Source organism: Seongchinamella sediminis, from assembly GCF_003457605.1.
In the GTDB taxonomy this organism is placed as follows: domain Bacteria; phylum Pseudomonadota; class Gammaproteobacteria; order Pseudomonadales; family Halieaceae; genus Halioglobus; species Halioglobus sediminis.
Genome location: NZ_QRAN01000010.1, coordinates 115344 through 160060 on the forward strand (window position 1 = coordinate 115344; position 44717 = coordinate 160060).

General features: G+C 63.3%; 43 protein-coding genes (1 of these 43 only partly in view). 26 read left to right on the plus strand and 17 right to left on the minus strand.

What is annotated here, in order from left to right; translation table 11 throughout:
- Positions 1 to 321, plus strand: partial view of a DUF4956 domain-containing protein gene (locus DWB85_RS10940; protein ID WP_117954454.1) — the final stretch only. Its footprint begins 438 nt before the window's first position; 321 of the gene's 759 nt are visible here — the last part of the coding sequence; the start codon falls outside the window, past its left edge; its stop codon occupies positions 319 to 321.
- Here the strand turns inward: DWB85_RS10940 and DWB85_RS10945 are convergent.
- Positions 308 to 1357, minus strand: a complete 1050-nt coding sequence (locus DWB85_RS10945) for a hypothetical protein (protein WP_117954457.1) — start codon at positions 1355 to 1357, stop codon at positions 308 to 310. The genes DWB85_RS10940 and DWB85_RS10945 overlap by 14 nt on opposite strands.
- Before the next feature lie 134 nt (positions 1358 to 1491).
- Between DWB85_RS10945 and DWB85_RS10950 the strand changes: the two genes are divergently transcribed.
- The 3 genes from DWB85_RS10950 (at position 1492) to DWB85_RS10960 (ending at position 4318) form a co-directional block, all read left to right on the plus strand.
- Entirely contained in the window at positions 1492 to 2154 is a 663-nt protein-coding gene (locus DWB85_RS10950; protein ID WP_117954459.1) for a class II aldolase/adducin family protein, read from the plus strand.
- A gap of 171 nt (positions 2155 to 2325) precedes the next feature.
- Complete coding sequence (locus DWB85_RS10955) at positions 2326 to 2937, plus strand: hypothetical protein (protein WP_117954461.1); 612 nt, start codon at positions 2326 to 2328, stop codon at positions 2935 to 2937.
- Between the two features lie 142 nt (positions 2938 to 3079).
- Positions 3080 to 4318 carry an alginate export family protein gene (locus tag DWB85_RS10960; protein WP_117954463.1) on the plus strand — a complete coding sequence of 413 codons (1239 nt, stop codon included), beginning with the start codon at positions 3080 to 3082 and terminating at the stop codon, positions 4316 to 4318.
- A gap of 33 nt (positions 4319 to 4351) precedes the next feature.
- Here the strand turns inward: DWB85_RS10960 and DWB85_RS10965 are convergent, their stop codons facing one another.
- Entirely contained in the window at positions 4352 to 4717 is a 366-nt protein-coding gene (locus tag DWB85_RS10965; RefSeq protein ID WP_162846084.1) for a hemerythrin family protein, read from the minus strand.
- A 56-nt stretch (positions 4718 to 4773) separates the two neighbouring features.
- Positions 4774 to 5439, minus strand: coding sequence for a deoxyribose-phosphate aldolase (deoC, locus tag DWB85_RS10970; protein ID WP_117954467.1), 666 nt, complete (start codon positions 5437 to 5439; stop codon positions 4774 to 4776).
- Between the two features lie 74 nt (positions 5440 to 5513).
- Here deoC and rbsK point away from each other — a divergent pair, with 74 nt between their 5' ends.
- Positions 5514 to 6416: a ribokinase gene (gene rbsK, locus DWB85_RS10975; protein WP_117954469.1), complete on the plus strand. Its 903-nt coding sequence runs from the start codon at positions 5514 to 5516 to the stop codon at positions 6414 to 6416.
- Here the strand turns inward: rbsK and DWB85_RS10980 are convergent, their stop codons facing one another.
- The 3 genes from DWB85_RS10980 to DWB85_RS10990 form a co-directional block, all read right to left on the minus strand.
- Entirely contained in the window at positions 6417 to 7469 is a 1053-nt protein-coding gene (locus DWB85_RS10980; protein ID WP_117954471.1) for a purine nucleoside permease, read from the minus strand. It abuts the gene before it with no gap.
- 33 nt (positions 7470 to 7502) lie between these two features.
- On the minus strand, positions 7503 to 8504 hold the full coding sequence (locus DWB85_RS10985) for a multidrug DMT transporter permease (RefSeq protein WP_117954474.1): 1002 nt from the start codon (positions 8502 to 8504) through the stop codon (positions 7503 to 7505).
- Positions 8505 to 8568: 64 nt separating this feature from the next.
- A complete protein-coding gene (locus DWB85_RS10990) occupies positions 8569 to 10725 on the minus strand; it encodes a TonB-dependent receptor (RefSeq protein ID WP_117954476.1) in 2157 nt (718 codons plus the stop codon).
- A gap of 222 nt (positions 10726 to 10947) precedes the next feature.
- Here DWB85_RS10990 and DWB85_RS10995 point away from each other — a divergent pair, with 222 nt between their 5' ends.
- Genes DWB85_RS10995 through DWB85_RS11005 form a run of 4 tightly spaced genes read left to right on the plus strand, consistent with a single transcriptional unit; the run spans position 10948 to position 14182 of the window.
- Entirely contained in the window at positions 10948 to 12348 is a 1401-nt protein-coding gene (locus DWB85_RS10995) for an amidohydrolase family protein (RefSeq protein ID WP_117954478.1), read from the plus strand.
- Complete coding sequence (locus DWB85_RS19860; protein WP_162846085.1) at positions 12345 to 12473, plus strand: cupin domain-containing protein; 129 nt, start codon at positions 12345 to 12347, stop codon at positions 12471 to 12473. Before DWB85_RS10995 ends, DWB85_RS19860 begins: the two co-directional genes overlap by 4 nt.
- A gap of 4 nt (positions 12474 to 12477) precedes the next feature.
- Entirely contained in the window at positions 12478 to 13341 is an 864-nt protein-coding gene (locus tag DWB85_RS11000; protein WP_117954480.1) for a DMT family transporter, read from the plus strand.
- 52 nt (positions 13342 to 13393) lie between these two features.
- Positions 13394 to 14182, plus strand: coding sequence for a thioesterase family protein (locus DWB85_RS11005; protein ID WP_117954482.1), 789 nt, complete (start codon positions 13394 to 13396; stop codon positions 14180 to 14182).
- A 13-nt stretch (positions 14183 to 14195) separates the two neighbouring features.
- On the opposite strand, the gene DWB85_RS11010 is transcribed toward DWB85_RS11005, so the two are convergent.
- Complete coding sequence (locus DWB85_RS11010; RefSeq protein ID WP_117954484.1) at positions 14196 to 15425, minus strand: alpha/beta hydrolase family protein; 1230 nt, start codon at positions 15423 to 15425, stop codon at positions 14196 to 14198.
- A 128-nt stretch (positions 15426 to 15553) separates the two neighbouring features.
- Here DWB85_RS11010 and DWB85_RS11015 point away from each other — a divergent pair, with 128 nt between their 5' ends.
- Complete coding sequence (locus DWB85_RS11015; RefSeq protein ID WP_117954486.1) at positions 15554 to 16156, plus strand: DUF899 family protein; 603 nt, start codon at positions 15554 to 15556, stop codon at positions 16154 to 16156.
- A gap of 43 nt (positions 16157 to 16199) precedes the next feature.
- Here DWB85_RS11015 and DWB85_RS11020 read toward each other — a convergent pair whose 3' ends face one another.
- Positions 16200 to 16871 carry a LysE family translocator gene (locus tag DWB85_RS11020; RefSeq protein WP_239017294.1) on the minus strand — a complete coding sequence of 224 codons (672 nt, stop codon included), beginning with the start codon at positions 16869 to 16871 and terminating at the stop codon, positions 16200 to 16202.
- A gap of 54 nt (positions 16872 to 16925) precedes the next feature.
- Here DWB85_RS11020 and DWB85_RS11025 point away from each other — a divergent pair, with 54 nt between their 5' ends.
- Complete coding sequence (locus DWB85_RS11025; protein ID WP_117954562.1) at positions 16926 to 17597, plus strand: PaaI family thioesterase; 672 nt, start codon at positions 16926 to 16928, stop codon at positions 17595 to 17597.
- Position 17598: 1 nt separating this feature from the next.
- On the opposite strand, the gene DWB85_RS11030 is transcribed toward DWB85_RS11025, so the two are convergent.
- Entirely contained in the window at positions 17599 to 18006 is a 408-nt protein-coding gene (locus DWB85_RS11030) for a DUF1761 domain-containing protein (RefSeq protein ID WP_117954488.1), read from the minus strand.
- A gap of 99 nt (positions 18007 to 18105) precedes the next feature.
- Here DWB85_RS11030 and DWB85_RS11035 point away from each other — a divergent pair, with 99 nt between their 5' ends.
- From DWB85_RS11035 to DWB85_RS11050, 4 genes are all read left to right on the plus strand, one after another.
- Positions 18106 to 18717 carry a fumarylacetoacetate hydrolase family protein gene (locus DWB85_RS11035; protein ID WP_117954490.1) on the plus strand — a complete coding sequence of 204 codons (612 nt, stop codon included), beginning with the start codon at positions 18106 to 18108 and terminating at the stop codon, positions 18715 to 18717.
- Positions 18718 to 18852: 135 nt separating this feature from the next.
- Positions 18853 to 20034, plus strand: a complete 1182-nt coding sequence (locus DWB85_RS11040; protein WP_117954492.1) for an HD-GYP domain-containing protein — start codon at positions 18853 to 18855, stop codon at positions 20032 to 20034.
- Positions 20031 to 21266, plus strand: coding sequence for a putative bifunctional diguanylate cyclase/phosphodiesterase (locus DWB85_RS11045; RefSeq protein ID WP_117954495.1), 1236 nt, complete (start codon positions 20031 to 20033; stop codon positions 21264 to 21266). The genes DWB85_RS11040 and DWB85_RS11045 overlap by 4 nt, the downstream gene beginning before the upstream one ends.
- 66 nt (positions 21267 to 21332) lie before the next feature.
- Entirely contained in the window at positions 21333 to 21884 is a 552-nt protein-coding gene (locus DWB85_RS11050) for an HNH endonuclease (RefSeq protein ID WP_117954497.1), read from the plus strand.
- A gap of 8 nt (positions 21885 to 21892) precedes the next feature.
- Here the strand turns inward: DWB85_RS11050 and DWB85_RS11055 are convergent, their stop codons facing one another.
- Together DWB85_RS11055 and DWB85_RS11060 are read right to left on the minus strand one after the other, a co-directional pair.
- The gene (locus DWB85_RS11055; RefSeq protein WP_162846086.1) at positions 21893 to 24364 is read right to left on the minus strand and encodes an LssY C-terminal domain-containing protein; all 2472 of its coding nucleotides are present in this window, start codon (positions 24362 to 24364) and stop codon (positions 21893 to 21895) included.
- Between the two features lie 23 nt (positions 24365 to 24387).
- On the minus strand, positions 24388 to 25980 hold the full coding sequence (locus tag DWB85_RS11060) for a phospholipase D-like domain-containing protein (RefSeq protein WP_117954501.1): 1593 nt from the start codon (positions 25978 to 25980) through the stop codon (positions 24388 to 24390).
- 394 nt (positions 25981 to 26374) lie between these two features.
- Here DWB85_RS11060 and DWB85_RS11065 point away from each other — a divergent pair, with 394 nt between their 5' ends.
- Genes DWB85_RS11065 through DWB85_RS11090 form a run of 6 tightly spaced genes read left to right on the plus strand, consistent with a single transcriptional unit; the run spans position 26375 to position 32434 of the window.
- Positions 26375 to 27310: an AAA family ATPase gene (locus tag DWB85_RS11065; protein ID WP_117954504.1), complete on the plus strand. Its 936-nt coding sequence runs from the start codon at positions 26375 to 26377 to the stop codon at positions 27308 to 27310.
- Between the two features lie 3 nt (positions 27311 to 27313).
- On the plus strand, positions 27314 to 28252 hold the full coding sequence (locus DWB85_RS11070; protein WP_117954506.1) for a DUF58 domain-containing protein: 939 nt from the start codon (positions 27314 to 27316) through the stop codon (positions 28250 to 28252).
- Positions 28249 to 28746: a DUF4381 domain-containing protein gene (locus DWB85_RS11075; RefSeq protein ID WP_117954508.1), complete on the plus strand. Its 498-nt coding sequence runs from the start codon at positions 28249 to 28251 to the stop codon at positions 28744 to 28746. The genes DWB85_RS11070 and DWB85_RS11075 overlap by 4 nt, the downstream gene beginning before the upstream one ends.
- Positions 28739 to 29731, plus strand: coding sequence for a vWA domain-containing protein (locus tag DWB85_RS11080; RefSeq protein WP_117954510.1), 993 nt, complete (start codon positions 28739 to 28741; stop codon positions 29729 to 29731). Before DWB85_RS11075 ends, DWB85_RS11080 begins: the two co-directional genes overlap by 8 nt.
- On the plus strand, positions 29721 to 31370 hold the full coding sequence (locus DWB85_RS11085) for a vWA domain-containing protein (protein ID WP_117954512.1): 1650 nt from the start codon (positions 29721 to 29723) through the stop codon (positions 31368 to 31370). The genes DWB85_RS11080 and DWB85_RS11085 overlap by 11 nt, the downstream gene beginning before the upstream one ends.
- Positions 31367 to 32434 (plus strand): BatD family protein, encoded by a 1068-nt coding sequence (locus tag DWB85_RS11090; RefSeq protein ID WP_117954514.1) that lies wholly within the window; start codon positions 31367 to 31369, stop codon positions 32432 to 32434. Before DWB85_RS11085 ends, DWB85_RS11090 begins: the two co-directional genes overlap by 4 nt.
- Here DWB85_RS11090 and gcvT read toward each other — a convergent pair.
- A complete protein-coding gene (gcvT, locus tag DWB85_RS11095) occupies positions 32406 to 33515 on the minus strand; it encodes a glycine cleavage system aminomethyltransferase GcvT (protein WP_117954516.1) in 1110 nt (369 codons plus the stop codon). The genes DWB85_RS11090 and gcvT overlap by 29 nt on opposite strands.
- A gap of 121 nt (positions 33516 to 33636) precedes the next feature.
- On the opposite strand from gcvT, the gene DWB85_RS11100 reads away from it, so the two are divergent.
- On the plus strand, positions 33637 to 34143 hold the full coding sequence (locus DWB85_RS11100; protein WP_117954518.1) for a shikimate kinase: 507 nt from the start codon (positions 33637 to 33639) through the stop codon (positions 34141 to 34143).
- 331 nt (positions 34144 to 34474) lie between these two features.
- Entirely contained in the window at positions 34475 to 34696 is a 222-nt protein-coding gene (locus DWB85_RS11105) for a PA3496 family putative envelope integrity protein (RefSeq protein WP_117954521.1), read from the plus strand.
- A 71-nt stretch (positions 34697 to 34767) separates the two neighbouring features.
- Here the strand turns inward: DWB85_RS11105 and mtnA are convergent, their stop codons facing one another.
- The 3 genes from mtnA to DWB85_RS11120 are packed head-to-tail and all read right to left on the minus strand — an operon-like array spanning position 34768 to position 38100.
- Positions 34768 to 35871 (minus strand): S-methyl-5-thioribose-1-phosphate isomerase, encoded by a 1104-nt coding sequence (mtnA, locus tag DWB85_RS11110; protein WP_117954523.1) that lies wholly within the window; start codon positions 35869 to 35871, stop codon positions 34768 to 34770.
- A gap of 8 nt (positions 35872 to 35879) precedes the next feature.
- Positions 35880 to 36731: a hypothetical protein gene (locus DWB85_RS11115; protein WP_117954525.1), complete on the minus strand. Its 852-nt coding sequence runs from the start codon at positions 36729 to 36731 to the stop codon at positions 35880 to 35882.
- A gap of 19 nt (positions 36732 to 36750) precedes the next feature.
- Positions 36751 to 38100, minus strand: coding sequence for a glutamine synthetase family protein (locus DWB85_RS11120; RefSeq protein WP_117954528.1), 1350 nt, complete (start codon positions 38098 to 38100; stop codon positions 36751 to 36753).
- Positions 38101 to 38224: 124 nt separating this feature from the next.
- Here DWB85_RS11120 and DWB85_RS11125 point away from each other — a divergent pair, with 124 nt between their 5' ends.
- From DWB85_RS11125 to DWB85_RS11135, 3 genes are all read left to right on the plus strand, one after another.
- Entirely contained in the window at positions 38225 to 39508 is a 1284-nt protein-coding gene (locus tag DWB85_RS11125; RefSeq protein WP_117954529.1) for an NAD(P)/FAD-dependent oxidoreductase, read from the plus strand.
- A gap of 51 nt (positions 39509 to 39559) precedes the next feature.
- A complete protein-coding gene (epmB, locus tag DWB85_RS11130) occupies positions 39560 to 40573 on the plus strand; it encodes an EF-P beta-lysylation protein EpmB (RefSeq protein ID WP_117954532.1) in 1014 nt (337 codons plus the stop codon).
- A 290-nt stretch (positions 40574 to 40863) separates the two neighbouring features.
- A complete protein-coding gene (locus DWB85_RS11135; protein WP_162846087.1) occupies positions 40864 to 41754 on the plus strand; it encodes a DUF4382 domain-containing protein in 891 nt (296 codons plus the stop codon).
- A 939-nt stretch (positions 41755 to 42693) separates the two neighbouring features.
- Here the strand turns inward: DWB85_RS11135 and DWB85_RS11145 are convergent.
- Together DWB85_RS11145 and radC are read right to left on the minus strand one after the other, a co-directional pair.
- Complete coding sequence (locus DWB85_RS11145) at positions 42694 to 43656, minus strand: ArdC family protein (RefSeq protein WP_117954539.1); 963 nt, start codon at positions 43654 to 43656, stop codon at positions 42694 to 42696.
- A 124-nt stretch (positions 43657 to 43780) separates the two neighbouring features.
- Complete coding sequence (radC, locus tag DWB85_RS11150) at positions 43781 to 44311, minus strand: RadC family protein (protein WP_117954541.1); 531 nt, start codon at positions 44309 to 44311, stop codon at positions 43781 to 43783.
- Positions 44312 to 44717: the final 406 nt, after the last annotated feature.

Here is a 44717-nt window from a genome sequence, read left to right on the forward strand (position 1 = left end):
ATGGTCGTCCAGCACAGCCTCGCCCTGGCGTTCAGCCTCGCCGGGATCGTCGCCGGTGTCCAGTTCCGCCGGGCCCTGAGCGATACCTTCGATACCCTGTTTATCTTTGTCGCCATCGCGGTGGGTATTGCCGCCGGCATCAAGGCCCTGGACATCGCCGTGGTGCTGACCGTGTTTTTCAACTTCGCCACCCTGCTGGTCTGCATCTACGGCGATGGACTGGAGTCGCATCACGAGGCCCAGCGCCGGCGGGAAAAGCGCGCGCGCAAGGAGGCCGAGCGCCTGTTAGACCAAAACCCGGACGACCCTAACCCGCAATAACCTCGCCACGGCACTTGCCCAGGATGTTACGGGCAAAAGACTTCTCGTCATTGAGGTAATCGTAGGAGTCACCGAGGTACTTCAATGCCCGCTTGCGGTAGGTGTCACTCAGCAAGGGTGACTCGGCAAACAGCGCAAGCGCCTCCTCCCTGCGGGCATTAATCCTGGCCACCGCATCCCGGTAGCGGGCCTCCTCCTTGCACCAGCCGAGGAAGTAGCGGGTGGTGATCCGGCGTATCGGCACACTGGCGGGCACGGTGGCGTAGGGCGCATTGATAATACCCGCCGAGTCAAAATCATAGGCAACCGGGATAAAACCCTGGTCCGCATCACCGGCGACCAGCAGCTTGGTATTGTGGCAACAATCCTCGCCGGGACGCGACTTCAGGGTGGAGTAATCCACATTGCCAATCATGAACTGGAATATCTCTACCAGGGCAGTCTGGGCCAGGTCCATTTGCACCCGCATGGTATGGGGAACCGCAAGCTCCTGCAGGCCGTAGCGCGCGGCCATGTGGTCCACATCCTCGATGAGGAAATTGTGGCTGCTCCAGCGCCTGTCCCCGCTGCCACTGTCCACGTATGCCACGTCCACCAGTCGGGTGCGAAAGTGATAGTCGCTGTACAGCGCGAACAGCTGGTACACCAGGTATTCCAGGTACACCAGCTGCTGGTACTTGTCCCCGCGCTCACAGGGACTCACCATTTTCAGCTTGTCCTGTCCGGCCATCAGGGTTCCCACCACTTCCTTCTTGCGGAAATTCAACTGCAGCGGCGGCCGGTCACACATCTCGCGCCGGTAATTGCCGCGGGTCCGGATTTTTACGCTGAGCCGCTCCGTTTGCTCTCCCCGCTTCTGGCTCCAGCTGCCCTGCAGGTACAGGCGCTCCTGTTTGTCCTTGTCCCTGTAGGCTTCGAGAATGGGCGCATTGAGCACGGCGCGCAGCGGTTCACTGACGGCAAAAAGCGGAGGATCCGGCGCGCCGCCAAGGTGCGCTGGCAGTAACAGCAGTGATAACAGCAGTAGTCTGGGCATCGTTTTCCTGCGCGGTGCTCTGGTCAAATTGTAGACCAGCCGGGCCGCGTTACAATTGCCCCGGTGACAGCGCCACGGCGGACCAATGTTAGGCTACGCGGTACCGCCCCGGACCAGTGGACAAAGGATCAGGCATGAACCCATATCAGAACGACGACAGCAGCCGGCAGGCGCTGGTAGACGCCATGGTCGCCCTGGGCCACAAAGGGCTCAACAAGGGCAGCTCGGGCAATGTCTCTGCGCGCACCGGCGCCGGCATGCTGATCACCCCCACCGGCATTCCCGCCGCCAGCCTCGAAGCCCGGCAGATCGTCCACATGAACCTGGACGGTGAGCCGGACGCAGACCAGCTGATCCCCTCCAGTGAATGGCGCATGCACGCAGACGTCTACCGGAGCAAAGCAGGGATTGGCGCCGTGGTTCACTGCCATTCCCCTTACGCGACGATCCTGGCCTGCGCCCGCAGGGCGATACCCGCCATGCACTACATGGTGGCCGCGGCCGGCGGTCACGGCATACCGCTGGCGGACTACGCGACCTTCGGCAGTCGGGAGCTGTCGCTGGCCAACCTCAGGGCGCTGGAGGGTTCCCTGGCCTGCCTGCTGGCCAATCACGGGCAGCTCGCGGTGGGCAAGGACCTGGAAGGCGCACTGAAACTGGCGGAGGTGGTCGAGGAACAGGCGCATTGCTACTGGGGCACCCTGGCCATTGGCGGCCCCGTGGTACTCGATCGCGGGCAGATGGACGAGGTAGTAAGCGCGTTCGGTGACTACGGGCAGCAGCGCGGCCCCGGCTAGCGCCATGCCAGCGCGCCAGCGCCGCAGCAGGCCGGGACGCAGGTAGCGCAACATATACCGCCTATGCAGACCAGCGGCACCGGTTTTGCGCCAATGGCGATGCGGGATGCCCCCGCTGGGTCCGCGCTGTGGTAAAATTTTCGCTCACCCAACCACAGGCATTGACACGCTATGGGCGTTTCCAGGCTCATTACCGCGGGCACACTGGTGGCAGCGCTGGTAGCATGCACCGACCACAGCGCGGACGCACCGGCGAGCGGCAGCGAGCAGTGCCAGGGCCGCGGCCAGAACCTGCTGCAGGACCCGGACTTCGCCACCATCGGCGGCTCCCGGCGGGAGCGCCAGTGGTTCCATTCCCAACACGGCGGTGAACCGTCCTTCGAGCACAGCGCCAGCAACGGCGAACTGTTAATCGAAAAGACCGGCAGTGAACCCTGGTTCATCCTGACCCAGATCATCCAGCGCGCCGACATTCCCGGCCGGCGGGTTGTATTCAGCGCCGAGATCAAGCTGGACCTTCATCCCCCGGCGATTCCACATGCCTTCAAACAGGGCGGCGGCCTCACCGTCACTGCCATGGCGAACGGCAAACCGGTCCTGCGCTCGCTGATGGAACACGAGCCCCACATGGGCACGACAGACTGGCAGCCCGTGCAGGTGGTACTGGAGTTACCGAAGCAGGTGCAGTCAGTGCGCCTGGGCTTTATCCACCAGGCAGACGGCAGCATGCGGGTTCGCAACCCCGCCCTCAAGCGCATCGCCAGGGATGACTGCGATGGCTGACCGGTGGGTACCCGGGATTCGGGGCCATTCGCAGCATGCCGGTAGCCGGCGTCACCACCATTCACATTTCAGCAACCAGGTCTGCGACTACATCCATTACCGCGGATGCGGCGCAGTCACTGGGCATTCCAAGGAGAGTAATATGACAGCACGCAACCTCAGCCTGGGCATTTTTGCCGCCACCGCGCTCGGTATCTCGATCACCCCCGCCTTCGCCGACACGAGCAGCGGCAACGACTTCACCAGCCTGTTCACCGACGGCAAGGCCTCATTCAACTTCCGCTATCGCTACGAGCACGTGGACCAGGACAGCTTCAGCCGCAATGCCAGGGCCTCAACCCTGCGCTCCCGGCTGACCTTTAACTCGGCCGAGTACCGCGGGCTGTCCTTCCTCGCTGAATTCGACGATGTCACCGCCATTGGCAGTGACGACTACAACTCCACCGCGAACGGCAATACCGGCTACCCGGTGGTAGCCGATCCCGAGGGCACCGAGGTCAACCAGGCCTGGCTCAAGTATGCCGCCGGCGCGGCGTCGGGCACCTATGGCCGGCAGCGCATACTGCACGGCAGCCAGCGTTTTATCGGCGGGGTTGGCTGGCGCCAGAACGAGCAGACCTACGATGGTTTCCGCGCGATGTACCAGGGCGATCAAGGCTTTACGCTTGACTATGCCTACGTGTACAACGTCAACCGGATCTTCGGCCCGGACGACGGGCCGGTACAACCCGCCAATCATCACGGCGAGAACCACTTCCTGCGCGCCGACTGGGCCTTCGCCGAAAATCACACGCTGACCGGTTTCTACTACGGACTTGATATAGACGATGACCCCGCCTATGCCGCGGGCAAAACCGTGGGTAACTCCTCCGACACCGTGGGTGTGGAATACAGCGGCAAGTTTGGCCCCGTGGGCGCCAAAGCCGCTTATGCGACCCAGTCTGAGGCCGGTGACAGCCCGCTGTCCTACGATGCCGACTACTACCTGCTCGAGGGTAGCTTCGCCTTCTCCGGCCTCAAGGCCAGCCTGGGTTACGAGGTGCTTGGCGCCGGTGATGGCGTCGGCTTCAAAACCCCCTACGCCACCCTGCACAAGTTCCAGGGCTGGGCCGACATGTTCCTGGTCACTCCCGGGGACGGTATCGAGGACCTCTACCTGGGCCTGACCGGCAAACTCGGACCGGTAGCCCTGGGCGGTTTCTACCATGACTTCAGTGCCGAGGACTCCAGTGAGGACTGGGGCTCGGAAATCGACCTGGTAGCCACCTGGGACTACAGCAAGAACTGGAGTTTCCAGCTCAAGTACGCGAGCTTTTCCAGTGACTCGGACGCCTACGCCGATACCGACAAGGCCTGGTTGACGGTGAACTTCAAGATTTGAACCGGGATTGCACGCGGGCGTAGTGCCGGCGTCTTACTTGGCGCTGGAACGCAGGATAAACGCTTCCAGCTCCTTGTCGACGCCAAACACATGGCGGGTCAGCCATTCGGTCAGGTAGGTGGAGATGAGCTCCCGGAAAGCCGCATCGAGGTCCTGCCCGGGCTGTAGCAGCTGGTTTATTTCCTCGCGAAAGCGGTCATGCGCCTCGCGGTGATCGTCCCTGTCCGGATAGTCCAACAGCTCCATGTACCGCTCTTCCAGGGCGAAGTGGGTTTCCGTGTACAGGAGCAGCTTGGACAGCACATCGACGGAACAACCCGGCTCGGCGATCTCGTCGAGAATCTCAAATAACACCTGATGCTGTGCATCCTGCCAGATCAGCTCACTGGTCTTCCTCATCGCTCCAGTTTGCCAGCCCGGGAAATCAATCGCCATGACTCAGGTCATTGCAGTCTCTAGTAGTCCCCGGCGCCGCGCTCGCCCTGCAGGATAGCCACCCCCGAGCTGGTGCCCAGCCGGCTTGCCCCGGCGGCGATCATGGCCCGGGCAGTGTCGATATCCCGCACGCCCCCCGATGCCTTGACTGCCACGTCCGCGCCTACCGATGTCGCCATCAGCCTGACCAGGTCGACACTGGCCCCCGCCGCGGCAAAGCCGGTGGAGGTCTTGACGAAGGCGACCCCGAGCTCCGTGCACAGCTGGCACAGGGTGACAATCTCTTCCCTGCCCAGCAGGCAGGCCTCGAAAATGACCTTCAGCGGCACCTGGCCGCAGGCCTGGAGCACCGCGGCCACATCGCTGCGCACCTGTTCCCAGTGGCCGGCCCTGGCCTGGCCAATGGGGATTACCATGTCTATTTCCGCGGCCCCGTCGGCAATCGCGGTTTGCGCTTCGAAGGCCTTGGCGGCGGTCGCCATGGCGCCGAGGGGAAAACCAACCACCGAGCACACCCCCACCTCCGTCCCGGCGAGGCAGCGGGCCGCCAGCGACACATAGCCGGAGTTGACGCACACCGTGCGGAAGCCGTATTCCGCCGCCTCGGCGCAAAGCTGTTCAATCTGCGCCGGCGTCGCTTCAGGCTTGAGCAGGGTGTGGTCGATGTAGCGGGCGAGTTCGGTCATGGCGGCTACCTCCGGCGGGCGAGGGGCTATTCTGGTCTATACTGCAGCGATAATAAACACGTCCCGGGGGTGCTATGGATATCGCGGTGATTGGTTCCAACATGGTCGACCTGGTTGCCTATATCGACAAAATGCCGAAGCTGGGTGAGACCCTGGAAGCCGACGACTTCGCCATGGGCTGCGGTGGCAAGGGCGCCAACCAGGCGGTAGCCGCGGCCCGGCTGGGAGGCCGGGTGCTGATGATGACCCGGGTTGGCGATGACGCCTTTGCCGACAACACCATTCGCAACCTGGCGGAGAGTGGGGTTGATACCCGCTTCGTGGAGCGTGTGCCCGGCGTGTCCAGCGGCGTTGCGCCCATCATGGTAGACCGGGATTCCCACAACCGCATCCTGATTATTCCCGGCGCCAACAAGCACCTGTTGCCCCCGGCCATCGACGCCGCCGCCGCCACCCTGCGCCAGTGCAAGCTGATTGTGATGCAGCTGGAAATCCCGCTGGAAACCATTTACCACACCATCGCCCTGGCCAACGATGCCGGGGTGCCGGTCATCCTCAACACGGCGCCGGCGAATCCCGCCCTCGACCTGGCCTGGGCCTGCCGCTGCGACTACCTGGTGCCCAATGAAACCGAACTGGAAATACTCACCGGCATGCTGGTTGCAGACCTGCCGCAAATCGAGGCGGCGGCGCAATCGCTGTTTGAGCGCGGCCTGAAACACCTCATTGTCACCCTCGGCGAAAAGGGCGCGCTGCACCTGCACGGCGAGGACAAACGCCACTTCCCGGCGCCCACCGTCGATGCGGTGGATACCACCGGCGCCGGCGATGCCTTTGTCGGCTGCTTTGCCCAGACCCTGGTGGCTTCGGGCGATATCAGCCAGGCGCTAGAACGGGCGATCCGCTATGCCTCGCAAAGCGTCACCGCCCGGGGCACCCAGACCTCCTACCCGGATGCCGAGGCCTTTGGCCACTGATCAGGGCGCGGGGATCCTGTCCCGGTACTCTTCCCAGTTGCCGACCAGCTCGTTGACCACCGCACTGCCCACCAGGTAGGCGTTTTCCAGCGCCGCATCGAGCCCGGCGTAACTGTCGTGCTGTTCTTCCAGCAGGTATTGCGCCGCGGACTTGCCGGGCGGCGGCAGGGTGTAGTTGGACGCCGTCCGCAGCACCATTACCCGGTTCTTGTCGACCTTGCCGGCGTTGTGCAGGTAGGTCAGGGACTGGAAGGTGCCGGTGTCTTCCATGGCCGAGCTGACAAAGCTGCCCTCGCCGCCGGTCCAGTAATCGACCCACTGGTTGGCCCAGTCGTTCATCACTTCACCGTGCCAGAAGGTCATTGCCGCCAGCTGGTCGCCCTTGAGCACGAAGGGTTTGCGCTGGCCTACCGGGTAGTCCACATAGAGTTTGCGGGTGGCCTCCAGGGTCTCGTGATCCGGCAGCTGCATGTCTTTGGTGAACTGGTAGGCCCACTCGAACAGGTCAGCGTTGAGCTCGAACACCTCTCCCAGGCTGTAGGACAGGCGCTGCTGGTCGCCCGGACCCTGGCTGAACAGGGGGAAATAGCCGTGGTCCCAGTCCTCGGGAATTTCCCGGGCGTCGATTTCGTGGGCCAGGTCACCGTCCACCAGGAAGCGGGCCCAGGCCACCGAACCCAGGGAGGCGTCCGCCGGGTCGAAACCGGAGATGCCGGCCACCAGCCAGTAGGCCTTGCTGAGATCAAAGCGGGGGTCCAGCCCCAGGGCCATGACGCTGGCGGCGGCATTGGCTGTTCCGATGCCGGTGACAATGCCCATGACACCGGTTTTTTCATTCATGTGGATGTCGTGGTGCATGTGCGGCGCCGGGAACACCCTGTCCAGTTGCTGGCGCTCGTACCAGCGCTGGAACTCGCCGGCGTCATCGCCGCTGTCATCGCCGGTTTCAAACATGGTCACCACCACTACTTTCACCGGGACAGGCGCCGCCTGGGCGCCGGCTGCCAGCGCCAGGGCGGCCAGGGCGAGCAGCGATTGCTGTATCAGTTTCATTACCACAGTACCTCACACCAAGGGCGGCAGGCCCTACAGATTGGAATAGATGATCATGCCCAGGCCCACCAGGAAGGCGGCGAACATGGCGGCGATCAGGCTGTTGGTCCCGGCGGGAGCCTGCCTGAACTCCTTCCAGATAAATACCCCCCAGAAGGCGGCCACCATGGTGGCACCCTGGCCCAGGCCATAGGACACGGCATAGCCGGCCTTGCCCGCGGCAATGATATTAAAACAGAAGCCGGTGGCCCAGATGGCGCCGCCCAGAATACCCACCAGGTGCAGCCGCGGCGTGCCGCGACGGAAGTAATCACCTACCGGCACCGGCTCGCCGGTAACCGGCTTGTAGTTGAGGGGAATGAGAAACAGCAGGTTGGACACCAGCAGGCCGATGCCAAACCAGACCCCGGCGGAGTAGGGCGTCATCAGCCCGGGCTCGGGGCTGGCAAAATCGAAGGACATGGACTGGGCGACAAAGCGGTAGAAGAAGCCCATGGCAATACCCGCGATGACGGAAATCACCAGCCCCTTGCCCACCCCTGACTGGCCATCGGCGGGCAGGCGACGGTAAATGAGCGCATCGAGAACAATGGCGACCACCACCAGGCCCACGCCGAGGAACAGCAGCAGGGAATTACTCACCTGCGCCGGATCGTAATTGGCCAGTACCCCGATTACCAGGGCCAGACCTATGCCCACCGGAAACGCCACCGCCATGCCGGCGATGTCGATGGCGACCACGAGCAGGATATTGGCCAGATTGAAGACCGCGCCGCCCAGCAGGGCCATTTTTATGGCCTCGGGACTGGCCTGGGAAATGTCCTCGACGAAACTGCGGCCCTGCTCGCCACTGCTGCCGAGGGTGAACGCCAGCAACAAGGCCAGCAGCAGCACGCCGATGGAGTAATCCCAGTAGAACAGCTGGAAGCGCCACTCCTGGGTGGCAAGTTTCTGGGTGTTGGCCCAGGAACCCCAGCACAGCATGGTGACGAAGCACAGGGCGACCGCTACCCCGTAGGATTCAACAATGAACATGAACTGGCCCTCTTGGGTTTATTAGTAGAAGACGGCAGTCACTTTGCACGCCGGATCAGCGGCATCAGAACTCCGAGGAAACCGAGACCCCGAACACCCGCGGCTCGTTGGTAAAGCCCGTCAGGTTGTTGAAATCGATGGCGCCCTGGACGTTTTCCTCATCGGTGATGTTGCGACCGAACAGGGCGATTTCCAGGCCGTAATCGCTGCGCCGCCAGCCGGTGCGGAAGCCTCCCTCGTACTGGCCATCGGTTTCGAATTCTTTGGCCTCGTAGAGGAAGATGTTGGTATCGCCCTGGTAGGACCAGTCGGTAAAGAAGAACAGTTCGGAGTTACCACCGCCCAGGGGATAGCTGTAGTTGGCGGTCACGTTGAAGGTGGTCTCGGGGGCGTTGGGGAAGGGATTGCCATCCACCAGCACGTTGCCATTGGCGTCGAGCGGATTGGTGATCGTGCACAGGCCGCTGCCACAGGGGCCCACCGCCAGGTCGCGGTCCTCAATCTCGGTGTCGGCATAGGCGGCACCGAAGGTGAGGACGAAGTTATCGCTGAGCAGCCACTCCAGGTCCAGTTCAAACCCCATGCCGGTGCCGGTGTCGGCGTTAACCAGCTGGATCAGGTTGCCGGTTCCACCGACCGCGGTGAACTGGATGTCATCCACCTCGTAGTAGAAAACCGCGGCGTTCAGGCGCATGGTGTCACCCATGAACTGCGACTTGTAGCCCAGTTCGACGGAGGTGATGGTTTCCGAGTCGGCAACCGAGGGGGGAGCACCGAAAACCACGTCGCGGCCCTGGATCGTCGGCGCCCGGAAGCCGGTGCCGATTTTGCCCCACAGCAGAGATCGATCATCAACCGCGTAGGACAGCGCGATGTCGCCGCTGACCTGGTCATCCGCGACATCGACATCATGGCCCGGGGCAGTAAAGTCTTTTTCGTCGTCCGTCCAGCGCAGGCCGGCGGTGAGGGTCAGGGCATCGGTGAGCGCGTAATCCCCCTGGCCGAATACCGCCCAGGTGGAGTTTTCATGATTGACGGTCAAGCGGGTGAAGCCCGGGTCGGTGGTCACATCCAGCTCGCTGTCAAAGTAGAACAGCCCCACCTGCCAGTTGAAGCGGTCGCCGTAGTCGCTGGCCAGGCGGAATTCCTGGGTGAACTGCTCGACATCGGCATCGTCCTGGGTGTCGGCGGGGAAGGGAATAAAGCCGGGGCCCATTTCCGGCAGGAAGACCGCACCGAAGCCGCCGTCGATATCACCGCGGCTGAAGCCGTCGGCCTCGTCCCAGGCGGTGATCGAGGTCAGGGTCAGGCCAGCGAAACTCCAGTCGATCTTCAGGTTGAGGCCATTGGACTCATATTGCTGGGGGTTGTTGTCGCCGCCGTCGAAGTACACGGTTTCGCGATCGTAGTTCTGGTTCAGGCTGTTGCTGCCAGGATCGAAAATGTTGGCGCGGAACGTTGCCGAGGTGCCGTCGAGATCGCGGTAGTGGGCGCCCAGCAGGAAACTCAGGCTAGCGGTGGCGTCCCATTGCAGGAAACCCTTGACCGCATTCTCCTCGAATCCGCCCAGGGCGTTGTCCTCGCCCGTGTAGGCATTGTCGATATAGTCATCACGGTTCTGCACCAGGATGGCGACCCGGCCCGCCAGGTTGTCCGTGAGTCCGCCGCCGACCGCACCCTCAAAATTCACCGTACCCAGCTCACCCACGTCGAGTTTGGCCCGGCCCTCGAAATCCTGGGTGGGCTTGTTGGAATCAAACTTGATGATGCCGGCGGTGGTGTTGCGGCCGAACAGCGAACCCTGCGGCCCGCGCAGCACCTCCACCCGGTCTATGTCGAACAGCGGAAAGCTCTTGAGCACCACGTTTTCCTTCACCACCTCGTCCATGATGATGGACACAGGCTGGGAGGCCGCCAGGTCGAAGTCGATATTGCCAAGGCCACGGATATAGAACCGCGGCGCCGCGCGACCGTTGGAAGACTCGGCGTAGACGCCGGGAACACGGGCCGAAAGCGCGCGGATGTCGGCGCCGCCCTCGAACATGGAGGTAAATCGCTCGCCCGACAGGGTGGCCACGGAGATGGGAACATCCAGCAGTCCCTGTTCACGCTTCTGCGCGGTGACAATGATTTCTTCCAGCTGCGCCACGGCGGGTACGCTGGTACCGAGAATGGAGCCAAGTGCGGCGGCGATGGCGAGGCGGGGTGCGCTGAGCTTCATGGTTTTCTCCCTTGGACGGCAGTAGCAACTGCCTGTTGGTGCACTCAAGTGCCCGAACCCAGGGCGCTGGATAGCACTTGCGACAGGTGAAACCGGTAAAATTACACGCTGGGCCGGGTGGCGAGTAGGCAAGCCCGCCCCGGTTCTGCAAAAGTACCAGAATTACCGCCCTGTCCGTCCCCGGTGCTATGCTGGACGGCGCCTATCCACCGGAGCCAGAACGTGTACAAGCCGCTGATCATCCTGCTCGCGCTGTTAGTGCCGGCACTGCCGCTCAGGGCTGCGCAGCCCGACCTGATCGTCTACGCCGATTACCTGCTGACCATGGAAGCGGGCGCCCCGGTGATCGAGGATGCGGCGGTTGCCATCAGCGGCGACAAAATCCTCGCCGTGGGCAGCCGCGCGGTGATCGACGGCAAATATATCGCCCCAAAATCGATCAGCGGCCGCGGCCGGGTGGTAATGCCGGGCCTGGTCAACGGTCACACCCACAGCAGTATGACCCTGTTCCGGGGCATGGTGGATGACCTCGAGTTGATGACCTGGCTGAATGAATACATATTTCCGATGGAGGCTCGGTTTGTCACCCCGGAGTTCGTCACCACCGGCACCACCCTGGCCTGCTGGGAAATGATACGCGGCGGCACCACCACCTTTGTGGATATGTACTTTTACCCGGACCAGATTGCCGCGGTGGTGGCCAGCTGCGGGCTGCGGGCAGTGGTCGCCGCCCCGCATATCGACTATCCCAGCCCGGGTTTCGAGGGCTGGGACGACTCCTTCGCCGCCGCCCGCGAATTTGTACAGCGCTGGCAGGGCAGGCACCCACGGGTGACATCGGCGTTTGCGCCCCACGCCCCCTACACGGTTGCTCCCGAGCACCTGCAGGCCACGGTGGAGGCCGCCGGCCAGGCGGGGGCGCCGATTTCCATGCACCTGGCCGAGGCCCCGGCGGAAACCGCGTTCATCAACACAAACTACCAGACCAGCCCGGTGCAGCATGTGGCGGGCCTGGGCATGTACGACCGGAAGCTGATCGCCGCCCACATGGTGCAACTGGATAGCGCCGACATCGCCCTGACCGCGGAGGCCGGCGTCGGCGCCATCCACAACCCGACCTCCAACATGAAACTGGGGGCCGGCATTTCCCCCGTGCCGGCGATGCTGGCAGCCGGCGTCAACGTGGGCCTGGGTACCGACGGGGCCGCCTCCAACAACGACCTGGACATGTGGGAAGAGCTGCGCCTGGCCGCGCTACTGCACAAGGTCGCCAGCGGCGAACCGACCACCCTGCCCGCGCAACAGGCGCTGGCCATGGCGACCCGGACCGGGGCCGCCGCCATTCGCCTGGGCGACCGTATCGGCCAGCTGAAGCCTGGCATGCAGGCCGACCTGATTCAGCTCGACCTGAGCAAGACGCAGCACCAGCCGCTGTACGATGTCGTCTCCCACCTGGTGTACGTGCTCGACGCCAGCGACGTGGTCACCACCGTGGTAGCGGGACAGGTGCTGATGGAGGACCGCCAGGTCAACACCATTGACGAGGCAGTCCTGCGCAGTGCCGTGGACAAGGCGTCCGGTAAAATCCGCGCGGCCCTGGCGGCCAGGGATGCCCGCTCATGAGGAGCCAGGCTGCAGCGCTACACTATTACCTGCTTCACCCGGACGGCACGCTGGAGAGCGCGGTACTGGGCCCCGACCTCGCCGCGGGCCAGCGCCGCAAGCTGATCACGGCCTACACCCCTTAACGCCATGGCCCACCCCCGTCTCATTCTTATCGGCGTGGTGGCAGTGCTGGTGATGTCCGCCGTACCGGTGCTGATCAAGGCCACCGAGGCCAACGCCTATACTATCGGCATTGCCCGCCTGGGCATCGCGGTACTCGCGTTCATGCCGCTGGTCGTGTTTCGCGGCCACCTGCTGCGCCTCAGCGGGCGGCAGTGGCTGCAGCTGATGGTGATCGGTGTGGTATTCGGCCTGCACTGGCTAAGCTACTTTTTCAGTATCAAGCTGGCCACGGCCGCCATCGCCGCATTGACGATTCTCACCTACAGCGTGCAGTACCTGGTGCTGGCCTACCTGTTCAACGGCGAAAAAGTGGCCCCCGCGGAGTGGCTGGCCATTGGCGTCTGCTTCGCCGGCTGTGTGATCGTGTCGCCGGAATTCAGCCTGGAGAACGACGTTTCCCTGGGTATTGCGGTGGGCCTGCTCAGCGCCCTGCTGTATGCCGCCATGCCGCTGCTGCACCAGCGCGCCAGCGATATCGGCACCCTGGAGCGCACCTGGGGCCAGTTTTTCTTCGCCCTGCTGCTGTTCCTGCCGCTGTGGGGCCGGGCCAACTGGGACCTGCAGATGACCGATGTCTACCAGTTACTGGTGCTCGGCCTGCTCTGCACGGTGGTCTCCCACGGCCTGTGGGTAAAAGCGAGTACCGAACTACCGGCCATTTACGCCAGTATGATTTACTATCTCTACCTGCCCGGGGCGCTGATCGGCAGCGCCATCTTCCTCGGTGAACCCATGACCCCGGTCAAGGTCGCTGGCTGCGCCCTGGTGCTCGGTTCCAGTGCGGCACTGTCGCTGTACCGCTACCGTCGCGGCAGCGCTCGCGATTGACTCCCGCGAGTATTGGTTTCAATATAGAACCCGGTTTTAGCAAGGAAAAGTGATGAGCTTCAGTCGTGATACCGCCGTCACCGCGAGCGGTGACCACTACCAGGCCGGGATTGCCCCCGGCTGGGACATCCTGGGCAACGCCAATGGCGGCTACCTGATGGCGCTCGGGGCCCGGGCCATGGCAGCGGCCAGCCGGCCCCACCCGGTGAGCCTGACCGCCCACTTCCTGTCGCCGGGCAAGGTGGGGCCGGTCACCATTCACCCCCACGTCCTCAAGGCCGGGCGCAACTTCAATACCCTGCGGGCGACCATGAAGTCCGGGGACAAGACCCTGCTGGAATTCCTCGGCGCGTTTACCGAGGTCGCTACGGTCGACGGGGTGGTGCGGGTGGACGCCGAACCCCCGGCCCTGCCGGATCCGGATGACTGTGTGCGGGTAAGGCCCGATCCGGCGGGCTTCCCGCCGCCGATGATGGGCCGGGTGGATATGCGGCTGCACCCGGAAGATGCGCGAGTCTTCAGCGGCCAACCCAGTGGCCAGCCCCTGGTGCGCGGCTGGATCCGATTGACTGACGGGGAGCCTATAGACGCCTTCGGTCTGATGCTGGTCGCGGACGCGTTTCCCCCTACCGTGTTCAATGCCGACCTGCCGGTCAACTGGGTACCCACCCTGGAGATGACCACCCAGGTTCGCGGCATCCCCGCCCCCGGCTGGCTGCGCTGCAAATTCAGCACCCGCTTCATGACCGGCGGCGTTCTGGAGGAGGACGGGGAAATCTGGGACAGCAGCGGCCGGCTGGTCGCCCTCTCGCGCCAGCTGGCCCTGATGCCCAGGGGCTGAACCCCACGCCGGCCTACATGCGGTCGAATTCGATCTCGCGCATGAAGGCGGCCATTGCCTTCAGGTACTTGCCCTTGTCCAGGTGCAGCAGGTGGTTGCCGGGGAACCAGTGAATCTGGGGCCGGTCCCAGTGGTCCCACAGCAGGCGGGCGTGCTTCGGCGGGGCCAGCCGGTCACCGGCGCCGGCGATCACCATCAGGCGCTCCTTGGGCAGGCGCGGCTGGTAGGTCAGCGCCGAATGCACCGCCATCTCGTGGCGAATTTCGCGGATGCTGGTCCCCGAGGCCTTGAGCATGGCCTTGATCGAAAGGTTCAGCGGGAACCACTCCAGCACCAGGTCAGCGAGGCTGACCACCGGCACATTGGGTATGGCGAATTCCAGCCTTTCCTCCACCGAGGCCAGCAGAGCCGAGGTATAACCGCCGAGGCTGATACCCGTCACCCCCACCTTGCTCACCCCCTCGGATTCCAGCCAGTCGAGGAAAATACGGAAATCATGCACCGCGTGGGCGAAGGACTCGCTGATGTGGGCGGTTCCGCCGGCAAAAAAGCCGTGGCCGCTGAACGGCGACAGCCGTGACGCCCGCCTGCCGTGGTGGGGCAGGGTATAGAGCAGGATGTCGTAACCCTGCTGGTAGAACCACGGCAGGGCGAAGAACATCCGGTTTAGCCAGTAGGGGTCGGCCATGAAGCCGTGGATAACGGCGATGGTGGGGCGCGGCCCATCATCGTGCCGCCAGTACTGGGCCACCGCCCGCATATTGCGTTTTTGCTTCGGGTACTCCTCCCGCAGCTTCGGGTTTACGGTCCGGAACGGGCTGTCAAAGCTGAGCAGCCGGCAACTGCCGTCTTTGGGCCGGAAGCGCAGCAGGCCGGCGCTGGATGTACGCATTTCCACCCGGGAGGAATTGGGCCGCTTGAAAAAAACTTCCGGGTCGGCCTTGTCCGCCTTGCGCTGGTAGAAGCGGCGGTGTCCGGCGTCGCGCTTAAGTTGCCGGGGCTGCAGGCTGGCCGGCAGGGCCAGCGCATTGAGCATGCTGGCGCCAGTCGTGCGCAACAGCAGGTCCCCGAAGGCGGTGGCATCCACCGTCATCTCGGTGCGCAGGTCCAGTTCGAAGTCATCGGGAAATTTGTGAAAACTGCTCTCCAGGTGATCCCACCAGGGCTGCGGCGGCATGATCCTGCGAGTATGGCTGTAGGTCTCGTTGGCGACCCGGGAAACGGTACTGGCAATGTCGTACATGCTTGCGGCCTCGGCACTGGTATTTTTATACCAGTGAGTTTACCCGATGTGCTGGCGTTTACTACTGCGGTGCGCCACGGGGACTATACTGCTATTTCCTTTGCCTTTAGCGACAGGGAGACGGGAATATGAGTGGGGAGAGCGTTCGCGAGCTGGAAATGCAGATTTACCAGCTGGGACAGCAGTTGCACAGGCTGCGCCAGGAAACAGAGCCAGAGGCAGTACCGGACTACCCGTTCCGGACCCTGGAGGGAAGCACCACTCTCAGCCAGCTGTTTGCCGGCCGGGACAAGTTGATGGTCATCCACAACATGGGCCAGGGCTGTCGCTACTGCACCGTGTGGGCGGACGGCATCAACCCCTTCCTGCCGCACCTGGAAACCGCCATGAGCGTGGTGCTGGTATCCCGCGATGAACCGGCGCTGCAGCGCCGCTTCGCCAACGAGCGCGGCTGGCGTTTTCGCACCGCCTCCCACGGTGGCGGCGACTACATCCGTGAACAGAGTACCGAGCCGGACCAGGACAATGCCCCGGGGGTGGTCTGCTACCAGCGCAGGAGCGACAGGATTTACCGCCTCGGGGGCAGCAGTTTCGGCCCCGGCGACCAGTACTGCAGCCTGTGGCCGCTGCTCAGCCTGGCGGGCCTGGGCACCGCGGACTGGACACCCCAGTTCAGTTACTGGAAGCGCCCGGAAAAAATGGATGACAGCGGCGCCAGGCTGAACGATTAGCGGCTGCCAGCCATTCACCTCCAGCGACGCATCGCGCTTGAGCTCAGGGCGCCAACACCGGATAGAGCGAGGCAATCAGCAGCAGCGCCATGCTCAGGTTAAAGGCCACCAGGCGCCGCCGGCTGGTGAGCCAGCGCTGCAGTTGCTGGCCCAGCAAGGTCCAGGAACTGACGCAGGGCAGGTTGACCAGACCGAACACCACCGCCACCAGCAGCACCGCCCACAGGCTCCGGGAGGGCGCGTAAATTGTCAGGGCCGTCAGCGCCATGGTCCAGGCCTTGGGGTTCACCCACTGGAACAGCACCGCCTGGATGAAAGTAATCGGCTTGCCGCCACCCTGCTCTGCGGTGCCGGTACCTGCCGGTGCCGCCGAGGTCGCGATTTTCCAGGCCAGGAACACCAGGTAAACAACACTCACCGTCTTGAGCACCTCATAACTCAGGGGATAGGCCTCGAACAGGCCCACCAGGCCCAGTCCCACCAGCGCCACCATGGCAGTAAAGCCGATGCCCACCCCCAGCATGTGCGGCAGCGTACGCCGAAAACCGAAATTGGCGCCGGAGGCCATCAACATCAGGTTATTGGGCCCGGGGGTAATGGAGCTGACAAAGGAAAACAGGGCCAGGCCGGTGAGCAGTTCATAGGGCATGGCGCCATTATGACCAAAGCCGGGCCAGGCCCCAAGCGCGTTGAAGCCTGACAAGCTGAACCGCAATATCAGCCTCCCTGGAGTAAACTGTTGGCCTGAGGATTGAGCAAAGGCAGCAATATGAACGAGATCAACGATCCCTTCGCCAGCGAGGACATCACCCCGCCAATCAGTGAAGAGTGGGAAGCGAAGCGGCGGGTCGCCAGCGCGATCAAGCAACTGACCGAGGTCCTGGTAACCAGCTCGCCGGACATCCAGAAGATGCACGACATCGCCGCCCAGCTGGAAACTACCGCCGAGGAATTCTCCCGTTCGCCCCGCTTATTCGGCCGGCTGGACTGGATCAGGAGTGGCCAGCATGGCTCCTTCGGGCAGGTCAGCCATGAACTCAATCCCATCGGGGGTTACGCCAATCCCATCGCGCCACCTGTAAACGCCTGGCTCGAGGATGACAAGGCCCTGGGGCACTGCCTGTGCGGCTGGGTTTATGAGGGTCCGCCGGGCAGCGTGCACGGCGGGTTTGTGGCCGCCATATTCGACCAGTTCATGGGTGTGGCCCAGAAACTCGGCGGTCGACCGGGCATGACCGGCTACCTGCATGTGAACTATCACTCCCGCACCCCGCTCAATACCGACCTCAAGCTCGAGGCGCGACTGGTTAAGGCGGATGGACGCAAGACCACGATCGTCGCCAGCATGTGGGCCGATGAGGTGCTTACCGCCAGCTGCGAAGCCCTGTTTGTTGAGCCCCGCAGCGGCATCCACTCGCTGGAGAACCAGCAGCGGGGTTGATTCAGCCGAAGGCGCCGATAATGGCGCCCATCAGCGCGAACTGGAGCACGTTGTAACCCGCATCGATGGCGAACAGGGCCCGCGGTGAACGGCAAAACAGGTAGTTCACCCCAAAGGCGGTGGCCACGAAACTGATACCGATCACCAGCGCGTACACCAGCCCCACTTCCATGTCCGGGTCAGCGGGAATGAGCGCGGAGAGCATCAGCGCCTGGATAAGGGTGAGCACGAAGGCCGCGGCAAAAACCTTCGCCGGGTGGCCGCTGCTGGCGATATCCTCATCAGACAAACCCACCAGGGCCTGCCAGCGCTTGCCGAAGGCCGGGCCGTACCACAGTCCCCCCAGCACAAAGGACGCCACCGCCGCGACCATGGCGGCGCTCAGGTTGATGCTAATTTCCACTTCCACGCTTCACTACCTCGTTGCTCATGACCCCCTTGAGACTAGCACACCGCGCCGGTTCCACAGTCTATAATGGCGCCAGCCAGGCAACGGAACGCAGCGTGCATGAGAACAGTTAACTTCGATGGTACCGAAATCGCGCCCAGCAAGATTATCTGTGTGGGGCGCAACTATGTGGCCCACATCGAGGAGCTGGGTAACGAGGTGCCGGAACAGATGGTGGTGTTCGGCAAACCCAACTCGGCAATCAGTGACCAGCTGCATGCCAGCCTGGGAGGCGAGCCCCTGCACTACGAGGGGGAGATTGCCCTGCTGATCGAGGCGGGCAGGCCGGTGGCGGCGGGCTTTGGCCTGGACCTGACCAAGCGCGAGCTGCAGGCGAAGCTCAAGGACAGGGGCCTGCCCTGGGAACGGGCCAAGGCCTTCGACGGGGCGGCGCTGTTCTCGCCCTTCACCGCTATCGACACCCCCGAGGCACTGTCGCTGCAGCTGCTGGTCAACGGCCAGCTGCGTCAGTCTGGCGGCGTGGAGCTGATGATGTACCCGCCAGACGAGATCCTGGCCCAGTTGCGCGAGTTCACCTCCCTGGAAGATGGCGACATCGTGATGACCGGCACTCCCGCGGGGGTCGGCAGGGTAAATGCCGGCGACAGCTTCACCGGCCGGGTGCTGCAGGGCTCGCGGATACTGGCCGAGCGCAGCTGGCACGCCAGCTAGCGGGAAAAGCGCGAATCCGGTCACAGTTTCCGCGCGCAAAGCCGGACCCCGATCACAGTTCTGGCGGCCTGGCATCGACTTGCCCTCACGGCCGTCATAACCTGACAGCGTCCGCAGTTTCGCCCCGGAGAGTTGATGCGCCTGGTCAAGGTTCCAGCTGCCAGCCTAGAGCCCGGCATGTTTGTCGCCGAGCTGGACCGGCCGTGGCTGGAAACACCGTTTGCCCTCCAGGGTTTTGTGGTGCGCGACCCGGCAGAAGTGATTTATGTCTCCAGGTTTGTCGATCACGTTTTTGTCGACGCCGAGTACAAGGCGCAGAAACACTTCCTCGCCCTGGATACCGCGCCCACCCACCTTGTACCCCAGGAGCGGCTGGAGTTGCGCGCCGACATGCGTGAGGCGCGGGTTTGCTTCGACAACGCCGCCCAGACGCTGGACAGGGTATTCGACGCCCTGCGGGCGGGCCGCAGTACTGAAATTTCCAGGGTCCAGGCGTCCATCAGCCCGCTGATCGAAGCGGTATTCAAGAACCGGGAGGCGGTTGGCGCCCTGCTCCGGCTCAAGGAAAGCGGCGACTACCGCTTTGAGCACGGCGTCTCCATGGCCGCCTGGGCCGCCATCCTGGGGCGTCAGATCGGCCTTCACCGGGACGAGCTGGAGACCCTGGCGGTGGGCTGCGCCATGTGTGACGTCGGCATGACCGAGCTGCCTGCGCAAATGCTGGGCCAGGCCAACCGGCTCAGCGAGGGCCAGCAGCGGATCATCCGCGCCCACCCGACCATGGGGGCCGAGCTGGTGGCGGACTCCAGTAACGTGAACTTCGAAGTACTGGGCATCATCGAAAACCATCACGAGCGCATGGACGGTTCCGGCTATCCCCGTGGTCTGCAGGGCGCCGCCATACCGCTGCTGGCGCGCATCGCCGGCCTGGTCGATACCTATGATGCGATGATTACGCCCCGCCCCTGGGCACCGGCAAGGACCTCCCACGAGGCCGCCCAGGAGCTGCTCGATGCCAAGGGCAGCAAGTTCCAGGACGCCCTGGTCGAGCAGTTTGTCCAGGCCATCGGCCTGTTCCCCACCGGCACCCTGGTGGAACTCAATACCGGCGAGGTGGCGATCGTCACCCGCCAGAACGAAACCCGCCGGCTCAAACCGGAAATCGTGGTGGTGCTGGACGGCCGCAAGAACAAGCGGGAGCCACTGGAGATTGTCGATCTCTGCAACCAGGACGATCCGCGCGCAATCGAGCGCTGGATCGCCCGGGAGCTGCTGCCCGGCAGTCACGGCGTCAACAGCGAGGAATACTACCTGTGAACACCTCCAATCAGTGCATGGTCGGCCTGGTAGAACTCGCCGATGCCGAGGAGCTGCTGGACCGGCTGGGCAAATCGAGCTTTGGCGATGTCCAGCAGGCATTTTTCCAGCGCCTGCAGGACTGGGTGCGACCCAGGGACGAGTGGCAACGGCTGGATGAAAACCGCTGCTGCGTGGTGCTGCACGGCGTGGGCACCCGCGGCGAACTGGAACTGGCGACATCCAAGCTGGAGCGCATGTTTGCCGAACCGCACTACCAGTACGGCCGGCCAGTAGCGCTTAACATCCGCGCCGGCTTCACCGGGTCCGCCGACCCGGACAAGGGACGCGAACAGGCCCTGCGCCAGGCCAGCATGGCCCTGCGCCAGGCGCGCAAGGGCTCGCGGATATACGATGTTTACGCACCGCAAAAAACGGTGCGGGCCGCCGCCGAGCAGAAACTGCTGGAACGGCTGGAAAACGCGGTGGAAATGGGCGAGTTGCAGCTTTACTACCAGCCGAAAATCCACGCCAGCTATCGCTCGCTGGTTGGCGCCGAGGCACTGATGCGCTGGCATACCAGCGACCGGAAAGTGATACCGCCGGGGCAGTTTATCGCCGTGGCCGAGTGTCACGAGGTCATTCGGCCGATGACCTTCTGGGCGGTCAAGTCGGCGGTCGCGCGACTGGCCCGCTGGCCGGAAGAGCTGAGCATCGCGGTCAACATCACTCCCCAGCTGTTGCTGGACGGCCAGCTGGCTTCGGTGGTCAGTGACGCCCTGGACATTCACGGGGTAGCACCCGCCAGGCTGGTGCTGGAAGTGACCGAGCGGATCATGGTCGCCAACCAGACCACCATGATGGAACAGCTGGCCGCTATGCGCCTGCGCGGGGTCCAGGTATCGCTGGACGACTTCGGCACCGGCTTCTCCTCCCTGTCCTACTTCCGCGACCTGCCGGTGGACGAGATCAAGATCGACGGCAGTTTCGTGCTGAAAATGCTGGAAAGCGGCAAGGACCACGCCATCGTCAAGGCTGTTATCGACCTGGCCCACAACTTCTCCATGCGCGTGGTCGCCGAGGGCGTGGAAAGCAGCGAGATTGCCGAACGCCTGCAAGACCTCGGCTGCGACATTCTCCAGGGCTATGTCTTCGACCGGCCGCTGGAGGCAAGCACCTTTGAAGCCAGCTACGGCATTGCCAGGCGCGACCCGAGGCGCCGGCAGCCAGTGGAGAACCACCCGATTATCTAAGCGATTGGCGATTGTAAGCGACACAGAATTGCAGTAGCTTGTAACTGAGTCTTCGAGTGGGAACCCATGCAAGCGATCCTGCGGTTGGACATGGCGGGTCAGCCACGCGGCTGGATCACCGCCCACGAGGCAATTTCTGCCTACGCCCGCGGCGATGTCATCTACGGCATCGGGGAAACCCTGCCCCCGGTATTTGGCGGCACACAGCGCCTTACCGGCAAACGCTCACGCATTGACCTGCAGCCCATCATTGCCATCCAGGGCCGCATCATCCAGGGCTTCAGCCCACCCTTGTGCAACCGCACCCTGTTCCGCCGCGACGATCACCGCTGCCTGTACTGCGGCCAGCAGTTCCGGCGCGCCGAACTGACCCGCGACCATGTCCTGCCCAGCTCACGGGGCGGCAGCGACAAGTGGGAAAACGTGGTGGCGGCCTGCCGCCGCTGCAACTGGAAAAAAGACAACATGACACCGGAGGAAGCCGGCATGCCGCTGCTGGCAGTGCCGTTCCGCCCCAATCCCTACGAGTGGCACTTCCTGGCCAAGGAGCGCATCCTCGCGGACCAGATGGATTACCTGTCCCGTCAGTTCAAGGCCCAGCGCGACTGGGCGCACTGATGCCCGCCTCAGGGCCCGACGACGCCGGTACGGTACGGTGACAGGTCAACCAGGCGCACTTCGTCCAGTCCCACCGGCTCGCCGGACAGCCACATAAGCACCCGCTGGCCATCGGTAAAATAGGGATCTCCCGTCAGGTTGCCGCGGGGCTCGTCATAGTCCGCCGCGCCCACCCCGCCGATATAGCCGAAGGCCTTCACCCCCTGGGTGAACACCATATCCTCGAGCAGGAACTCGCGCGTCTCGTCGACATCGGGATCTATTTTGTGGGTGGTAATCGTCTTGCGGGTAAAGCGCACACCGATGTCCCGGCTGATCTGCCCGATCCACACCGGCAGGCCCTGGTACAGCAGCGGCGTCATCCACACCCGCAGGTGGTTGCGCTCGTGGATACTGCCGCGGGCCCGCTGCATGGCTGCATCCTGGGGCCGGTCGAACACGTACAGGGCGCTGACCGGTGAATAGCGGTAGGCCCCGCCGGTGATGGCGGAAAGCCCGGTTTTCCACAGGGAGGCGCCGTAAATTGTCTCGGTTTCGTCCCAGCCGGCGCGCATGAAGGCGTAGTAGAGATCCAGTGGCTGGCCAATAAACACCAGGTTAAGGGGATCGCCTTTTTCCTGCCCCGCGGCGTCCCTGACGCAGCAGGGCATGGCCTCCAGTGCCGCGACCAGTTCTGCCAGTCCGACCTCGCGAATCTCCGCCGGCGAGTAGAGCGCGTTCATGTCCACCTCGTGGTGGTCGATACGCAGCCCCGGCACCGGCACGAAAAATGTCATCAGGTGGGCACTGTCCTGGCCGAGCACATCGACGTTGAAGGACTTGGTGCCCTCGTCCACCCGGCTGAAAATGTAGCCCGACTGGGTGCTGTTGGGCGGCACGCTCAGGCGGATATGGCCGCGGCGCTCATAGCGTTCGGCATGCCTGCCCCGAAAGCCCCTGCGGGTCCGGTTGGCGGCCTCCCGCGGGGTGAAGTAGAGCTCGTCGATGCCCATGGGCGTGAGCTGGAGCACCTCGTCACTGTTGTTTTCAATCTCGATCCACACCGGCTGGATGTTGCGGGCGTAGAGATCGACCTTGAAAATTTCCTGCGTCTCCCCGGCGCTGGGCACCGCGGTGGTAACCGTCAGCGGGCCGCTGGTCTTGCTGTGCTGGCGGTCATTGGGCGGCCGGACCTGGCGACCCTCAAACGGCATTTCCGGGTCCTGCGCCGCTAACATTGCCGCAGGGTTGTTCAGGTAGGTCACTTCATCAATGGCCCGGAATTCATCGGACAGGAACGCGACCATACGCATACCGTGGCTGAAAACCGGCGTGCCCTCGAAGCCCTGCATGGGCTCTTCCACCGGCACCTCGTCCATGCCGCGCACATAGCCCACCTTCTCCAGGGAGCCCCCGTACCAGAGATTCTGGTACAGGTAGCGCTGGGCGCTGTCGATATCCGACACCAGGCTTTCCCGGGCGAAAAACCTGTACACCTCCGTGTCCTGTAATCCCTGTTCCCGCGCCCACTGGAACAGCGGGTCCTGCATCCTGGCGTAGTACACCTGGCCTATCCAGACCGGCGAGCCCCGGGCAAGCCAGGGAGACAGCCACAGGTGGAGCACAATGCGCTCGTCGCCATCGGCGCGCTGCTGGGAGTAGATCGCGTCGGGTTCGCGGCCGCGATACGACTGCAGTCGGGCCCGGCTGGCGACTTCATTGTCCGTCGCGGTTTCCTGCCAGCCGCCGCGCAGCATCGCCCGACGCACGGTACCGCCCTCTCCCACCAGCACCACATTGAACGGCGCTCCGCTGGCGGCGCCGTCCGGGCTGGTGGCGCAGCAGGCCAGTTCCTGTTCCAGGACACGCTGCAGGCCGGCCTGGTCGTAATCGCCCCTTTCCTCGCTGCGGTACAGCGCGGCGAAGTCCCTGGTCATAAAGTCTGGCGTGAAACCCGGCAAGGGCACGAAAAAGGTAAAATCGGCAACGCTCTCGCGGTGTATCAGGGTCAGGTTGAAGCCCTTGGTGCCCTCCATGCGATTGGTGTAGACCAGGCCGCTGTGAACCTCCCCGGCGGGAATCCGCCGCGGCAGGGCGGTGTCCATGAACCAGCGCTCCATGGCCTGGTAACCCGCCTTGCTGTAGGGCCGCCGGTTCATGTAGGCCACTTCAATCGGCGCGAAGTAGTCCCGGTCAATACTCCAGGTGATGACCCGGGCCGGGGCGTCGCTGCGGTTCTCTACCTTGAGCCACAGCGGCTGAATGCCCTGCTGATAAAGATCGAGCCCGGTCAGCGCAATGGTTTCCTCCGCGGTCGGCACCGCCGCGGAAATCACCAGGCCATCCTGTTGCTGGACAACGGCGCGCTGCAGGAAACCGGCGGCGCCCGGGTCCGCGCCCTGGTAGGGCCTGCTGGCACAGCCGCTGATCAGCAACAGGGTGAACAGCAGGCAGGGCCAGAGCCGGGCCCACCGGCGCCGCGGGGGCGATGCTGCGCTCATCCAGCCCACCCCGTAGAACATCATCAATACTGGTCCCGGGGACCGAGCTTCATCAGCACGTTCATCACCCGCTGCATGCCATCGCGCGCGGGCTGCTTGTCCAGCGTCTGCTCACTGTTGACCCAGGACAGCTTGCCCCTGTCATCCATCTGCACATGCCAGGCGTTCTCACCGCTCATATTGCGCTCCAGCATCCGCGCCAGGTCCTCGGCCAGTGCCGGCGAGTCGATCATTGCGCCCATTTCGGTATTGATCGCCCGCGAGCGCGGATCCAGGTTCATCGAGCCGACAAAGACATAGCGGCGATCCGCCACCGCGCACTTGCTGTGCAAACCGCTGAAACCGGCGTTGACCGGCGGCACGTCAACCACGGTACTCTTGATTGCGGGGTCCGAGCGAAACTCCCACAGGTCCACCCCGGCCTGGATGAAATCATCGCGCCAGGGCTCGTAGTGGCTGTTGACCGCCGGCACGTCGTGGGACGCCAGGGAGTTGGTCAGCACCCGGATCTTCACCCCCGCGTCGCGCTTGCGCTCGAGAAAGTCGATCGCCTCGTCCCCCGGGATGATGTAGGCGTTCTGTATCAGCAACTCCTCCTCGGCGATGTTGAAAAAGTTGAACATGCTGCCGGCCATTTTCTGCGAGATCTGCTCGCGGGCGGCCTCGTCGTACACCAGCTTGCTGCGGCCAATGCGCAGTTCAGGGGCCAGCTGCCCGAACTCGGCGCTCCAGTCGCCGGGGGCCAGCGGGAAGCGCTGCAGCCGGCTTGCGCCCTGCAGGCGGGCCTGCACCTTCTGGCGCTGCTCCCGCGCCAGCGCCTGGTCCGGCTCGGTGGTCAGGGCATCTGCGGTGGCCACCCACTCACTGTTCCAGAAGTGGTCGAACATTTCACTGGCTTCGATGCCGATATGACCGATCCCGAGCAGGTCGGTGTCGTGGAAATTGTAGGTGTCGCTGAGGCCGAAGTAGTGATCGCCAATATTGCGTCCGCCAATCACCACCGCATGACCGTCGGCGATCATCAGCTTGTCGTGCATGCGGATATTGAGGCGCTCCATGCGCGCCAGCATTTCACCGGCCCGGTTGACCAGGGAGCGCCGGTCGGTCCAGGGATTGAAAATACCGAACTCGATATTGGGCGCCGCGTGCAGGTTGGCGATCAACTGGTCCTGGCCCTGGAGAATCAGGTCATCGACGATGATCCGCACCCTGACGCCGCGCTCGGCAGCCTTGATCACCCGCTCCAGGATCAGCGCGCCGCTGTAATCCGGGTACCAGAGATAGGTCTGGATATCGAGGGAGGTGGTGGCCGAGTCGATCAGCGCCAGGCGCCAGCGCAGCCCGTCCTCGCTGCTGTCCAGCAAGCGGAAGCCGGACTGGTCGTTACCGTGCCGGCTGGTTATGCCCGCCGCAATCCCGGCGAGAGTGCCGCTCTGGGCCGGGGGCAAGGCCTGGCTCAGCGCCCTGTCGACGGGCCGCTGCTCCCTGAGGCCCGGCCCGCTGCAGGCAGTGAGCAGGGCCAGCGCCATTGCCGCCAGGACAATGGCAGCTCGCTCGAGTAGGCAGTTAATGCTTCGGCGCTGGCGCCGTCCCGCCGCTAACATCTGCGTTGACATAATGACGCTACTCGCTGATCGCTTCCCTGACCTTGACCATATCCACCGCCTCAGCGGCTTTTTCCTTGTCTACCGAGTCGTAGGCTTTGCCGAACAGGGATGCCAGCAGAAAAACCTTTTCCATTTGTTTAACCTCGATTATTGACTACTGTCGAACCGCAACCCGCGGGCACTGTTTACCGCCCGCGGCCACTCCTCCAGAATAGACCATATTGGCGCGGCCGTTTAGCACGGCCGGCGCGGACAACAATCCCGACAAAAACTGGACGGAACCTGCGCCCGGGCGCCCAAACCAGGCGGTGTGATCGTGTATTCTCACTATAATCTAGCGGCGGTAATTACAATTCGAAAGGAGTAGCTCTTGTCCAACGCACACCTGCAAGCTGTACAGTCAATGATGGATCAGATGGGCCGCTCGGTGATCGGCCAGGAAGAGGTGGTACGCACCCTGACCCTGGCGCTGCTGTGCAACGGCAATGTGCTGCTCGAGGGCCTGCCAGGCACCGCCAAGACCCGCTCCATCAAGACCCTGTCCCGGGTGCTGCAAGCCAGCCTCGGGCGGATCCAGTTCACCCCGGACCTGTTGCCTTCCGACGTCACCGGCAACGAGGTGTACCAGGACAACCAGGGGGTGTCGGAACTCATTTTCCAGCAGGGCCCGATATTCAACGAACTGGTACTGGCCGACGAGATCAACCGCGCCCCCGCCAAGGTGCAGGCGGCCTTGCTGGAAGCCATGGAAGAGCGCCAGGTAACCGTCGCCGGCAAGACCTACCAGCTGCCCCCGCTATTCATGGTGCTGGCCACCCAGAACCCGATCGAACAGGAGGGCACCTACCCCTTGCCCGAGGCGCAGATGGACCGCTTCCTGATGAAGATTTCCGTGGACTATCCCGGCTCCGAGGCCGAGCTTTCCATCGTGCGCATGCTGCAGGCGGAGGAGGCGGACAGGCAGGAGGCATTGTCCATGATCAGCCAGGACCACATCTTTGCCGCCCGCGAGGTGATCGGCAACATGCAGATAGCCGCGCCGGTAGAGCAGTACATCGTCGACCTGGTCATGGCCACCCGCCAGCCGGGGGCCTACAGCGAACAGCTGGCCAACTGGGTGGATACCGGCTCCAGCCCGCGGGCGAGCATCGCCCTGCACCGCTGCAGCCGGGCCAGCGCCTGGCTGGATGGCCGCGATCATGTCACCCCGGAGGATGTCACCTCGGTCCTGCACGCGGTCATGCGCCACCGGCTTATCCTCAGCTACGACGCCCTGGCGGACCGGGTGACGCCGGACCAGGTCATCGACGCGATTATCCGCCAGGTGGCCGTGGGCTGAACCATGCCCGAGCAGCCACAGGACGCCATTTACACCCACCTGCAGGCCCTGGTGCGACTGCGCCACACCGCGGGGGGATTCAGCTACCTGCCCCGGCAGCCGGTGAACTCCCTGCTGGCCGGCCGCAAGCGGTCGAAGCTGCGCGGTCGCGGCCTGGACTTCGACGAATTGCGCCACTACCGGCCGGGTGACGATATCCGCACCATGGACTGGCGGGTCACCAACCGCACCGGCAAGCCCCACGTGCGCGTGTACACGGAAGAGCGGGACCGTCCGGTTATCGTCATTGTCGACCAGCGCCTGCCGATGTTTTTCGGCAGCCAGTACAAGATGAAGTCGGTGGTGGCGGCCGAGGTGGCGGCCATTACCGCCTGGCGCGTGCTGGGGGTGGGGGACCGCATCGGCGCCATCCTGTTCAACGACGAGCGGGTCCACGAGGCGCGACCCAGCCGCAGCGACAACAAGGTCATGGGCTGGCTGGGCGACCTGGCCACCATGAACCAGCAGCTCTCGGTCAACAGCGGCACCAGGACTCGCCCCGAGGCCCTGCTCGATGCACTGAAAACCGCCGAACGCCAGGTCAGCCACGACTACCTGGTAATCCTGGTGTCCGATTTCCACGGCTGGAACCAGGACGCGATGGCCCACATCCGCCGTATCGCCCGGCACAACGACATTATCTGCAGCCTGGTATTCGACCCGCTGGAGCGCGACATCTCCAGCGCCGAAAAGCTGGTGGTGAGCGACGGCTACTACCAGCTGGAACTGGATCCCGCGCACAACGCACTCGGTGACAGGTTCGAGGCCAGCTTTGAGAGCTCCTTCGCCCGGGTCCGCGCCGACCTGACCCGCCACCAGATCCCGGTGATACCGATCGACACCGCCACGTCCGCCGCCCGGCAGCTGCGCGAGAAACTCGGCGGCCAGGGAGTGCTGGTATGAGCCTGCCCGCATTGCCGGAGATCTTCGGCAACTACGCCCTGGGGGAGTTCAACGAGGTGGTTTCGCCGCCGCCGGTCGACTGGTGGCCGCAAACCCCGGGCTGGCACCTGGTAGCCGCGCTGCTGCTGTTATGGCTGCTGCGCCGGGGCGCCCGCAAATTGCGCTACTGGTACCACAACCGCTACCGGCGGGAAGCGCTGGCGCGGTTGCAGGACCTGGCCCCGACTCCCGGGCTGGTGGCCGAGGTCAACCGCACCCTCAAGCTATCCGCCCTGGCGGGCTTCCCCCGGCAGGAGGTCGCCGCCCTGTGGGGCGAGCCCTGGGTCGAATTTCTCAACGCCCGCTGCGCCGAGCCGCCGTTTTCCGCCGCGCAGTGCCGGCTGTTGGCCATGGGGGTTTACCAGCAACGGCCGATGGATCCGGCCACGGCCGCAGCGCTGCTGCAGGCCAGCCTGAACTGGGTCAAACAGCACCGGAATCACTACGATGGTTGAGCTGGCCTTCCCCTGGGCGTTGCTGCTGCTGCCGCTGCCGCTGCTGATGCGCCTGCTGCCGGCGTACAAGGAAAGCCGTGACTCGGTCATGGTGCCTTTCTTCGAGAAGCTGGTGGAGCTGAGCGAGCAGCGGCCGGAACAGGGTGCCCGCATCCTGCGCCGGGACCGGATGCAAAAGACCCTGGTATTACTGACCTGGCTCTGTCTGGTGCTGGCCGCGAGCAAACCGCAGTGGATAGGGCCGCCGGTGGAGCAGCAGAAGTCGGGGCGCGACCTGATGGTGGCGGTAGACCTCTCGGGCTCCATGGAGACCCGCGACTTCAGCCGCCCGGACGGTGACAGCATCGACCGCCTGGAGGCGGTGAAACTGGTGCTTGAGGACCTGGCGGCCAGGCGCGCTTCCGACCGGCTGGGACTGATCGTGTTTGGTGATGCCGCCTACCTGCAAACCCCGTTTACCGATGATCACCAGGTATGGCTGCAGCTGCTCGCCGAGACCGAGATCGGCATGGCCGGCCCCAGCACCGTGTTCGGTGACGCCATCGGCCTGGCGATCAAGCTGTTCAGCGAGAGCGAGTCCAGCAACCGGGTATTGATCATGCTGACCGACGGCAACGACACCGGCAGCACGGTGCCGCCCATTGACGCCGCCAAGGTTGCCGCCGCCAGTAACATCCGCATCTACACCATCGCCATTGGCGATCCCACCACCGTTGGCGAAGACGCCCTGGACCTGGCGACCATTGGCCGGGTCAGCGAGGTGGCCGGCGGCCGCTCCTTCCAGGCCCTGGACCGGGAACAGATGCGCCAGGCCTACCTGGCCATCGCCGAACTGGAGCCGGAATTATACGAGACCGTGAGCTTCCGCCCGCGACAAAGCCTGCACTGGGTGCCGCTGGTCGTGGTGCTTGTGCTGTACCTGCTTTATCACGGATATAACGCGATGCTGAGCCTGCGCGCGCGGGGAGCCAGCCGTGCTGCCTGAGCTGCCGGCGCTGGAATACTTCCACCTGCTGCGGCCGGGATGGCTGTTGCTGCTGGTGCCCGCCGTGGCCCTGAATGTCTATATCCTGCGCCGGCAGGACAGCAGTGACATGTTCAGCGGGATTATCGCGCCCCACCTGCTGGAGCACCTGCGCCTGGACCGCCGCCAGTCGCGCTGGTTCAATCCCGCCACCGTCAGCGCCCTGTTCACGCTGCTTATATTCATCATCATCCTCGGCCCCAGCTTGCGCCAGCAGCCCTCGCCGCTGAGCCAGGACGAATCGGCCCTGGTATTGCTGCTGGACCTGTCCCGCTCCATGGAACAGACCGACATCCAGCCCTCGCGCCTGGCCCGGGCCCGGCAGAAGGCCTCTGACCTGCTGGCCCTGCGGCCGGACAAGCAATCGGCGCTGGTGGTCTATGCGGGCACTGCCCACACCGTGCTCACCCTCACCGCCGACCAGGACATCCTCACCCAGTACCTGGCGGCGCTGAAACCCGGCATGATGCCCCGCGCCGGCAAGTTCGCCGAGCGCGCCCTGCCGCTGGTGGACGAGATCCTGCGGGATACCACGGCGGCGGCCACGGTGGTGCTGATCAGCGACGGTGTCGGCAGCAACACCCGCGACGCCTTCGCCGATTACTTCAGCGCCCGCAGTCACCAGCTGCTGGTGCTGGGCATGGGTAGCGACAGCGATGAGGACGGCATCGTGCCCCTGGACCGCGCGGGGCTGCAAGCGGTGGCCAGCAGCGCCGGCGGCCACTACCTGGATGTCACGGTCGACGACAGTGACGTGCGGGCCCTGGAGCGACGGATCGAGAGTCACTATGTCGTGATTGATGACGATGCCCTGCCCTGGCTGGACAGCGGCTACCCGCTGGTATTCCTGTGCCTGCCCCTGTGGCTGCTGTGGTTCCGCAAGGGCTGGACCATTGCCTGGGGCTGGCTGCTGCTACCGCTGGTACTGGCCGGCTCGCCGGCGCCCGTCACTGCCGCCGGAGACAGCAGCGAGCAGGCCCCGGTAACGGAGGAGCACGCGGGCGCGGGCATTGGCCAGTGGTTCGCCGGCCTGTGGCTGACCCCGGACCAGCAGGGGCGCCTGCTGCTGCAGGCCGGCCGCTACCGGGCCGCCGCCCGGCAGTTCCAGGATCCTTTGTGGAAGGGCATCGCCCACTATTACAACGAGGACTTCATGCAGGCGGCGGAGTATTTCTCCCGCTCGGACAGCAACGACGCCCTGTTCAACGAGGCCAATGCCCGCGCCCATGCCCGGGACTTCCTGCGCGCCGTCAATCGCTACGACCAGCTGTTGCAGCGGGACCCGGACTATCCCGGCGCCCGGGAAAACCGCGACAAGGTGCAGGCGCTGATCGATGAGATCAATCGCATGAGCGAGTCGCAAACCCCCGAAGCCGGCATCGGCAGCGAGGAAAAAGAAATGGGCGGTGACGATGCGATTCCCGCCGAGGGCGCGGAGGAACTCAGTTTCGACCAGGTTGAGCTCAAACACTACAGCGCCGAGGAAATCCTGCAAAGCCAGGCCACCCGGGACATGTGGTTACGCGGGGTACAGCAGGACCCGTCCAATTTCCTCGCCACCAAATTCAGCATGCAGCTGCAGCGCCGGGAGGCGCCATGAAGCGGCACCTGCTCAGCTGGCTACTGGTGCTGCTGGCCCCGCTGGGCGGGCTGGCGGCGAGCCCGCTGGATACGCTGCTGGAGAATGGCAGCCTCAGCATAGACAGTCGCCTGCAACACGACGGGGCCCTGGTACCGGGCCAGTACGCCAGAATGGTGATCGAGATCGGCACCAGCACCTGGTTCACCGGCGGCACCCGGATTCGCCTGCCCGAAGTGCCGGGACTGGTGATCCTGCAGACGGAGCAGTTCGCCGCCAACGCCAGCGAGACCCGCGATGGTACAACCTGGGTGCTGCAGCGCTGGACCATTGACCTGTATCCGCAGCGGCCCGGTGAGTTCCGCGTACCGGCCATGGAGCTGAGCCTGCAGGTCAACGGCGGTGATCTGGGCAATATCTCGGGCAGCGCAACAAGCCCGCCACTGGCGTTCAGCGTGAGCCTGCCGGCGGCGCTGGAGCAGGCCGAGTTCTGGGTGGCCTCCCCGGATTACACTGTCACCCAGACGGTGGACCGGGAGCTCGACCGCCTGGAACCCGGCGATGCCTTTGAGCGGCGCATCACCTTCAGGGCAGAGGACGTGCCGGCGATGATGCTGCCGGCCCTGAACGCAGACGGGCAGGACGGCCTGGCGGCCTACCCCGCGCCGCCAGTACTGGACAACAGCAGCAACCGGGGCCAGCGCGTCGCCAGCCGGGAGCAGAGCATCAGCTATGTGGCCGAGCAGCCGGGCCGCTACGTGCTGCCGGCGGAGGAGTTTTTCTGGTGGGATACCCGCGACGAGACGCTGAAAGTCCTCAGTATTCCGGCCCTGGAAGTCACCGTTACGGGTCAGGCGGCAGCGCCGGTCGAGAGCTCAAGCCCGCTGCCCTGGCGCACCCTGGCCCTGGCGGCGCTGGCCCCGCTGGTCGTCATGGCCGTGCTCAGGCTGCTGTTGCGCCACCGGCCCTGGCAGCGCCTGGCGTTCCTGCGCAAGCCGCTGCACAAGCTGTGGCGCGTGCTGCTAAGCCTGCGCCAGCCCGCCCTGCCCCGCCGGCTCAACCCCGATAGTAGCGCTGGGGACTGAAGGGCATCCGGGTCACGGTAACCGGCAGCTGCTTGCCGCGCACCTCCACCGCCAGCGCGGTTCCCGGCTCGCCCAGTTCCCGTTCCACATAGGCCATGGCGATGGGGCCGCCGACGCTGGCGCCAAAACAGGCCGAGCAGATCTCACCCACCGGCCTGCCATCGCCGGCAATTACCGTCTGGCCCTCGCGAACGGGGCGCTTGCCCTCCACCGCCAGGCCAACACGGCGCAGGGCGGGCTTGTTTTCCATTCGTTCGAAGATCACAGCGGCCCCCGGGAAGCCCCCCGGGCGTTCGCCGTCGGCACGCCGCACCTTGCTGATGGACCACAGCAGGCCGGCCTGCACCGGGTCGATGTCCTGGTTTAATTCGTGGCCGTAGAGACACAGCCCGGCCTCCAGCCGCAGGGAGTCCCGGGCGCCCAGCCCCACCGGCAGTACCTGCTCGAAACCGAGGATACGGCGGGCCAGGGATGCGGCGGCGGCATTGGGCACGGAAATTTCAAAACCGTCCTCGCCGGTATAACCGGAGCAGGTGATGTAGACCTCCACCCCATCGATGGTGGCGGCCATGCCCTGCATGAACACCAGCCCGGCGGCCTGCGGGCACAGGCTGCCCATCACGTCCCTTGCTTTCGGTCCCTGCAGCGCCAGCAGCGCCTGCTCCTCCAGCACCTCGAGGGACTGGCCCGCCAGGTGCGCGCGCAGGTGGGCTATGTCCTGGGCCTTGCAGGCGGCGTTGACCACCAGGAAAAACCTGTCTTCTCCCCAGCGGGTGATGATCAGGTCATCGAGCACGCCGCCCCGGTCATTGGTGAACAGGGCGTAGGTCTGGCGGTCGCTGCCCAGGCCCTGGGCATCCGCCGGCACCAGTGACTCCAGCATCGCCGCGCTGCCCGCACCCTCGATGACCACCTGTCCCATGTGGGACACGTCAAACAGGCCGGCGGCCTCGCGGGTGTGCAGGTGCTCCTTGATAATGCCGCTGGGGTACTGCACCGGCATCTCGTAGCCGGCAAACGGCACCATCTTGGCACCCAGTTCACGGTGCAGTTCATCCAGTGGGGTTGTTAGCAGGCTCATGCTCGATTCCTGGTCAGGTAGGGCATTGAACTCTAACCACTGGCACCGGGTGCTGCAAGGGCGGGCTGGCACCGGCGCGCCCGCTGCCGGATAATGGCCGCCCCACCAAGGAGAGAACCGCGTGAGCCCATTCAACACCATCAGCCTGATCGGCATGCCGGGGGCCGGTAAAAGCTCGGTCGGCGTGCTGCTGGCGAAGCTCAGCGGGCTGCGCTTTATCGATACCGACCTCGACATCCAGGTACGGGAGCAGGCGACCCTGCAGGAAATTGTCGACAGCAGGGGCCACGAGTACCTGCGCCGGGTGGAGGAAGCGGTGTTGCTCGACATCGCCCTGGATCACGCCCTGGTGTCCACCGGCGGCAGCGTGGTCTACAGCCCGGCCATCATGCGGCGGCTGCGGGCTCTGGGGCCGGTGGTGTACCTGCAGGCGGACCTCGCCACTTTGGAGGCACGGGTGGCTGCCGCGCCCCCGCGCGGCATCGCCAGCGCCGCCGGGCACAGCTTTGCCGATGTTTACGCCGAGCGCACACCGCTGTACGAACAGTATGCCGACTACACCGTGGACGCCTGTGCCGGCACGCCGGAGCAGGTCGCCCTGGAGATTCTGTCACTGCTGACCCGCTGAGGGCCCGACGCAACTGCCCCGGCACACGACCGGACACGGTCCCGGGGCGGGAAAACAGGCATTTTTTCGCGACTTTGCGCCCGGAATACCCTGGCACGGGCTTTGCAAATACCGGTATCGGGCAGCCCGCCTCCCGGAGAACCATGGACGGTTCAGACACGGAAGTCGACACCGGTTGGACAGGGCCAGGGACGGCCGCGGGCTGCCCGGACCGGTGGTAAAAAACCACAAAAAATCTATTTCCCGGGGCGGTTTTTTTTGATTTACTCCGCCCTGAGGCAGAGCTGTTTCTGCCCCTAGTGACCTTATGTAAATCATCGGGAGGTGGTTTATGGGAGAGCGCAATCAGGAACCGACCCAAGCGGATTCCCTGGACGATATGTACGATCCGATTCTCGGCGATATGTCTGACGAAGACTTCGAGGAACTGTCCCCCATTTCCAGTGACAAGCAACGCCTGGCGGAAAAACGGCGCCGGGCGGAACAGCGTCTGGAAGAGAAACGCCTGCGGGACGAACTGGGCTATTACGACCTGGAACTGGACGACTTCTAGGGCCAGGCCCTGGGTACACCTGTTCCGGACGCAACACTCGCCGCGGCGCTCGCTCGCGGCACCGCAATGCTTTAGCCTTTGTTTACCCCCTCAGCCAGGCCCTGCAGCTGATCTTTCAGGCTTGCCAGCCCCTCGACACTGGCCGCATACACCCCGTGTTCCGTCACCAGGCCGGTGACCAGCCGCGCCGGGGTGACGTCGAAGGCCGGGTTGGCGGCGCGGGTGCCCGCCGCCGCGAGGTTGACCTCCAGCCCCTGCCCGGCGGCATCCACACCGGCGATGGCCAGCACTTCCAGCGGGTCGCGTTCCTCGATGGGAATGTCTCCGCCCCCGGCGCAGCGCCAGTCGATGGTGGATTCGGGCAGCGCCACATAGAACGGAATATTGTTGTCTGCCGCCGCCAGCGCCTTGAGGTAGGTGCCGACCTTGTTGCACACGTCGCCGTTGGCGGCGGTGCGATCGGAACCGACAATCACGCAGTCCACCGCACCGGACCTCAGCAACTGGCCGCAGCTGTTGTCCGCTACCACCGTGCAGGGCACGCCGGCGCGCTGCAGTTCCCAGGCGGTCAGGTTCATGCCCTGGTTGCGCGGCCGGGTTTCCGACACCCACACGTGCACCGGCAGGCCCGCGGCCCGGGCCTTGTAGATGGGCGCCAGCGCCGTGCCCCACTGGATGGTCGCCAGCCAGCCGGCATTGCAGTGGGTCATGATGTTCAGGGTGTCACCACGGGGCATGTCGCGCAGCAGCGCCAGGCCGTGATCGCCGATGGCGGCGCAGTTGTCGATGTCGGCCTGACGCAGGGCGATGGCCCGCGCCCGGGCAGCCCCGGCGCGCTTGTCCAGCGCCAGCGGCAGGATCTCCTGCGCCATGGCCTCCAGCGCCCAGCGCAGGTTGACCGCGGTGGGGCGGGTGGCCAGCAGGCGCTCGCTGGCCTGGCGGATGCCGGCGTCGGAGGGGTCCCCGGCCACCGCGTGGGCGAGGCCGAAGGCCGCGCTGATACCGATCAGCGGCGCGCCCCGCACCTGCATGGCGCTGATGGCGTGGCAGTAGGCCTCCAGCGAGTCCAGGTGCACCCAGCGCAGGGTGTGGGGGAGAAGGGTCTGGTCGATAATCTCGACGGCGCCGGACACGGCATCCGATCGCAGGCTGGCAAGGTCATCGCTACTGAACATGGTTTATCTCAAGCCGCTTGCGGGGCTTCCTGGCTGGTTTCGGCCTGCCATTCAAACACATTAAGCTCGATAAATATAAACGCGAACAGCCACAGGGCGGCGTCCCAGAAATCGAGGAAGTCGCCGGCAACGCCCCAGTAGCCGGCACAGCCAAACAGGGTGCCGTACAGGGCGTACTTGCAGACCAGGGTAAAGCGCATGATCCGGTCGGAGAGGTTACCGCGCAACTGCAGGCGCACCTCCACTTCCAGCACAATGACCACCAGCAGCCAGGTGGCGGAGTTGATGACATCGGTCCAGGCCAGCCAGCGCACCTCCCGCAATAACTCCCCCTGGGCGACAATATCGAAGCCCTCCAGACGGTACACCGGCTGGGTCAGTGCGACGCAATTGGCGGCGGATAGCGGTTCGTATTCATCCAGGTCGAGCAACAGGGCCAAGCCCTGGTCAAGGCTGTTACAGGCGTCGAAACCCGCCAGCGGGGTCACCTGGTAGAGCGTCACCAGTTCGGCGTAGTAGCCGGTAAAGGCGTAAAACACCGCCGCGTAACACAGCAGTCGCAGACCGTGGAGCAACCACTTCACCGGGCCGCGAATACGCGCGTCGTCCAGTATCGAAGTCTCGAGCTCAAACAACAGCAGCAGGACGACCCATGCCGTGGTGTCGATGGTGGCAGAGAAAACCTGGATGATCTGGCCCAGCTCGAAGCCGTGGACAAAGGTGTGCTCCAGCGCCCCCAACTCCTCCTGCAGGAACAGGTAAACGTTGAAGCTCAGCAGCGCGTAGACCAGGTACTTGACCCAGGTGAACGGGCTGTAGCGTGTGCTGCTGGTGCCCAGCAGGCCGTCAGTGTCCTTCATCCCGCCGTCGTCGCTCCCCTCAGACCTGCAGCAGCAGGTGCTCCCGCTCCCAGGACGAAATCACCCGGTTGAACTCCTCGAACTCGTCGCGCTTGACCGCGGCGTAGGCCTTGAGGAACAGCTCGCCGAATACCTCCCGCACCTCCGGCGAATTGCCCAGGTTGCGCAGCCCCTCCTCCAGGGTGCGCGCCACTTCCACCTCGTCCTCGTTGGCGGTGCCCTGGTGGGGCTCGCTGGGGGTGAGCTTGTTCTTCATCCCCAGGTAGCCGCTGGCCAGACTGGCGGCGATCGCCAGGTAGGGGTTGACGTCTGCCCCCGGGAAACGGTTTTCCACCCGGGTGGCCTCGGGGCCGCTCTCCGGCACCCGGAACGCCGTGGTGCGATTGCCGATCCCCCAGTTGAGGTTGATGGGGGCGGAGATGTCCGGGGCCAGGCGGCGATAGGAATTGACATTGGGGGCGTAAAAGCCGATCAACTCCGGGGTGTAGTGCTGCAGCCCGGCGATGTAGCTGAGAAACGCCTCCGAGTGCTCGCCCTTGTCGGTGGTGAATATATTGGCGCCGTTATCGGTGCGCACCACACTCTGGTGAATATGCAGGGCACTGCCGCATTGGTCCTGCATCGGCTTGGCCATGAAGGTGGCGTAGACGCCGTGCTTGTGGGCGGTCTCGCGCACGGTGCGCTTGAAGGTGAACACCTGGTCCGCCAGGTCCATGGCATCGCCGTGGAGGAAGTTGATCTCCATCTGGGCGGCGCCGTTCTCGTGGATCAGGGTGTCGACCCTGAGCTGCTGGGCCTCGGCGTAGTCGTACATGTCCTCGACGAAGTCCTCGAACTCCGCCACCGCGTCGATGCTGTAGGACAGGCGCGAGGTCTCCTTGCGCCCGGAGCGGCCCGAGGGCGGGGTGAGCACGTAATCCGGGTCGATATTCCTGGCCACCAGGAAGAATTCCACCTCCGGCGCAATCACCGGCTTGAGGCCTTCCGCGGCGTAGAGGTCCAGCACCTGGCGCAACACGTTGCGGGTAGAGAGTGGATGGGGCCTGCCGTCCATGGTGTAGCAGTCGTGGATGATCTGGGCGGTGGGCTCCCGGGCCCAGGGCACAACGCGCATGGTGGCGGCGTCGGGTACCAGAATCATGTCGGCGTCGGTGGGCTCTACCAGCTCCCAGTGCTCGTCGCAGTACTCGCCGGTGACGCTCTGCACCATGATGCTTTCCGGCAGCCGCGGCTCACCCATATCGAGGAACTGGTTGGCGGGGATAAACTTGCCCCGGGCGTTGCCGGTCATGTCCGGCACCAGGCATTCCACTTCGGAAATCTGGTGCTGTTTCAGCCAGTCCTTGATGACCTGCGTGTCGCTACTCATACAAAATCCATGTGAGCCAAAATTCGAGTATCGCGGCGAAGCCGGCCTCGTTCAAGCGCTTTGCACGGGGGCTACCCCTAATGTGTTATGAGCGGGTCGCCCCCCGACACGGTATATTGCGCCCATGCAAAATACAGCTCATGTCGAATCCTGGTACGCCGCCTCCGCCAACCAGCAGCTGGATTTCCCGGCCCTGCAGGGCGAGGCCTCGGCGGACGTCTGCATCATCGGTGGCGGTTACACCGGCCTGTCCACCGCCATTTTCCTGCGCAAGGCGGGCTACAGCGTGATCCTGCTGGAAGCCAACAAGCTGGGCTGGGGCGCCTCGGGGCGCAATGGCGGCCATGTGGGCACCGGCCAGCGGGCCGACCAGGAGACCCTGGAAAAGTTAGTGGGCCTGGAGCACGCCAGAGCCCTGTGGGACCTGGGCCTGGAAGCGGTGGATACCGTCTGCGAACTGATCGATGAGCACCAGATCGACTGCGAACTGAAAACCGGCAACCTGCACGTGGCCTCCAAGGCGAAGGAGCAGTCCGGGCTGCAGGCGGAGGCGGAACACCTGCAGCAGGTATACGGCTACGAGCAGGTGCGCTACGTGGCCCCCGACGAACTGGCACAGATGACCTCCGGCCAGGGCTTTCACGGCGGGATTCTCGACAGCGGCGCCCGCCACCTGCATCCCCTGAATTACGCCCTGGGCCTGGCAAAAGCCGCCGCCGACCTGGGCGCGCAGCTGCACGAGGGCAGCCGGGTGCTGTCCTACCGCGATGGCCAGCAGGTGGAGGTAACAACCGACCGCGGGCTGGTGAAAGCCAGTTACCTGGTACTGGGCTGCAACGGCTATCTGGAAAAGCTGGAGCCGCGCACCGCCGGGCGCATCATGCCGATCAACAACTACATGCTGGCCACCGAGCCCCTGGCGGAGGAGCTGGCCCGCCGGCTGATCCGCGACGACACCTCGATGTCGGACAGCCTGTTCGTGATCGATTACTGGAAGCTGTCCGCCGACAACCGCCTGCTGTTCGGCGGCGGCGAGTCTTACAGCCGCCGCTTTCCCGCCGACATCGGCAGCTTCGTGCGCAAGTACATGCTGCGCATCTACCCCGAGCTGGCCAATACCCGCATCGACTACGGCTGGGGCGGCACCCTGGCCATCACCCTCAACCGCATGCCCGACTTCGGCCGGCTGTCGTCCAGCGTGTTCTACGCCCACGGCTACTCCGGCCACGGTGTGCCCACGGCCACCCTGGCAGGCAAGCTGCTGGCGGAGGTGATCGCCGGCAGCGCCGAGCGCTTCGACATCATGGCCAGCGTGCCCTCGAAAACCTTTCCCGGCGGCACCCTGCTGCGCTGGCCCGGCCTGGTGGCGGGCATGCTGTTCTACAGCCTGCGGGACCGGCTGGGCTAAACCTGCGCAGCTGGTAGAATAGCGGCCCCCGACAACCCGGACACTACCGCCGTGATACCCCTGGCCGACATCCAGCACGCCAACGACTGGCAGGCGCAGTTGCGCAACGCCGTGAGCTCCGGCGAGGAGCTGCTGGCGCTACTGCGCCTGGACTCGCAGCAGGCCGGCCTGTGTGCCGCCGCCAGCGCCGACTTCGCGCTCAAGGTGCCGCGCAGCTTTGTCGCCCGCATGCGGCCGCAGGATGCGAACGACCCCCTGCTGCGCCAGGTACTCAGCCACCAGCTGGAAATGCAGCCGACTCCCGGCTACAGCGACGACCCGGTGGGCGAGACCGGCGACGCCATCACCCACCCCGGCATCATCCAGAAGTACCACGGCCGCGCCCTGCTGGTGCTGGCCGGCGCCTGCGCCATCAACTGCCGCTACTGTTTCCGCCGCCACTTTCCCTACAGCGACAACCGCAACAGCCGCCAGCAGTGGCGCGAGGCACTGCAACATATCGCCGCCGATCCCAGCATCAGCGAGGTCATCCTCAGTGGCGGCGACCCCTTGCTGGTGGCCGACCGGGAACTGGCGGCACTGACCAAAGCGCTGGCCGCCATCCCCCACCTCCGGCGCCTGCGGGTACACAGCCGCATGCCGGTGGTGCTGCCGGCCCGCATTACCGACGGCCTGCTGGCGGCACTGACCGGCACCCGGCTGCAGCCGGTGATGGTGGTGCACAGCAACCACGGCAACGAGATCAATGATGAAGTAGAAGCCGCCACTGCCAAACTGGGGGATGCCAGAATTCCCATTCTCAACCAGGCCGTACTACTGGCGGGTGTTAACGACAGCGCCGACACTCTGGCAGAGCTCAGCGAAAAACTGTTCGCGGCGGGCGTACTGCCTTATTACCTGCACCTGCTGGACAAGGTGCGGGGAGCTGCCCATTTCGACGTGCCCGAGCAACGCGGGCTGCAACTGATTGGCGAACTGGAAAACCGTCTGCCGGGGTACCTGGTGCCCACCCTGGTGCGGGAAGAAGCCGGGAAACCGGCGAAGGTGAGGGTCAGGGGCGCGTAAAGCAGCGCTCAAAGCCAACACCGGCGCCCGCTGTGGGAAATTCAAGGGCGAACGCCGGTATTTATTACACCGATTTTGCGGAACAAGTGATAGCCCGCACACGTCAATCATCCAGGAGCCACTTACATGCGCTCCGATCTTCCCAGCAAAAGTCAGTCACTTACGGTAAGGAGGTAAGCATGCCGCATTGTAATCGAAACTTTATCTGGGCCGCGCTGTGCGCAGCGGGTTTGTCCGCCTGTGGGGGCGGCGGCTCTTCCGGAGGCGGCAGTGAGCCGGACACCGGAACAATGAGCATCGGCGTCACCGATGCCGCGGTGGACAATGCCGACCGCATACTGGTGCAATTCACAGGCGTAGGTGTGAACCCGGGCACCGGGGCGGCGATTGATTTCCCCCTGGACGGTGACAGCCAGACCTGCCAGGACCTGCTGGATGGCATTCCCCCCAGCGCAACCGCGGCGGGCGAACCGACAGTGCGCTGCGTAGAGCTGCTTGAACTGCAGGGCACCGACAGCGTCAGCCTGCTGCAGGGTGTGGAATTGCAGGCGGGTGAATACACGGCGCTGCGGCTGCAGGTTGACGCCGAGCGCGGAGAGATGGATTCGATCATCGTGCTGGACGACGGCACCCAGGAGTCGTTGTTTATTCCCAGTGGCAGCCAGTCCGGCCTGAAGTTGAACAGTAGCTTCACCATTCTGGCGGGGGGTACGCACAACTTCGTGGTCGATTTTGACCTGCGTAAATCCGTGAACGACCCGCAGGGCTTCCCGGACTATCGCCTCCGCCCCTCCCTGCGCCTTGTCGACCTGGCCGAAAGTGGCAATATCACCGGCAGTGTACAGGCAGACCTGTTGACGGCTGAGGGTTGCACCGGTGACGTCAACACCGGCGGCGGATTCGCGGTTTACGCCTATGTCGGCGGTCTCGGGACCGAAGTAGGCGAGGAGGGTTCCGACCTTGCACCACTGACCAGCGCGGCCGTGGTCTTCGACGATGCCAGTGGCCAGTGGCGCTACACCATCGGTTATCTGCCGCCCGGCGAATACACCGTGGGCTTCACCTGCCAGGCGGCCGATGATTCCCCGGAAGTGCCGGATGACGGCATCGATATTTCGCTGAGCAGCGACAACCCTGTATCCGTTGTAGCCGACCAGGACAGCGAGGCAAACTTCCCGTAAACACGATCGCGGCAGTCTATACAAACTGCCGATACTGGCGCCGGCAGGGCAAATGCCCTGTCGGCAACCTGCATGGGTTGAGCCAATCCCGGGTTGATTGATAGAAAGCTAAAGGAGATGGAGCCGGTGGGAAGAAATCCCTAACCTGGGCAAGGGTAAGGACTGGTATCAGGCGACAATGGCGCAATTCGAGTATTGGGCCGGGGAAGCCGATGAGTAGAGCCCGAAAGTGTTACCTATGCTCTCGGAATAATCTGTTACCTATGCGACCGGAACAAACCGGAGGGGTATATGGTCGTGTGAGAGGACTCGAATAGCAAGCCTATCAACTTGTTTTATAATGATTTAGTGTAATTCGACTATTGGTAATACCGACAAATATACCGTCATATTATTTTTTTATTAAGGTTCGAATCCGCTATAACGGATCTGACACCTGAAAACGCACCTGCAATTAACGGGGTCTGACACCCCGCTTGTTCTTTCTCAGAAGCGGCAGAAGAACGTACCACACTGCCAGAGCAAGAATCGCTGTAATCAGTATCTCGGATAAGTGGACGTAAAGCCAGACCAGGAATCCGATCTTGCAGGCCCAGCTTAGCATGGTCCAGATCCGGTCCATTCTGGAGCGCGGCTTGATGACACGAACGTTCTTGTTACGACGGAATTTGAAAAAGGTCATGATTTGATCCTCATTGGTTGGTCGTCGGTAATGACTGCCTCCATCCACAGGAGGCCGTAGGGTTCTGAATCGAACAGATGCGGAACACGGAAGGCTTTTGACCTTCACTGTCACCGCTGAAGGCAGTAGCTGGCTTCCCGGTATTAACGGGTTATGAGAAATCTGCAGGCATCACAGGGCTCGTCAGGAATGACTTGCCTGTCCAGCCAGCTATTGACTGAAGTGGTTCCATTGCGGAGTGCCACGGAGACAATTGATCAGATAGTGCCTGGTTGATTACTACCGGGGTTGGGGATTGGCACATTCCGGAGAGGTTGTGCCGTAGAGTTATCCTGAAGGTCATTGAGGTAGGCCACGGCTTCAGAGGCTCTGGCCGAGGCCCAGAAGATCGCCTTTACATCGTTGCTCAGAACTTTGATCCAGTTGGCCAGGTAATCCGCATGGTCCTGCCGGGGAGCAGGACTGATATTGAGCTGTGCACATAGGAAGGCTGCACCCAGTTCCGCTATTAGCTCCTCCATCGCATAGGACTCGTTTCCAAAGCGCCCTGAAAGATCCCTGTTACAGCGTTTTTCGTTACCAGTCCAGTGTGTCAACTCATGTAGTAACGTGCTGTAGTAGCTCTCTGTAGGGCTACTGGTGTCCGTCCCAATGAAGCTCTCCGTATCGGGAATAGCAATGTAGTCATTCTTTGGGGAGTAATAGGCACTGGCTCCTCCAGTTCTGATATCAGCGCAGGTGGTGGATATGAAATGATCCACACCGTGCAACGGATCAACAGGATTAGTAGTGTCCGGGACTGGGGTTTCCAGTAAGTCATCCAGCCCAGTGACTTGATCAGCGTTGAATACAGAAGCCGTCCTGATGAGAACCTTGAGTCTGGGGTTGTCACCGGAAATGCTGTCAGTGCTTGAATCCACCTCTGCTTCCGGCAATGGCTTGTAGATCACAACAGGAGAAGCCTTCTGGCCCTTGCGGACCTGTGTTCCCATCGCTTGCCATTGTTTGTATGTCGCCCACCTATTAGACAAATAGCCTTTTTCCAGAGCACTGGCCCATAGAGACAGGATGTTGATGCCATTGTAGGTACGGCGGGTAAAGGCATTGGAAGGTAAGCCTAGATCAGGAGCATTCCAGGGCAACTGGAAATCTCTGGAGTTCTCCATTGCTGAAATGATTTGATTGGTAATCTTATCGTGTACTGTGAATTGATTAGTCATCTTTGATTCCTCGTAAAGTAATCAGGCACAGGCAGGCCTCAGCCAGACGCTGTGCCGAAAAATTGATCAGATTGAGTTGAGTACTACTTGGAGATGGAGCTAATAGGGGAGGGAGCGAACAGGCTTACAAGAGTCCTCTCTCAGCGAAGGAAACTGAATCCGTGCCTCCAATCACGATATGATCGAGCACACGGATATCGACTAACATCAGTGCCTCGGTTAGTCTTTGAGTGATTCGTATATCAGCAGAACTGGGCTCAGGTACACCAGATGGATGGGGGTGAGAAAAGATCACTGCGGCAGCATTGATCTGTAGGCACCGTTTGACTACTTCTCTTGGATAGACAGCGGCTCCATCAATAGTGCCTCTGAACATTTCCTCGTAGTGCAACACTCGGTGCTGACTGTCTAAAAAAACAACACTAAAGACTTCATAATCCCGATTAGCCAGTTTAACCTGAAGATATTTCCTGACGGCATCCGGGGATGAGAGTGTCTCTGGTCTCAGGTACTTGTCTTCTAGAAGCTTTAGCATCAGATTGTATATACCATCCAATGATGCAGGCTCGGACAAGTTGTATCGACCATCTTGTGATTCAATCAAGCTAGGCTGCTTATTAGAACAATCGCTATTCAGTTTAGAATGTGTAGTCATTGGTCATGGCTCCTTGATCAGATGAAGGTGTGCCATGCGCGCTGTAAACAACGTGGGGGTCAATACCAAGGGGTACCCCCATCGGTCACTAGTACGCACATAGGCACCAGGAGCCGACCCAGGTTTTGATCTCTATATCAATAGATTGGCAGGGATATTTATTGGTTATCAATACTTTCTCTTCTCTGCAAATAGTAGAGAGATCTGCATTTTCAAAATTGGTATTTTTAATAAGGCTATATATTTTTTATACAAGGCATGATTTTCACCTTAAATATAGTCAATATCACTAGCGTCCGGTTAATTGTTGAACAAATTCAGTTGGTTAGAAACCATGTCATCTTCCAGGATATGTTTGGTATCGAAAAAGTCATTGTTTAAAGGGATTTTTTCGAAGAGGGTGACC

What these genes read in the sequence shown, in the direction of transcription:
- DWB85_RS11055 (WP_162846086.1), bottom strand. Translation starts at nt 24,364, where the DNA reads ATGAGCGCAGCATCGCCCCCGCGGCGCCGGTGGGCCCGGCTCTGGCCC.
- DWB85_RS10945 (WP_117954457.1), bottom strand. Translation starts at nt 1,357, where the DNA reads ATGCCCAGACTACTGCTGTTATCACTGCTGTTACTGCCAGCGCACCTT.
- DWB85_RS11080 (WP_117954510.1), top strand. Translation starts at nt 28,739, where the DNA reads ATGGTTGAGCTGGCCTTCCCCTGGGCGTTGCTGCTGCTGCCGCTGCCG.
- DWB85_RS11120 (WP_117954528.1), bottom strand. Translation starts at nt 38,100, where the DNA reads ATGAGTAGCGACACGCAGGTCATCAAGGACTGGCTGAAACAGCACCAG.
- DWB85_RS11135 (WP_162846087.1), top strand. Translation starts at nt 40,864, where the DNA reads ATGAGCATCGGCGTCACCGATGCCGCGGTGGACAATGCCGACCGCATA.
- DWB85_RS11115 (WP_117954525.1), bottom strand. Translation starts at nt 36,731, where the DNA reads ATGAAGGACACTGACGGCCTGCTGGGCACCAGCAGCACACGCTACAGC.
- DWB85_RS11125 (WP_117954529.1), top strand. Translation starts at nt 38,225, where the DNA reads ATGCAAAATACAGCTCATGTCGAATCCTGGTACGCCGCCTCCGCCAAC.
- rbsK (WP_117954469.1), top strand. Translation starts at nt 5,514, where the DNA reads ATGGATATCGCGGTGATTGGTTCCAACATGGTCGACCTGGTTGCCTAT.
- DWB85_RS11075 (WP_117954508.1), top strand. Translation starts at nt 28,249, where the DNA reads ATGAGCCTGCCCGCATTGCCGGAGATCTTCGGCAACTACGCCCTGGGG.
- DWB85_RS11065 (WP_117954504.1), top strand. Translation starts at nt 26,375, where the DNA reads ATGATGGATCAGATGGGCCGCTCGGTGATCGGCCAGGAAGAGGTGGTA.
- DWB85_RS10980 (WP_117954471.1), bottom strand. Translation starts at nt 7,469, where the DNA reads ATGAAACTGATACAGCAATCGCTGCTCGCCCTGGCCGCCCTGGCGCTG.
- DWB85_RS10985 (WP_117954474.1), bottom strand. Translation starts at nt 8,504, where the DNA reads ATGTTCATTGTTGAATCCTACGGGGTAGCGGTCGCCCTGTGCTTCGTC.
- DWB85_RS11105 (WP_117954521.1), top strand. Translation starts at nt 34,475, where the DNA reads ATGGGAGAGCGCAATCAGGAACCGACCCAAGCGGATTCCCTGGACGAT.
- DWB85_RS11000 (WP_117954480.1), top strand. Translation starts at nt 12,478, where the DNA reads ATGGCCCACCCCCGTCTCATTCTTATCGGCGTGGTGGCAGTGCTGGTG.
- DWB85_RS11035 (WP_117954490.1), top strand. Translation starts at nt 18,106, where the DNA reads ATGAGAACAGTTAACTTCGATGGTACCGAAATCGCGCCCAGCAAGATT.
- DWB85_RS10990 (WP_117954476.1), bottom strand. Translation starts at nt 10,725, where the DNA reads ATGAAGCTCAGCGCACCCCGCCTCGCCATCGCCGCCGCACTTGGCTCC.
- DWB85_RS11070 (WP_117954506.1), top strand. Translation starts at nt 27,314, where the DNA reads ATGCCCGAGCAGCCACAGGACGCCATTTACACCCACCTGCAGGCCCTG.
- DWB85_RS11015 (WP_117954486.1), top strand. Translation starts at nt 15,554, where the DNA reads ATGAGTGGGGAGAGCGTTCGCGAGCTGGAAATGCAGATTTACCAGCTG.
- DWB85_RS10955 (WP_117954461.1), top strand. Translation starts at nt 2,326, where the DNA reads ATGGGCGTTTCCAGGCTCATTACCGCGGGCACACTGGTGGCAGCGCTG.
- DWB85_RS11025 (WP_117954562.1), top strand. Translation starts at nt 16,926, where the DNA reads ATGAACGAGATCAACGATCCCTTCGCCAGCGAGGACATCACCCCGCCA.
- radC (WP_117954541.1), bottom strand. Translation starts at nt 44,311, where the DNA reads ATGACTACACATTCTAAACTGAATAGCGATTGTTCTAATAAGCAGCCT.
- DWB85_RS10960 (WP_117954463.1), top strand. Translation starts at nt 3,080, where the DNA reads ATGACAGCACGCAACCTCAGCCTGGGCATTTTTGCCGCCACCGCGCTC.
- DWB85_RS11005 (WP_117954482.1), top strand. Translation starts at nt 13,394, where the DNA reads ATGAGCTTCAGTCGTGATACCGCCGTCACCGCGAGCGGTGACCACTAC.
- DWB85_RS10965 (WP_162846084.1), bottom strand. Translation starts at nt 4,717, where the DNA reads ATGAGGAAGACCAGTGAGCTGATCTGGCAGGATGCACAGCATCAGGTG.
- deoC (WP_117954467.1), bottom strand. Translation starts at nt 5,439, where the DNA reads ATGACCGAACTCGCCCGCTACATCGACCACACCCTGCTCAAGCCTGAA.
- DWB85_RS11060 (WP_117954501.1), bottom strand. Translation starts at nt 25,980, where the DNA reads ATGTCAACGCAGATGTTAGCGGCGGGACGGCGCCAGCGCCGAAGCATT.
- DWB85_RS19860 (WP_162846085.1), top strand. Translation starts at nt 12,345, where the DNA reads ATGAGGAGCCAGGCTGCAGCGCTACACTATTACCTGCTTCACCCGGAC.
- DWB85_RS11010 (WP_117954484.1), bottom strand. Translation starts at nt 15,425, where the DNA reads ATGTACGACATTGCCAGTACCGTTTCCCGGGTCGCCAACGAGACCTAC.
- DWB85_RS11090 (WP_117954514.1), top strand. Translation starts at nt 31,367, where the DNA reads ATGAAGCGGCACCTGCTCAGCTGGCTACTGGTGCTGCTGGCCCCGCTG.
- mtnA (WP_117954523.1), bottom strand. Translation starts at nt 35,871, where the DNA reads ATGTTCAGTAGCGATGACCTTGCCAGCCTGCGATCGGATGCCGTGTCC.
- DWB85_RS10950 (WP_117954459.1), top strand. Translation starts at nt 1,492, where the DNA reads ATGAACCCATATCAGAACGACGACAGCAGCCGGCAGGCGCTGGTAGAC.
- DWB85_RS11050 (WP_117954497.1), top strand. Translation starts at nt 21,333, where the DNA reads ATGCAAGCGATCCTGCGGTTGGACATGGCGGGTCAGCCACGCGGCTGG.
- DWB85_RS11145 (WP_117954539.1), bottom strand. Translation starts at nt 43,656, where the DNA reads ATGACTAATCAATTCACAGTACACGATAAGATTACCAATCAAATCATT.
- DWB85_RS11040 (WP_117954492.1), top strand. Translation starts at nt 18,853, where the DNA reads ATGCGCCTGGTCAAGGTTCCAGCTGCCAGCCTAGAGCCCGGCATGTTT.
- gcvT (WP_117954516.1), bottom strand. Translation starts at nt 33,515, where the DNA reads ATGAGCCTGCTAACAACCCCACTGGATGAACTGCACCGTGAACTGGGT.